This is a genomic window from Pseudomonas sp. AM4(2022), assembly GCF_036346515.1.
In the GTDB taxonomy this organism is placed as follows: domain Bacteria; phylum Pseudomonadota; class Gammaproteobacteria; order Pseudomonadales; family Pseudomonadaceae; genus Aquipseudomonas; species Aquipseudomonas paracarnis.
Genome location: NZ_JAOTNW010000006.1, coordinates 56,398 through 112,309, shown reverse-complemented (window position 1 = coordinate 112,309; position 55,912 = coordinate 56,398). Strand labels below are relative to the sequence as shown.

Here is a 55,912-nt window from a genome sequence, read left to right as displayed (position 1 = left end):
TTGTCTACTTCCCGTATGTCGCGACCGATGAAGGTCCAGCTCATGTAACACTGGCCGTCTATTTCAAAGCTTTCGAAACGACAATCTGTCTGAAAGGTTTCGCTGCCGACTTCGGCGTTTCGTTCTGGAGGATACGGTGCCGTTTGGGATCTTCGTCTGTTGAGAACTCTGGATGCGCTGTCCACTTGCACGCAAATCACTGGCTGAGTAAGCGGGCGCAATATTTTATTGAATGTTGCTTCTTTGGATGCCCCGGCGAGGGTAAGGACTGAGCGGAAATAGTGCTCCACACTGGATGCGGCTTTGTATGCTTCAAGCAACCAGTCAGATGGCATCAACAGCTCTGCGGCGAAGCGATTGGCTTCGGCCTCCATTTGGCTGTAAGCAGCATCAACTTCCCGGTTCTCCAGGTGGGAGACGATTGTGCCTGTGTGCCATGGGATAACTACGTGCCCGATTTCATGGGCCAGTGTAAATTTTCGACGGGTAACAGGTGCGCTTGAGTTGATCAGGATGCGGGGCTTGGTAGCAGCACCAATGCCAATGGTGATTCCGTCCACGCCGAACGGCAGTTCAAGGTACTCAAGCTCTCCATAGGCAGAGGCTAGCTGCTCCAGATCGTACGGTGGTGTCAGCTTGCGGATGGCCAGGACGCGACTGGCCATTTTCTCTTCTGGGGTCACTAGATCTTGCCCACGCTACGTAGCCAGGCTTCGACTTTGGTCGCTTCAGCGACCGATCGTGCGCGCGCAGCAATCGCAAATTTGTCTTGATCGAGTTGGTCCTTAAGAGAGGTGCCGTACTTGTGGGCAGTCAATACAAAAGGTAAGACCGACGGGGTGGTTGACCACAGTTGGTACTCTTCCCACTTCATGCCCAGATATTCATGCAATTGCATGTCGGCGCCTTGACGACCCTCGTGCCAGTCCTCGACGAATTGGTCGATCTCTTCTTCCAGCACATCGCCTTTAAGGCAAAGCTCTATAAAATTCATATGAACCTCCCAGTTCGGTTTGATCCTTCGTCCGCGGACGGCAGGTTTCAAAGCAAGCCCGGTTTCAGGGCAGACCTCACCCAGGTGAAAGCCACGTCGGTCGAAGACTTCAAACTCGCCGTGAAGCGAATCCCATGAGTAGTAACGTTGCTCTACGGCATCAAAGTAATACTTACGGCCACCCTCTACATACGCGACTCTGAAACCGCTGACAATAGAAGGATCAGGCCTCGGTTTGCCGCCCATCCGACGTTCCCTTAATCCTGAAAACTGGTCTTGGCATCTTCGCCAAGGAGGGGCGGGACTATACCGTAGCTGGATTGGCATGGGCGGCAGGCTGGAGCGCGGATTCGTTTCAAGAAATCGCAAGCTGCAGGTCAGGGAGCCAGGCGGAACGCCAAAACGAAAAAACCCGCCAGAAGGCGGGTTTTTCGGGGGTTCTAGAGATTTTGAAAGCCTTCTCTGGAACCTTGTATGGTGCCGGCACCAGGAGTCGAACCCGGGACCTACTGATTACAAGTCAGTTGCTCTACCAACTGAGCTATACCGGCGTGTTAGGGCGACGATTATAGCGATTGGAAAGGTTCTGTAAACCCCTGAATTCTGACTATTTTTGCAAAGTCGGAGGTTTCTTGCGATTAGGGCGTTTTCCCCGTGTTTTCACAGGTCGAAAAGGACGTTCAGTTCGGGTCCCAGCTCTACGCCTGATGAGCAACGAGCTTTATCCGTTACCGAACGCGCCAAACAGCCCGCACAAAGCACCCGTTATGCGCCTGGCGCCAGATGCTTATGCACAATCGGTTGGTAACAGCTGTCGCGAAACAGCCAATTTGTGCAGCAGTTCTCAACACGCTGCAACTGCCTGTTTTGTGTGCACTTTATTTCGTGAACAAAAAATGACCAGGTTGGCTTTTGGCGTGAAGTGCCGATATTCAGGGCCTCTGTAAACTATTCATCAACAGAGTTATCCACAGGGCGCTTGTAGGATTTTTCGCCCTTTAATCGCGCTCGCCCAGCACCATCAAGTTGCGCGGGGTCAACGACGGTTCACAGAAGCTGCCGACCTCGACGTTGTAGCCTTGTTCGACCATGAACATTGCCCGGTCCAATACTAACCACAGTTCCAATGGGCGTCGAAACAAGCCTCTTACCAACTCCAGGTTGCGCACCTCGGCCAGGCGCTGCCAGCCGTGGGCTTCCAGCGTCGTCCAATCCTGTTCACCTGTGGATAGTCCCTTGAGGCTCGCCAGTTCCTGGCAGTAGTCGGCAAAGGGTTTATCCAGCCAGTTGGCGGGCAGGGAGGGTGTTGGCAGGTAGTCGTCGCAGCCGCGCAGTTGCCGCTGTAGTCGGTCAAAACCCAGGCGGCGGGCCATGGAGGTGTCCCGTTGTTGGCGTACACGGTTGCCCGCGGTGACGGTTTCGCTCAGGGGCAGGCCCAGGTCATCAATCGACAGTTGCAGCAGTGAGGCGCGCCCGGCGGCGGAGAGGGCTTGATAACGGTCGGCGGTGATGCGGTTGTAGCAGCAGGGCGCCAATGCCAGTTGTTTACAGCCGGCGGCGCTGGCCAGCTGCAGCAGGCGCACATGCAGATCGCCGCAGGCATGCAAGGCGACCGGTGTGTGTTCGGGCTGGATCGCGACATCCGCCATTACGTCTTGCAGATGATGGGTTGCGGGCAGGCCGTGACGATCACTCAAGGCTTGGCCGGAGGCGATCAGGGCGGGGTCGTATTCCAGGCAGGTCAGCTGTTGGCCAGGTTGCAGCAGGCGGCGGCCTAGATGGCCTTTGCCGGCGCACCAGTCCAGCCAGTGGGCAGGCGTTTGGGTAAAGGTCAGCGCGGCGCCGAAGGCTTCGATCTGTTGCCATTTGCGCCCGGGTACGTCGACATTCAGACGATGGCGAGCAGGCTCAAGGGGGTGCGTGGGTAACTTATCCACAGTGCTGAGGTGCAGTGCGTGAGCGGCCAGCTGTGGAAAAGGTGCGGGCGCGGGCAGGTGGTGAGGTTGGTTGTGGCTGGCTTCAGCTTCGGCCAACGAACGCCGGCGCAACCACAGGGATAACTCGGGATGCTCGGTTTCCCAAGGCAACTGCAACTGGGTAAAGGGCCGTGGTCGCCACAGCCTTTGGTGTTCGGTCAGGAATGCATCCAGTGCCTGGAAGCGTGCCTCAACGTCCTTGGCACGCATCGACGCGCAGCCATTTTTCCAGCAGTTTGAAACCGCGCACCAGCACGTAGGCCATCAGCAGGTAGAACAACCCAGCGGCGAAGAAGATCTCCACCGGCAGGTAGGTGCGGGCAATGATGGTGCGCGCCATGCCGGTCAGTTCCAGCAGGGTCACGGTACTGGCCAGGGCGCTGGCCTTGAGCATCAGGATCACTTCATTGCTGTAGGCCGGCAGGCCGATGCGCGAGGCGCGTGGCAGGATGATGTAGAACAGCGTTTTCGGTTTGGACATGCCCAATGCCCGCGCTGCTTCGATCTCCCCCGGCGGAATGGCCTGGATCGCACCGCGCAGGATCTCGGCAATATAGGCGGCGGTGTGCAGGGTCATGGTGGCAGTGGCGCACCAGAACGGGTCGCGCAGGTACGGCCACATGAAGCTGTTGCGCACGGCATCGAACTGCGCCAGGCCGTAATACACCAGGAACAACTGCACCAGCAGCGGCGTGCCACGGAAGAAGAAGATGTAGCCATAGGGCAGGGCGCTCACGTACCAGCGGCGCGAAGAGCGCGCGATACCCAGTGGAATCGCCAGCAGCAGGCCGGCGATCACGGCGATTGCCACCAGCTCCAGGGTCAGGGTGGCGCCCTGGGCCAACTTCGGCAGCCACTTGATGATCACGGCCCAGTTCAGGCCCAGGTCAAAGTGCGATAGCCAGCTGTAGTCGCCGCTCATTGGGTGCTCCTTGCAAAGCCGCGTGCGGCGCGTTTTTCCAGGAAGTGCATGCTGGTCATCGCCAGTACGGTCAGGCCCAGGTACATGAACGCCGCGACCATGAAGAAGGTGAATGGCTGTTTGGTCACGGTCACGCCGATTTGCGCGTGGCGCATGATTTCTTCAAGGCCGATCACCGACACCAGTGCGGTGTCCTTCATCAGGATCATGAACAGGTTGCCCAGGCCAGGCAGAGCGATACGCCACATCTGCGGCATGATCAACCGAGTGAAAATCCGAAACTTCGACAGCCCCAACGCCACGCCGGCTTCGCGGTGGCCCTTGGGAATGGCGAGGATCGCGCCGCGGAACACTTCCGTTGCGTAGGCGCCGAAGCACAGGCCCAGGGCGATGACGCCGGCGGCGAAGGCACTCAGCGACAGGTCGGGGTTGCCGAAGAACTCACCGAGCGCACGCATCAGGTTAACGGTGCCGAAGTAAATCAGCAGCACCCACAGCAGCTCGGGAATACCGCGCACGATGGTCGAATAAGCGCCGCCCAGCCATTGCAGTGGCTTGTACGGGGAAGTCTTGGCCAAGGCGCCGGCAAGGCCGAGCACCAGCCCCAGGCACAGGGCCGTGAGCGCCAGTTTGACGGTCATCAGCGCGCCGGCGGCGAGGGCCGGGCCGAATCCGTAGAGATCGAAATTCATGGTGTTTTCATATCGCGGCAGGCATTGCTAAAAGCCGACGCGCTCACAGGAGCGCGCCGGGCAGGCCGTTCAGATCATTCGATGCTGAACGGGAAGTACTTGTCGTTGATCTTCTTGTAGGTGCCGTCTGCCTTGATCTCTGCCAGGGCTTTGTTCAGGCGCTCGCGCAATGGGTCGCCCTTGCGCACGGCGATACCGATCTTGTCGCTTTCTACCACTGGGTCGCCTTTGAATTCATAGGCCGAACCGTCTTTGCTCTTGAGCCATTCGTACTGCACGTACTTGTCAGCCAGGATGCCGTCGAGGCGACCGGAGGTCAGGTCGAGGTAGGCGTTTTCCTGGGTGTCGTAGAGTTTGGCTTCGGTGTCCGGCAGCTTGTCTTCCAGGTAGGTACCGGCCAGCGTTGCGCGCTGTGCACCGATCACCTTGCCTTTCAGGTAAGTGGCGTCGGTCTTGAAGTCTGCCGTGGCTTTGGGCGCAATGAACTGCAGCTTGTTGGAGTAGTACGGGTCGGTGAAGTCCACTGCCTGCTTGCGCTCGTCGGTGATCGACAGCGAGGACACCAGGAAGTCGAACTTCTTGGCGTTCAGGGCCGGGATGATGCCGTCCCAGTCGGACACATACACTTCGCACTTCTCGACTTTCATCTTGGCGCACAGGGCGTCGCCGATGTCCTTGTCGAAGCCCACTACGTTGCCGCTGGCGTCTTTATTGTTGAAGGGCGGGTAAGCCGCTTCGATCCCCATCTTCAAGGTTTCTGCCATGGCCGTGGCGCTGAACGCCATCGAGACGGCCGCGGCCAGAAGGAATTTCTTATAGGTCTGCATGCATGTTGCTCCGTTAGCGGTTGCTGGACATGAATTGTTTGCAGCGCGCCGAAAGCGGGTTTTCAAATACCTGCTGTGGCGATCCTTGCTCTTCGACCAGGCCTTGGTGCAAAAACACCACTTCGCTGGATACCTGACGGGCGAAGCCCATTTCGTGGGTGACCAGCAGCATGGTGCGGCCTTCTTCGGCCAGTGCGCGGATCACATTAAGTACTTCCTGGACCATTTCCGGGTCAAGCGCAGAAGTCGGTTCGTCGAACAGAATGACTTTAGGCTGCATCGCCAAGGTACGCGCAATCGCCGCGCGTTGTTGTTGGCCGCCAGAGAGTTGCGCGGGGTAGGCGTGGCGCTTGTCGGCGATACCGACCTTGGCCAGCAGGGCCTCGGCCACTTCTATGGCTTCGGCCTTGCTTTGGCCGAGTACGCGCCGAGGAGCCTCGATGATGTTGTCGAGGATGCTCATGTGCGGCCACAGGTTAAAGTTTTGAAACACAAACCCGATTTCGCTGCGCAGGCGGTTGATCTGCTTGCCGTCAGCGGCCATCAGTTCGCCGTTTTTCGCGGCCTTGAGCTTGAGTTCTTCGCCGGCCACCAGGATCTGGCCCTGATGCGGGTTTTCCAGCAGGTTGATGCAGCGCAGGAAGGTGGACTTGCCGGAACCGGAGGAACCCAGGATCGAGATCACATCGCCGTCGCGAGCGGTCAGCGAGATACCTTTGAGTACCTCAAGCTCACCATAGCGTTTATGCAAGTTGCGGATTTCAAGCGCGGGCGTGGCCTGGGCCATGTGCGGTCCTCATTGTGTTCGTTGCGATCTTCGCTGTTGGGCCGCCTTCCTGGCGAGGCGCCAAGCTAGCATAGCGTTTGGATGACAGCCAACAGCGCTGCGGACGGTTAACCGATGGTCTGCGGCAGGGTGTCGCATCGGCGCAGCAGTGTGTCGCGCCATCAACAACCTACAGACGTTTGACCCGGAAAGATCCACAGGCTTCGCGTAAAAAAAGGCGCGATGGTGCCAGCTTTGGCCGGGTGTTGGAAGGGTTAACCGGGCAAACGGTCCATATCAGCCCGGTTATGGGGCGTCACGTACTTTTTGTGTGTGTTTTTGGTGCGTCAGTGCGCCGTGAATGTGAGTCGCACGGTAACGCTATAGCGGAATGCCATTGTTCTCAATGACTTGCGATAGGTCGCGAATTGTCCTACAGCCCCCGTCAACTGTGGCTCTGAAATATTTTGGCGCAAATCTTGCGTAAAAAATAAAGAACGCCCTGTTGGATTCTTTTCACGAGAAAGGCTGCAGGCCGGGCGAACCGTTTTCGCAATTCCTCGCAAAGGTGTGTCAATGAGTAGTACGCAAAGCTCCAATGACCTCGAACAGGGGCTCAAACCGCGTCACGTCACTATGCTGTCGATTGCCGGGGTCATCGGCGCCGGTTTGTTTGTCGGCTCCGGCCATGCGATCGCTGCTGCCGGCCCGGCTGTACTGTTGGCCTATGCTGCCGCCGGTACGCTGGTGGTCTTGGTGATGCGCATGCTGGCCGAGATGGCCGTTGCGTCACCGGATACCGGTTCGTTCTCTACCTATGCCGACCGGGCAATCGGCCATTGGGCCGGTTTCACCATAGGCTGGCTCTACTGGTGGTTCTGGGTGCTGGTGATTCCGCTGGAAGCCAACGCGGCGGCAACCATCCTGCACGCCTGGTTCCCCGACGTGGCGATCTGGGCGTTCACCCTGGTCATTACCTTGCTGCTCACCGCAACCAACTTGTTCAGCGTGAAGAACTACGGCGAGTTCGAGTTCTGGTTTGCGCTGATCAAGGTTGTGGCGATCGTAGGCTTTGTGATCCTCGGCCTGGCCGCGATCTTCGGCTTCTTGCCCACCAGCCAGGTCAGCGGTGTTTCGCACCTGTTCGATACCCAAGGGTTCATGCCCAACGGCATGGGCGCCGTATTGGCGGCGATCCTGACCACCATGTTCTCGTTCATGGGCACCGAGATTGTCACCATCGCCGCAGCCGAATCGAAGAACCCGGGCCAGCAAATCACCAAGGCCACCAACTCGGTGATCTGGCGGATTGGTTTGTTCTACCTGTTGTCGATCTTCATCGTGGTGTCCTTGGTGCCTTGGAACGATCCGACCCTGGCTGCCGTAGGTTCCTACCAGACTGTGCTGGAACGCATGGGCATTCCGAACGCCAAGCTGATTGTCGACCTGGTGGTGCTGGTTGCCGTGACCAGTTGCCTCAACTCAGCGCTGTACACCGCGTCGCGCATGCTGTTCTCCCTGGGCCGTCGCGGTGACGCACCGGCCGTGGCCAAGCGTACCAACAAGAGCGGCACACCTTACTGGGCGGTGTTGCTGTCCACCGGCGCTGCGTTCCTGGCGGTATTCGCCAACTATGTCGCCCCGGCGGCGGTGTTCGAATTCCTGCTGGCCAGCTCCGGCGCCATCGCGTTGCTGGTGTACCTGGTGATTGCCGTGTCGCAACTGCGCATGCGCCAGAAGCGTACGGCAGCGGGTGAGAAGATCGTCTTCAAGATGTGGCTGTTCCCAGGCCTGACGTACGCGGTGATGGTGTTTATCGTCGGTACGTTGACCATCATGCTGTTCCAGGAAGCGCATCGGGTCGAGATCATTGCCACCGGGGTTCTGAGCTTGCTGGTGGTGTTGGCGGGGTTGGTGGTGGCGAGCCGTCGCAAGGCCCAAAGAGTGGGCGCTGCGGCACTTAACTGATACGCCGCTATTCAAACTGTGGGAGCGGGCTTGCTCGCGAATGCGCTAGACCAGTCAATAATTGAGTGACTGTCAGAATGCATTCGCGAGCAAGCCCGCTCCCACAGTTTGTTTGGTGTCAGTCGGGGGCGTTGGCCAGCGCCTGGGACGCCGCCACGTAATCGGCCTGGAACTGCGACGACTCGATCCACGCCAATGCGGCGGCTTCATCATCGCTGTCCGTCGCCCACTGCCGATACTCGATCAGCGCCGCCAGGATAAAGTCGGTCGCTTCCTCTTCGCCTTCCTGCTCCAGCACCAACGCCAGCAACGGATGCGCCAGGAACACCGCACACAGCGCCTGCTGGCTGATCTCGCCGGCGGTACGCATTTCGACGAACAGTTCAGTCAAATCCACCGACTCAAGGTCGATGCGGCTGTCGTCGCCAGCAAAAGCATCCGGCTTGTGCGCCACGGCGCGCTGGGTGCGGTTTTGCTTGGCCTTGGCTTTTGCCCGGTGGGCGCGTTTTTGCTGCTTGTTTGGCGAGGCCATGGGCTCAACGTCCTTGGGGTCTGGGTCTAGAGGGTGTATTGAAGCGCAGGTTGGGGTAAATCCCAAGGGTTTCTCGGACGGCAATGATTGTTGTAGTGCTCGACCTTCTCTGCGTGGGTACTTAGGCTGACAGTCTATTGATCCAGCAGAGCCCGCCCATGACCCGCGACACCCTGGAACACCATCAGGTCCCGATCTACTTCGTTGCCGTCTTTGCGGCCGTCACGTTTGGCCTGCTCTGGCCCTTGTCGGCGCAGGGCCTTAGCCTTTGGGTGACCCCTGCCATCGCCGTGCTGATGTACGCGATGTTTTTGCAGATCCCCTTTCTTGAGCTGCGCCAAGGCTTGAGCAACAAGCGCTTCATGGCGGCCTTGCTGCTGGCCAATTTCATCCTGGTGCCTTTGCTGGTGTGGGGGTTGACCCGCGGCCTGGTGGAACGCCCGGCGTTGCTGGTGGGCGCTCTGCTGGTGTTGCTGACGCCCTGTATCGACTACGTGGTGGTGTTTACCCATATCGGCAAGGGCGACTCGCGGTCGATGCTGGCGGCAACCCCGCTGCTGCTGTTGCTGCAACTGCTGCTGTTGCCGGTCTACCTGGGGCTGATGTTGGGCGAGCAATCCAGCGTGGTGGTGGCGGCGGGGCCGTTTGTCGAGGCGTTCGTGGGGTTGATTGTGGTGCCGATGCTTCTGGCGGTTGTGACCAGCGCTCTTGCGCGGCGGTCGAGCGCCATCAGTCATTGGAACAGTGCTTGGGCGTGGTTGCCGGTGCCGGCGATGGCGTTGGTGCTGTTTGTAGTGCTCGCTTCGCACATCACTGCGGTGGTGCGGGATTTCAATTTGTTGCTGCCTGTCATTCCGGTCTACGTGGCCTTTGTGTTGCTGGCGCCGTGGATGGGCATCGTGGCCGCGCGGCTTTTCGAACTGCCAGCGCCGACGGCGCGGGCGGTGACGTTCAGTGCGTCGACCCGTAACTCGCTGGTGGTTTTGCCATTGGCGCTGGCCTTACCGGAAGACGTGCGCGGCTTGGCCGCAACGGTGGTGATCCTGCAGACCCTGATCGAACTGGTTGCCGAATTGCTCTACGTTCGCCTGATCCCGGCAGTGGTGTGGCCCACCAGTCGGTAACCGCGTGAATGTTCAGGTCTGTTCAGGCGCCATTCAGGGGCGCGTTCGGCACCATACGCCAGCGCTTCTCACCTGACAGGTTACCCGATGGATCAGCACAACCGTTTTCGCCTGGAGTCACTGGGTATTTTCCTGGTCGCTCTCTTGTTGTTCACAGTGGGCATCTGGGATCAGCAGCCCCAGGGTTTTGACGGGCGGTGGGCGCTGTTCCTGCAGGAAATGTATCGCCATGGCGCGAGTCTTTTCCCTACCACCTACGGCCGGCCCTATGCGGATTACCCAGGCACCGCGACCTTCTTCAGTTATCTATTCGCCCGCTTGTTCGACGCGCCGAACCACTTGGCGAATGTGCTGCCCACGGCGCTCGCGTCGGCGGGAGTGATCGCGCTGATGTATCGCCTGCTGGCACCCTACAGCCGTGCCTGGTCGCTGCTGACGGTGTTGCTCACGCTGCTCACCGCCCAGTTGCTCGAAAAGTCGCGGTCGGTGTGCCTGGACCAGATGGTTGCATTGTTATGCGTGGGCAGTTTCTACCTGCTGCACACCGGCGAACGCCTGGGGTCGCGGCTGAGGCAACTGGCGGTGTTCCCGTTGTTCATTCTCGGGTTTGCGATACGTGGGCCGCTGGGGTTGATTGAGGTCTGCGCGGTGGTGTGTGTGTATTGGGCGTTGGGCAAGCCGGGGGAGCGTGTCCGACAGGTGTTGATCCACGGCGTTATCGGCTTGGTGTTGCTCGCCGCGTGCTGGTGGCTTCTGATGAAGCTTGCGCGGTTCAGTGGTGGCGATGCGTTTGCCGATGAAGTCTTCAAGATGCAGGTCGGTGGGCGTCTGGATGAGTCGGGTGAGCCGTTTTACTTTTACTTCCAACTGAGCTTGTACCGCTACTTCCCGGTGGTACCGCTGGCATTTGCGAGCCTGTTTGCGTTGCGCCATCGCTGGCCCGAGCGTTGGGGCAATGAGCACCTGCAATTGCTGGTGCGGTTCGGGGGCTGCGGCTTGATGATTCTGCTCGGCCTGTCGGTACCGCACTTCAAGCGCGCTTATTACATTCTGCCGATGGTGCCGATGTTTGCGGCTGTCGCTGCCTATGGGCTGCTTCATGCGCAAGGCTGGCTGGTGGGCGTGCGCCGTGGCTACGAATGGCTGGTCGCGGCGCTGCCGACGTTGTGCGTGATTGTGTTGTTTGTGTGTCGATACGCCTGGCACAAGCAGGGCTACTGGCCGGAGATTTCCTTGCCGTTGATGATCGGTGCGTTGGTGGTGCTGCAAGCCGCCGCGTTGATTGCCTGGCAGCGAGCATGGCGGTTGGTGTGGCTCAGTCTGATCGCCCTGGCGGCGCAATGGCTGTTGCTGGTGACGGTGATAGAGCCGGCCAAGGACCTGCAATTCGACACCCGGCGGTTTGTCAGCCAGGTGGAGGCGTTGCGTGAGGCGCAGCCGGGCCCTTTGGTGTTTGTCGACCTGGCCCGGGATACCTGGGCGGTGCGCTACATGATGAACCTGGATCACGATGAACAGCCGCTGTTTGTCGGGCGTCACGAGCTTGAGAAATTGGCGGCGTTGCCCCGGCCCGCCTGGGTGATTGTGTCGCGCAAGGAGACTGCGCTGTTGAAGGGGTCGCCGGTGGAGCACCTGGCGCCGAGCTATCAGGGGCGCTTGAATGACAACCCGCTGATGGTGTTTTTGCTCAGGTAAGGAGGCCCTTGAGCCAAAAAGGGCCTGCCGAGCAGCTGATTATTTGCAACGGAAGCTTTCAGGCATCGTGACCGTGTAATTGCGCTGCACGCGGTCCTGGAAATTCAGGTTCTGCAAACCCTGCTGTACCAGGAAGGCTTCGACCTTGGCGGCTTGGCAGTCGTCGTTATAGGACGACGCCCGTAGCAGGTAGACCGCACGCCTGCTCACTTCATCACGAGCGGTGACCCGGAAGGTGGTGAGCGTGGTGTAGCCGGTGCGCTCCGAGGTCCCTACCGGGCCGTAGGAAGTGTTTGGGGTGCTGGTGCAGGTCAGTTGGTCGGTCTTTTTCTTGTTCTTCTTGCATTGGGTAGTGGTGCTGTTTGCCACTTGCCCGTACTCGGTGGCGGTGTAGCGATATGTCACCTGCTTGCTGTCGACATCCAGGGTGACGGTCATTTTGATCGGTGCATGGTTCTTGGGCAGGGTAGTGTCGGTATAGACATTGCGAAAGCCCTGGTCCTGCATGGCGCGGACCATGTCGCGCAGGTAGTAGCGGGCATTGAGCGAGTTTTCATCGCTGCCGCCAGTGGAGGTCACCAGCACGGTTGCCTGGCGGTCAAAGTGGTAGTCGGGATCAGGCGTTGCGTTGATTGCTACGTCCAACTGCGTGGCACACCCACTGAGCAGGGCGGTCAGTATGAATAGGGTGCAAAGCAAGAAGCGGGTCATGAAAAAACCTTACAACTGAGATTTGGGTAAAGGCTGAACGATTGAGCCCAGAGAAAAATAACCTGCTCGGGTGATAAAAGCCTGATGGCTTCCCTCTGCCAATCGCAGGCACTAGGCCACTAAGGATACAGGGCAGCGGTCTTGGTCGTCATGGCACCCGTGGTTATTCAGCCTTCTGCGGGGCTGGCAACCATCCGCCACCGTCTTCGAATTTCTCGATCAGGAAGTCCACAAAGACCCGCAACTTGGGCACGGCAAACTTGCTCGGCAAGAAAATCGCATGAATGCTGTCGCCGAACGTACCCTCTGCAATGTACTTGGGCAAAATCACGCTGAGGCTGCCCTTGCGCAAATCGTCGGCGATGGAGAACGTGGGCAGCAAGCCTATGCCCACACCTTCCATCACTGCCTGCCTCACCGACTCACTGCTGTTGACGCAGAAACGCCCTGATACACGGACTTCGGTCACTTCCCCGTCGCGAAGAAAACGCCAGGATGCATCCCGCGCCAGGCCATTGATCAAGCAGTTATGTGCGGCCAAATCACCGAGGGTGGTGATGGGGGAGTGGCTGCTTAAATAGCCAGGTGTTGCACATAACACGTAATCGAGTTTGGCCAAGCGTCGCGCTATAAAACTGTCCACGGGCGTACTGGTCAGGCGTATCGCAATATCGAACCCCTCTTCGACAATATCCACATAGCGGTCGCTCAAGGAGAGCGTGACGCTGATGTCGGGGTAGGCGTTGAGGAATTGCCCAACCAAGTTGCTCAAGTGGAGGTTGCCAAAGGCAACCGATGTGGTGACCCGAAGGTGCCCTCGGGGTGCTGATTGCAAGCTTTCGACAGAGTTGAGTAATGCGCTGGTTTCCTCGGTAATCCGAACACCGTGCTGATAGGCAAGTTCTCCAGCTTCTGTGAGCGCGAGGCTTCGCGTGGTGCGATTTAACAACTTGGCACCGAGCGTTTCCTCAAGCCTGCGCATTTGTTTACTGACGGTTGACGTGGTCGAACCGAAGAAACGGGCCGCTTTGGAGAAACTTTTCAGTTCGACAACTTTAACGAAAACAAAGACATCCGAAATATTATCTGAGAAAGATTCCATTGTTTCTCCAGAGGACACAGGCTTGTTCTTTTTGGCCGTATTGTGCGCGTCGGGCGGGTTAAATACTTTGAATTCTCTAGCGGTTAAACCTTGGAGGATTCATGAAAGCCCTGACCAGAAGTTTCAATATTGCCCTGCCCGCCACTCTACTGCCTTTGCTCTTCATCGTCATGTGGAGTTCAGGTTATGTCGTTGGCAAAGTGGCACTCCCCTTTGTCGGGCCCTACACCCTGATCTTCATTCGCTTTGCCAGTGCAGCGCTGATCCTGCTGGGCGTGGCGCTTGCGACTAAAGCACCGTGGCCGAAAACCCGCGCTCAGTTCGGCCATCTGGTCGTGGTGGGTATCTTGATCCAGGCGCTTCAGTTTGCTGGCCTGTACATGGGGCTGGATCTGGGCGTGTCGGCTGCTGTGGCCGCGCTGATTGTCGGCACGATGCCGGTGTTTACCGCGTTGGGCGCCACCCGGTTTCTTAACGAAAAGGTCAGTCGTGTTGAGTGGCTCGGCTTGGTTGGCGGATTGTTCGGTGTCGCCCTGGTGGTCTATGAACAGCTCGGTGCAACTGCAACGGCCAGCCTGACAGGTTACTTGTGCGTCGTTCTGGCACTGGTTGGTATCACGGCCGGCAGCCTGTATCAGAAGAAGTACTGCACCGGCATGGACTTGCGCACGGGCGGTTTTATTCAGTTGGCCACGGCCTCTTTCGTGATGTTCTTTCTCGCCGACCACTTTGAAAACCTCGCGGTTCAGTGGACCCCAACGATGATCTTCGCGTCCGGTTGGTTGTCACTGGTCAACTCTATTGGCGCTATCAGCATCCTCTACATTCTCATGCGCAAAGGCGAGGCGAGCAAAGTAGCAGGGCTGTTCCATCTTATTCCCGCAGTAACAGCATTAATGGGCTTTGTATTCCTCGGTGAATCGTTCAGTGCAATTAACGCAGTGGGTTTTGCGATTACCGCACTGGCTGTTTATGCGTGCACCCATGTCAAGAAATGAGCTCAGCGTTCAACCATCCCTATCTAACGCCTCTTTATCCAGCGAACAAGGAAGTATCATGCATACCGGACAAATCCTTAAAGATGTACTCAACGCAGTACGCAGCAAAGAAGCCTTGCCGTGGGTGCCCTATACCGCCAATGGCCGAACCAAAACCGATATCGTGCATTTGTACCAGGGGCCCGAGGTGGATGGTCCATCAGCGGCCCTGGTGCGTTATCAGCCTGGTGCTCGTACCCAGCGCCACCTTCATCCTGGCTACGAACTGATTTTCGTGCTCGATGGCGTGCTGCATAACGATGCCGGTGCACACCCAGCAGGCACGCTTGAAGTCTGCCCGCCTGACAGTGAGCATGCGCTGTGGAGCGATGAAGGCTGCACCTTCCTGGTGGTGTGGGAAAAGCCCGTGCAGACCGTTTCCCTGGCGCAGGCGCAGCCATGATGGGCGCCCTCAATAGCGGCTTCAGCATCCAGGCTGCCCCGGGGGCGGCGCTCGCAGCGGCCTCGTTCGGCAGTGATTACGTGATGGAGCCAAAGCGCGTCATCACCGCCAGCCAGGCGGCCGCCCTGGTACCCGATAATTGCACGATCACCACTGGGGGGTTTGGCAGTTGCGGGCACCCTGACTTGCTCACCGAAGCACTGGCGGCGCGCTTTGCCGCTACCGCACAGCCATCTGACCTGACCCTGGTTTTTGCGGCCGGGCAGGGTGACAAGGCCAGCCGTGGGCTCAATCAATTGGCTGTCAAAGGCCTGCTGAAAAAGGTGATCGGAGGCTACTGGGCGCTTGCGCCGTCGATAGGCCAGATGGCACTGCGTGGTGAAATCGAAGCGCACAACTGGCCTCAGGGCGTGATAAGCCACTTGTTCCGCTCAATCGCCGGGGGCAAAAGTGGGGTGCTCTCAGGGATCGGCTTGCACACCTTCATCGACCCCAGGCAGGAGGGGGGAAAAGTCGGCCCGGCTACGACTGAGGATCTGATCTCAGTGGTAAATATCGGTGGCCGTGAGGAGCTTTTTTATCCGGCGATGCCCATCAATGTTGCCTTTTTGCGCGGAAGTCGGGCGGATGTCGACGGCAATATCAGCATGGAGGACGAAGCCAACTTTCAGGACAGCCTCGCCCAGGCGCAGGCCGTTCACAATTGCGGCGGTATCGTCATCGTGCAAGTGATGGAGTTGGTCGACCGCAATTCGCTTGACCCTCAGACCATCCGTATTCCGGGGATCTTTGTGGATTATCTGGTTTTATCCACCCCAGACACGCATTGGCAAACCTACGGTGAGGTCAGAAACAACACCTATACCGGGCGGTCACGCTCTGATACCGCCGTCACGCCGTTACCGCTGTGTGCCAAAAAAATCGTCGCGCGCCGAGCCTTGTATGAAATAGCCCGGTACAACGCGCCGATCGTTAACCTGGGTATTGGCACCCCGGAGTACATTGCAAGGGTCGCGAGCGAGGAGCGCTGCTCCGCCCATGTGCTTACTGTCGAGTCAGGGGTTATCGGCGGGACGCCTGCGCGCGGGCTGTCATTCGGCGCTTCGAGCAACCCTCAAGCGATCCTTGATCAAGCCAGCCAGTTCGACTTCTACGACGGTGGCGGAATCGATCTGGCATTCCTCGGGTTTGGTCAGGCCGACAGCCGTGGCAACGTCAACATCAGTCGATTCGGCGGGCGGCTCAACGGTGTCGGTGGTTTTATCAACATTTCGCAAAGCGCCAAGCGCGTGGTGTTTTGTGGAACCTTCACGGCCGGTGGTCTGGAGCTGGGGTTTGAATCCGGGCAGTTAAGCATTGAGCGTGAAGGGGATATCACCAAGTTTATCCAGGTCGTTGAGCACATGAGCTTCAATGCCGCACATGCCCAATCGCGCAACTGCCCGATTCTCTTCATCACCGAACGGGCTGTGCTCGTATTGAAGGACGGCCGCTTGATACTCAAGGAAGTTGCGCCGGGTATCGACATTGAGCGCGATATTCTGGCTCGCAGTACGGCCGATATCATCGTGGCTGACCACGTGGAGTTGATGCCCGCGTCGATTTTTCTCCATCAGCCGCTCTCTGTAACGGACAAGTACTGGCGTTCGCGTGACTAACTCATCATTTCATTGATGGCTCTTCATTCTTCGCACTACGCGTTTTGGAAAACACCATGAAAAAAATAACAATTGCCATAGTGGGCGGTGGTTCTGTTGGCGTCGCGTATTTTACGCAACTCATTAATGAAGCTGTTCGTCAGGGACTTAGCCGTCATTTGGATGTGCTGATCTTTGAGTCACAGAAAACGTCTGGGCCCGGTTATGCGTATCAAGCCGACTTCGAGTGCAACTTGCTCAATACGCGAGCCGACGCTATGTCTGCGGTGGCAGGCGATAAGCGGCACTTTATCCGCTGGCTGGAAGAGCATGGCGCTGATCAGGCGGTCGATTTTCCGCAAACAGTCATCGACGATCACGCCTTCCTGCCACGCAGCCTGTTCGGCAGATACCTGGCGCATCAGTATGAGCAGACGATGGCCTTGGCCCGCGCCCATGGCATTAAAGTCACGGCAGTGACTTCAACGGTCACAGACCTGATATCGCTGTCCGACCAGCGCCCTTGTATTGATACCGAGAGCGGCGTGGCTTACGTGGCGGATCGGGTTGTGCTCAGCATGGGAAACCTGCCATCCACGCGGTTTACTCAGCTCAATGATGTGGCTGGCTTCGTGCGCACCCCATACCCGACACGGGACATGGTACGCAACATACCGGCCAACGCATCGGTGTGTGTGCTAGGGACCGGGCTGTCGGCCATTGACACGGTGCTCTCACTGACGGAAGCCGGGCACCAGGGGAAAATTGTCATGGCATCGCGCACCGGCCGCCTGCCCAGTGTGCGCGGCACCTTTAATCGGCCTCATACGCTGACTCATCTGACCCGAGCCCACATCGATAACTTCTGTGGTGTAAATGGTGGTCAGCTCAAGCTGCATGACGTTTTTACGATGTTGCTGCGTGAGATCGAGGAGGTTACCGGTGACGCCTTGGACTTGAAGCGCATCTTGAATTCGGGCGCCGGTGTGTTGGACTACATAACGTCTGAGATCATGCAGGCAGACAATGCCGAGCGCCTGTGGCAGTCGGTCATTTACTCGACCAACTCCATTATCGACTACGTCTGGCACCGTCTGTCCCGCGACGACAAGCAGGTATTCCAGACGACATTCGGCAGTCTTTGGTCTTCTTACCGCGTCTCGGTGCCGGTCAAAAACGCCCACAAGTTGCAGGCGTTGCTGAAGGCTGACCGCATACTGGTGCTCGGCGGCGTCAGCCAGGTCACTTACAACGAGGCTTCAAAGGTCTTTGAGACGCGCATTGACGACCGTCGCAGTGCATTTCGTACCGTCATCGAAAGTGAATATGTCATTAACGCCACCGGGTACTCCGTTCAGGTGGAACACTCTGACGTGCCGCTCGTGGTGAATTTGCTCCGTCGCAAGTTGGCCAAGCCCAATGAGTTCGGCGGCTTTGAGTTGGACTTCGAGACAGGAAGGTTGGTGGGTGCAGCCGGTGAGGCCTGGCCGCATGTCTCGGTACTTGGCAGCCTGGCCACCGGCACGTACTTCTGGACGAATGCGATGGACGTCAATGTCAGGTTGGCCCGGCGTCAGGTCGAAGATGCGCTCAGCGTATTGTCAGGCAGCACCTCTCACACGGCGTTGCCTTCGGCGCGAGTACCTCGTCGTCGCTCTGTCACTCGAAGAGGTCGCACGGCCTCCGCTTCGGCGAGCACCAGGCAGAGTAGACGCTACGGCCTGAAGGCTGCTCAGGGGAACGCAAGCGTGCTGGGGGTACCCGTGCGAGGGGAGCTGGCATCGCCGACGACTCAGCTGGTCTGAGGGCGTTCTGAGCCTGGCCATTTAAATTAGGCCCGCGCAGATCGTTTCGGCTTCGGGACCTGAAGCCGGTTGAATCGCAGGCAATAAAAAACCCCAAGGAACTGCTTCCTTGGGGTTTTTCGGTATTTTGGTGCCCAGAGACGGAATCGAACCGCCGACACGGGGATTTTCAATCCCCTGCTCTACCGACTGAGCTATCTGGGCAACGGGGCGCATTAAACGGGTTTTTCAGGGGGTCGTCAAGCAAGTTTTCAAAAAATATTTAATTATTACCGTCGCTTACGTGCAGACCCCGGTTTTTGATCAATTATTGAGCAGGTGGGACGTAGCCTTCAGCCTGGGCGTATTCCTCGCCGGAAAAGAACTTGTCCATTTCGCCGGCCAGGTATCTACGGTCTTCGGCATTCATCATGTTCAGGCGCTTTTCGTTGATCAGCAGGGTCTGGTGTTTCAACCAGTCGCCCCAGGCTTTGGCGGAGACGTGGTCGTAGATGTCCTGGCCCTTGGCACCTGGGTACGGAGGGCGTTCCAGGGCTGGCAGTTCTTCTTTGTACTTGCGGCACATGATGGTGCGGGTCATGACGAAACTCCTGCGTTCAATACGTCGGCCGCGCGCTTCAGCAGTTTTTTCACCGGGGCAGCAAGGCCCAGGCGCGGCGGGGTGGCGAGGTTATACCAGAGCCAGTCGGCCTCGGCCACGTGATGGGCGGTTTCCTCGACCTGGACCAGCCAGGGTTCGATGGCCAGCTGGAAGTGGCTGAAGGTGTGGACCAGCCCTGGCAGTTCCTGATGCTTGCCCAGCGCCAGCGCGTGCTGGTTGGCGAGGTGATCCAGGTCTTGCAGGTCGTCCAGCTCCGGCAAGCTCCACAAGCCGCCCCACAAGCCCGTAGACGGGCGACGGTAAAGCAGGATCGCGCCCTCGGCGTTCGCCAGCATCGGCATCAGCGTGCGCTTTTGCGGAATGGTCTTGCGCGGCTTGGGGATCGGGTAGCGTGTTTCCAGGCCGAGCATGTGGGCTTCGCAGCCTTTTTCCAGCGGGCACAGCAGGCAACTGGGTTTGCTGCGGGTGCACAGGGTGGCGCCCATGTCCATCATGGCCTGGGTGTAGGCGTTGACGCGCTCAAAGGGCGTGAAGCGCTCTGCGGTGGCCCACAACTGCTTGGCCACCTTGGGTTCGCCCGGGTAGCCCTCTTGGGCGGTAAAGCGCGCCAGCACGCGTTTGACGTTGCCGTCGAGGATCGGCGCGCGCAGGCCCATGCTCAGGCTGGCAATCGCGCCAGCGGTGGACAGGCCGATGCCCGGCAGCTCGGTGAGCTTTTCCACGTCGCGGGGGAATTCGCCGCCGTGTTCGGCCACCACGATCTTGGCGGTCTTCTGCAGGTTGCGCGCCCGGGTGTAGTAGCCCAGGCCCGTCCACAGGTGCAGCACTTCATCTTCCGGCGCGGCGGCCAAGGCTTCGACGGTTGGCAGGGAGGCCATGAAGCGGTCGAAGTAGTTGAGCACGGTGCTGACCTGGGTCTGTTGCAGCATGATCTCCGACACCCACACCCGGTAAGGGGTGATGCCCTGTTGCCAGGGCAGGTCGTGGCGGCCATGGCGGTCGTACCAGTCCAGTACCGCTTGTGAAAACTGCTCGTTTCTCATCGGTTGAACAGGCCTTTCAATGCGTCTTTGAGCTTGGGGTTAACCTTGTCGAGCTTTTCTTCCAGCTTCTCGTTGAGGCGATTGCCGGCCGCCTTGAGGGCGACCTGGCCCAGGCCGTCCTTGTCCAGGCGGCAGGCCTTGGCGCCCAGCTCAAGCGGGCCACGGCAGCGCAGCGGTACCTCAATGCCCTGGAAGTTGGCGCCGACCTGGCAGGCGGGGTCCGGCACCTCGCGCTTGTCGCCTTCGACGATGATGCCCACGCGATAGTCCATGCCCAGCACACGTAAATCCACATCACCGTTGCCGTTGAGCGTCAGGCCAGGGATGCGCACTTTCAGGTCGGGGTTACTGGCCACGCCGTTACGGAACGTGAGGTTGCCGCGCAGTTCCTGGAACGGTGTGTCCTTGCCGCCTGGCGTGGTGCTCAGGGTCTTGCGGTTGAGCAGGGCGATGCCGGTACACAGTTGCTGTTCGATGTTGGCATTGAGCAACACGCCGTTGTTGATCAGGAGGCTGGCGGTACCGTTGAGGCTGTCGATCAGGGCCTTCTGGCTGTTGCCGCGGCCGGTGAGGTTACTGTCGAGGGTGAGCTGGCCTTTGACCGGCGGGTTTTTCCCTTGGGCCTGCAGGATGCGCTCAACGGGCACCTGCTTGATGTGGCTTTGCAGGGCCAGCACTGGCGTGTCCTGGCGCACGTCGAGTGTGCCGTTGGCCTGGAACGTGCCGTTGTAGAGACCGCCGCTAAGGGTGTCGAGCTTGAGTTGCCCGTCAATGCCGGAGGCTTTAAGCACCGCGTTCTGAATGGGCAACTGGCTCAGGGTCAACTCGCCAAAGGCCAGGTCTGCATTCACGTCCAGGCTGCGCAGGCGGGTCAGCGGCAGCAGTTTGTCATTGCTCCAGGCACCTTTGGTCGGCGCCTCCGGCAATGGCGTGTTGCCGCCTGCGGCCATGGCGCCGGCTTCGCTGCTCTGTACTTCGGCCTGGCGTGCAGCGGTTGCACCTTTGGCGGCTTCGGATTTGGCCGGCAGGTAATTGTCGGCATTGAAGGTATCGCCCTTGAGCTGCACACGCAGGGACTGCTTGGCGAAATCATCCACGGCGACGCGGCCGGTGAAGGTGCTGCCATCGAGCTTCAGGTTCAAGTCTTCCAGGGCAACGCTGGTGGGCGTGCCCTTGAGGCGGCTCACCAGCTCGACCTTGCTCAGGCTGCCTGGGGCCATGGCAGGCAGTGGGTGCCCGATGCTCTCAAGAAACTTGGCCAGGTCAAACTGGGCAACCGACAGGGCGCCGCTGATCTGCGGGGTCTTGTCCAGGTCATTGGCCTTCAGTTCGCCCAAGGCGCGCAGTTGGTTGGCCGCCAGTTTCAGGTTGGTCCATTCGGCGACGTTGGCCGCCAGGTCCACCAGCAGTTGGCCCTGGGTGGAGAAGCTCACGGTCTTGCCTTGCAACGGCTCACCGGTGGCCTCGCCACTCAAGCGCATGTCTTCGAACTGATAACGCTTGAGCGCACGCTGGATGCGCAAGTTGCCGTTCAGCTCAGTCTTGACCCGCATCAGCGGCTGGTTGCTGCCCAGGAACGCCGTGAGTTTCAGCGGGATGCTGGCGCCTTCGTGGATGGCGCCGGCACTCAGCTGGATGCTTTCGGCACTCAGCTGCTTTCCGGTCTGTTCATCGGTGTATTCGACGCGGGCGTTGTTGATGGTCAGGCTGTCGATATCCAGGCGGATCGGCTGCGGTGGCTTTTCCGGCTTGGTTTCAGCCACGGGTTCGACCGGCGCGGGAGCGGGGGTGCCTGTGGTTTCGTCGGGCAGGTTCTTGCCGATGTCTTCCCAGTTGCCATGGCCCTGCTTATCGCGGTTCAGGCGCAGGTTCAGGCCTTCGACACGCACATCGCTCATCTGCACTTCGCGGCGCAGCAGCGGCAGTACGCGCACCGACAGGCCGAGCATCTGCAAGTCGGCAAACGGTTGAGTCGGTGCGGTCAGGGTCGCGACGCTGGCTTCATGAAGCTCCAGGCCCAGCCACGGGAACAGGCTCCAGCCGATATCGCCATTGAGCGTCAGCTCGATGTGGGCCTTGTCGCGGGCTATCTGGCGAATTTCTTCTTTGTAGTCGTTGGGATCGAAAAGGTGGGTCAGGGCAAAGCCGAGCGCCACAATGATCAGCAACAGCCCGAGAAGTACCAGACCCAGGATTTTGCCGAACGCTTTCATGGGCGAGTCCTTGTATGTCGATTTCAAAATGTAGCCGCAGAGTATAACGCCCGACGGCCCGCGTCAGTTCACGGATCGTTACATTGTATCCATGGGTGCGGAAATAGGATTTTGACGTCAGAAAAGTACAGATAATCCAAAAAAGGTAGTGGCAGTTTGATTTTTCTGTCATCCACTGGTGCTAATCTCTGCACGTTCGTCCGCCTTCTGCGACTTAACGTCGCGCCTAAAAGGGAGCTTCACTCAACAAAACGGCCACGCTTTGCGTGCAAGGCCGAGGGAGAGAGCGCCTGACGGACGCATACCAATAACTGGGGGAAACACCAATGAGCACTAGCACTGTGGCCGGCACTGCCGCCGCACAGCCTGCGTTCCTGTCCAAGGAACGCATCATCGCCAAGCCGGGCTTCAACCGCTGGCTGGTTCCACCGGCCGCCCTGGCCATCCACCTGTGCATCGGCATGGCCTACGGCTTCTCGGTGTTCTGGCTGCCATTGTCCAAGGCGCTGGGCATCACCGCGCCGGTGGCCTGCGCGCCGGACATGAGCTTTATCGCCCAAGTCTTCTCGTCCCAATGTGACTGGCCCATCTCCATGCTGGGCTGGATCTACACCCTGTTCTTCATCTTCCTGGGCTGCTCCGCAGCGATCTGGGGTGGCTGGCTGGAACACGCCGGGCCACGCAAGGCCGGGGTTGTCTCGGCACTGTGCTGGTGTGGTGGCCTGTTGATCTCGGCCCTGGGTATCTATACCCACCAGATCTGGCTGATGTGGATCGGCTCCGGGGTCATTGGCGGTATTGGCCTGGGCCTGGGCTATATCTCGCCCGTTTCGACCTTGATCAAGTGGTTCCCGGACAAGCGCGGCATGGCAACCGGCATGGCGATCATGGGCTTCGGCGGCGGCGCGATGGTGGGTGCGCCTCTGGCTGCGGCACTGATGGGCCATTTCTCTTCGCCGACCAGCGTAGGTGTATGGCAGAGCTTTGTGGTCATGGCGGCGATTTACTTCGTGTTCATGATCGGTGGCGCACTGCTGTATCGCGTCCCGCCGACTGGCTGGAAGCCTGAGGGTTGGACCGCTCCGGCGAAAAAAGCCAGCAATGCGATGATCACTCACCGCCATGTGCATGTGAATGTCGCCTGGAAAACCCCGCAGTTCCGCCTGGTATGGCTGGTGCTGTGCCTGAACGTGTCGGCCGGTATCGGCATCCTGGGCATGGCCTCGCCGCTGCTGCAGGAAGTGTTCGGCGGCAAGTTGCTGGGTGTTGATGTGCCATTTGGTCAACTGGATGCTGGTCAACTGGCCTCCATTGCAGCCATTGCCGCTGGTTTTACCGGCCTGTTGAGCTTGTTCAACATCGGTGGTCGGTTCTTCTGGGCCTCGTTCTCTGACTACCTGGGGCGTAAAAACACCTACTTCGTGTTCTTCGCCCTGGGCTTTGCCCTGTATGCGCTGATCCCGAACCTGGGGCATCTGGGCAACGTGGCGCTGTTTGTGGCGGCGTTCTGCATCATCCTGTCGATGTACGGCGGTGGTTTTGCGACGGTCCCGGCTTACCTGGCCGACTTGTTCGGTACCCAGATGGTCGGTGCTATTCACGGTCGCCTGCTGACCGCCTGGGCTGCTGCGGGCGTACTGGGCCCGGTGCTGGTGAACTACCTGCGTGAGTACCAGTTGAGCATCGGCGTTGAGCGCGCCGCGGCATATGACATCACCTTGTACATCCTTGCCGGCCTGCTGGTGCTGGGTTTCATCTGCAACCTGCTGGTACGCCCGGTGGCCGACAAGTACTTCATGACCGATGCGGAACTGGCCGCCGAACAGGCGCTGGGCCATGACAAAGGTGCTGATGCGAGCACCGTGCTGGAATGGAAGGCCTCCGCCGCCAGCAAGCCGCTGGCGATTGCCGCGTGGCTGGTGGTGGGCATTCCGTTGGCGTGGGGTGTGTGGGTGACCCTGCAGAAGACGGCAGTACTGTTCCACTAAACACCGCATTACCCTTGTGGGAGCGGGCTTGCTCGCGAAGACGGCATAACAGTCAACCTCTTCAGTGACTGACACTCCGCCTTCGCGAGCAAGCCCGCTCCCACAGTTGTATGCACATGTCTATCCCCGACACTCCATCAGTCTTATCCCCTTCGTTGTTTCTGTTTAGCGCCTGCGCCCCTATAATGGCTGCCTTTTTCGCCCAATGATTTTGCGGAGCTGGTGATGGCCGAACGTAAGGCATCTGTCGAGCGCGACACTCTGGAAACCCAGATCAAAGCCTCGATCAACCTGGATGGCACCGGAAAGGCCCGATTTGATATCGGTGTACCTTTTCTTGAGCACATGCTGGACCAGATCGCCCGTCACGGGCTGATCGACCTGGATATCGTCGGCAAAGGCGACCTGCATATCGACGACCACCACATGGTGGAAGACGTGGGCATCACCCTCGGCCAGGCGTTTGCCAAGGCCATCGGCGACAAAAAAGGCATCCGTCGCTACGGCCATGCCTATGTCCCATTGGATGAAGCGCTGTCCCGTGTGGTCATCGACTTCTCCGGTCGCCCGGGTTTGCAGATGCACGTGCCCTACACCCGCGCGAACGTGGGCCGTGGCTTTGACGTCGACCTGTTCCAGGAATTCTTCCAGGGCTTTGTCAACCACGCACTGGTCAGCCTGCACATCGACAACCTGCGCGGCACCAACACTCACCACCAGATCGAAACCGTGTTCAAGGCTTTCGGCCGCGCACTGCGCATGGCCGTCGAAGTCGATGAGCGCATGGGCGGGCAAATGCCGTCGACCAAGGGCGTCCTGTAATGCAGACGGTCGCGGTTATCGATTACGGCATGGGTAACCTGCACTCGGTGGCCAAGGCCCTTGAGCATGTAGGTGCCGGCAAGGTGCTGATCACCAGCGATGCCAGCGTGATTCGCGAAGCCGACCGCGTGGTGTTCCCCGGCGTTGGCGCGATTCGCGATTGCATGGCCGAGATCCGCCGCCTGGGTTTTGACAGCCTGGTGCGCGAGGTCAGCCAGGACCGCCCCTTCCTCGGTATCTGCGTGGGCATGCAAGCCTTGCTCGACAGCAGTGAAGAGAACGGCGGTGTCGACTGCATCGGTTTGTTTCCGGGCCAGGTGAAGTTCTTCGGCAAAGACCTGCATGAAGATGGCGAGCATTTGAAAGTCCCGCACATGGGCTGGAACGAGGTGCGCCGCACCGTCGACCACCCGCTGTGGCACGACATTCCGGACATGGCGCGTTTCTACTTCGTGCACAGCTATTACATCGCTGCCGGTAACCCGCGCCAGGTGGTGGGTGGCGGGCATTACGGCGTCGATTTTGCCGCCGCGCTGGCCGATGGTTCGCGCTTTGCCGTGCAGTTTCACCCGGAGAAGAGCCATACCCATGGCCTGCAATTGCTGCAGAACTTCGCCGCATGGGATGGTCGCTGGTAAATGGCCAGGAAACCGAAGCCGCCGATCTTGAACCTCGCGCCCGAGCAGGAGCGTGAGGCTACCGACAAGATCAAGCGTTTCATGGAGGACCGCTTCGAGCTCAAGCTGGGCTCGTTCGAGGTTGCCGAAATTCTTGAGTTGTTCACCACCGAAGTGGCGCCGCATTATTACAACAGGGCGATTTTCGACACGCAGACGCTCCTTAAAGAAAGGTTCGAAAGCATCGAAAGCGACTTGTGGTCGCTTGAGAAACCCTGATTTCCCAAGCATTGCTGAATATCGAATAAGGTTTGCCAGATGCTGATTATCCCCGCTATCGATCTCAAGGACGGCGCTTGTGTCCGCCTGCGCCAAGGCCGCATGGAAGATTCCACGGTGTTCTCCGATGACCCGGTGAGCATGGCTGCCAAATGGGTAGAAGGGGGCTGCCGTCGTCTGCATCTGGTGGACCTGAACGGCGCCTTCGAAGGCCAGCCGGTCAATGGCGAGGTGGTCACTGCCATCGCCAAGCGCTACCCGAACCTGCCGATCCAGATCGGCGGCGGTATCCGCTCCCTGGAGACCATCGAGCACTACGTCAAGGCGGGCGTGAGCTACGTGATCATCGGCACCAAGGCCGTGAAAGATCCAGCCTTCGTTGCCGAAGCCTGCCGCGCTTTCCCGGGCAAAGTGATCGTAGGCCTGGATGCCAAAGATGGTTTCGTCGCTACCGATGGCTGGGCTGAGATCAGCACCGTGCAGGTGATCGACCTGGCCAAGCAGTTCGAAGCCGACGGCGTGTCCGCCATCGTTTATACCGACATCGCCAAAGACGGCATGATGCAGGGCTGCAACGTACCCTTCACCTCAGCCCTGGCAGCGGCCACCAAGATTCCGGTGATCGCTTCCGGCGGCATTCACAACCTGGGTGACATCAAGTCGCTGCTGGACGCCAAGGCGCCCGGCATTATCGGCGCCATCACCGGCCGTGCGATCTATGAAGGCACCCTGGACGTCGCCGAAGCTCAGGCTTACTGCGACGCCTACAACGGCTGAGGACTGACCATGGCGCTGGCCAAACGCATCATCCCTTGCCTGGACGTCGACAACGGTCGCGTGGTCAAGGGCGTCAAGTTCGAGAACATCCGTGACGCCGGCGACCCGGTGGAAATTGCCCGTCGCTACGATGAGCAAGGTGCCGACGAGATTACCTTTCTCGACATCACCGCCAGCGTCGATGGCCGCGATACCACGCTGCATACCGTCGAGCGTATGGCCAGCCAGGTGTTTATCCCACTGACCGTGGGTGGTGGCGTGCGCACCGTGCAAGACATCCGCAACCTGCTCAATGCCGGTGCAGACAAGGTCTCGATCAACACCGCCGCGGTGTTCAATCCCGAGTTTGTCGGCGAAGCCGCGCAGCACTTCGGCTCGCAATGCATCGTGGTGGCTATCGACGCCAAGAAGGTGTCCGGCCCGGGCGAAACCCCGCGCTGGGAGATCTTCACCCACGGCGGGCGCAAACCTACCGGGCTGGACGCGGTGGAGTGGGCGATGAAGATGGAAGGCCTGGGCGCCGGTGAAATCCTGCTGACCAGCATGGACCAGGACGGCATGAAAAACGGCTTCGACCTGGGCGTGACGCGCGCCATCAGCGATGCACTGGGCATTCCGGTGATCGCTTCCGGTGGCGTCGGCAACCTGCAGCATTTGGCCGACGGTGTTATCGAAGGCCATGCCAGCGCGGTGCTGGCGGCGAGTATTTTCCACTTTGGTGAATACACCGTGCCCGAGGCCAAGGCCTACATGGCGGCGCGCGGTATCGTCGTGCGCTAAACGCTGCTGGACACCATGGCAGGCTCGCGGCACTCTCTGCGCTTGCCATGGATTCCGGTAGCCTTCATGTTCAAACACCTGCTGCTCGCCCTCGCCAGTTCCTCCATGTTCATGGTGGCTACGGCACATGCCGAACAACCGTCTGACGCCTCCCTGGTGTTGCTGACGGAAAATTTCCCGCCCTACAACATGGCGAAAAACGGCAAGAACTTCGCCAAGGACGAGAACATCGAAGGCATCGCCGTAGACATCATGCGCGAAACCTTCCGGCGTGCCGGCATTTCCTACAACCTGACCCTGCGCTTCCCGTGGGAACGAATCTACAAGCTCGCCCTGGAAAAACCCGGTTACGGCGTGTTTGTGATGGCGCGTCTGCCAGACCGTGAAGCCCTGTTCAAATGGGTCGGCCCCATCGGCCCGGACGATTGGGTGCTGCTGGCCAAGGCCGACAGCAAGATCGAGCTGCAAAGCCTGGAGCAGGCGCGCCGCTACAAGATTGGCGCCTACAAAGGCGACGCCATTGCCGAAAGCCTCGACAAGCAGGGGCTAAAGCCGATGGTCGCCCTGCGTGACCAGGACAATGCGCAAAAGCTCATGGAAGGCCAGATCGACCTGTGGGCCACCGGCGATCCTGCTGGGCGTTACCTGGCGCGGCAGGTGGGGGTGAACGGGCTCAAGACGGTATTGCGCTTCAACAGTGCGCAGCTTTACCTGGCGTTGAACAAGGACGTGCCGGATGAATGGGTGGCCAGGCTCCAGGCCGCGCTGGACCAGTTGCGCGAAGAAGGCCGTATCGACCAGATCATGGCCAACTACCTGTAGGAGCGAGCTTGCTCGCGAAGGACGTCAACGATGACGCGGGTATCCAGGGGGCGCGCGGCGGCTTCAAGTTTTTCGCGAGCGAGCTCGCTCCTACAGGGGGACGCGTCAGCGGTAGATGCCGTTCTTGCCATGCCCAGCCATCGCCCGGTTACTGCGCACGCTGATCATCAACTTGATATTGATCCACTCCACGCCCTGGGCCTTGAGCTTGGGCAATTCGCGCTCCAGCACCGCCAGGGTCTGCGGGTAAGGGTGCCCGATCATCACCGCTGAGCCCTGCTTGTGCGCCAGCTTGATTGCGGTTTGCAGTTGCGTGGTGATCGCTGCCTCGGTGCGTTCGTCATCAAGGAACACATCCCGCGAAACATGCGCCAGGCCGATCTTCTGCGCCTCGGCGGCGGCAACGGTCTGCGCGCTGGTGCGGCTGTCCACGAAGAACTTGTGGCGCCGTTGCAGCTCGGCCATCAACCACGCCATCGCCTGGGGCTGCGCGGTCATGCGGCTGCCCATGTGGTTGTTGATGCCTGCGGTGTAGGGCACGGCATCGAACGCGGCGTCCAGGCGCTTGCCCAGTTCTTCGATGGACAGCTCCGGGTGCCAGGCGAATGGGCCGGTGGCCGGGTCCATGGGCATGTGCAGGATCACGATCTTGCCAGCTTTGTGGGCCTCACGGGCGAATTCGGCGGCGTGGGGCGTGTCCGGCATGATGGCGGTAGTCACCGGGCCGGGTAGCGCGAGCACGCGACGATCCCTAGGCAGGTTTTGCCCCAGGTCGTCGATGATCAGCGTCAGGTAGGCTTTATGCGGTTCGCTGGCAGGGGCCGCTTGAGCGACCCCTGCCAGGCTGCACAGCACAGCGATGATCAGGGCAAGGCGCATGATCAACGGCTGCGGGTGATGCTCAAGCCCTTGAGCAGGCTGAGTGCCTGGGCCAGTTGGTAGTCATCGTCCTGCGGCATCGGCTTGGCCTTGGCGCGGCTGCCGGTTGGCTGGTCGGCGCCGCCGTTGCCATTGCCCAAGTGACCTTGCAGGTCGGCCTCTTTGTAGTATTCGCCATCGATCTCGTTGGTGATCTTGGCGCGGCGTACTTCGATGTCCGGCACAATGCCCTGGGCCTGGATCGAGCGGCCGTTGGGCGTGTAATACAGCGCGGTGGTGATCTTCAGTGCACGCTCGTTGTTCAGCGGCAATACGGTCTGCACCGAGCCTTTGCCGAAGCTGGTGGTGCCCATCAGCACGCCGCGCTTGAGGTCTTGCAGGGCGCCGGCGACGATTTCCGAAGCCGAGGCGCTGCCACCGTTGATCAGTACCGCCAACGGTACGTTCTCGCTGAGGTCATTGCCGGTGGCCGAGAAGCGCAACTCGGAGTTGGCGATACGGCCCTTGGTGTAGACGATCAGGCCTTTGGTGACGAAGTGGTCGACCACCTCGACCGCCGACTGCAACACGCCGCCTGGGTTGTTGCGCAGGTCAAGCACGATGCCGTTGAGCTTCTTGCCGTTGTCTTTGCGCAGCTTGGCCAGGGCCTTGGCCACTTCGTCGCCGGTCTTGACCTGGAACTGGGTGATACGGATGTAGCCGTAGCCCGACTCCAGCAGCTGGCTTTTCACGCTCTTGACCGTGATGGTCGCACGGGCCAGGGTCACGTCAAACGGGTTGCCGCCGTCGCGTACCAGGGTCAGGGTGATCTTCTGGCCGAGCTTTCCGCGCATCTTGTCGACGGCTTCGGTCATGGTCTGGCCACGGGTCGGCTGGCCGTTGATCTTCACGATCAGGTCACCGGCCTGGATACCGGCTTTGGACGCCGGGGTGTCGTCGATGGGCGAGACCACTTTGATCTGGCCGTCTTCGGAGCCCACTTCGATGCCCAGGCCGCCGAACTCACCGCTGGTGCTTTCCTGCAGCTCGGCGAAATCTTCCGGGCCCAGGTAGGCGGAGTGCGGGTCGAGGTTGCTGAGCATGCCCTTGATGGCATTTTCCAGCAGGGCCTTGTCGTCTACGGGTTCGACATACGCTGCCTTGATCCGGTCCATGACCTCGGCAAAGGTGCGCAGCTCATCCAGCGGCAACGGCGCCTTGGTCGTCGCGGCCATGGCAGGTGCAGCCGGTGCGGCCTGGTCGGCAAAAGCCAGAGGCGCGCCGATCACCAGGGCGATCGTCAGGGCCAGCGAAGTGAGGCGGGACAAATGCAACATGTCGAACGAACTCCTAGTGTAGATGCGACCCTATCCTTGGGACCGGCACCATTGTGCAGGGTCGCTCGGGCGGCCCTGCTGACGAATAGCGAAGTACAGCGCCGGGGTGTCCTGGCCACCACTGTTACCGACAGTGGAGATGGATTCACCGGCTTTTACAACATCACCTGCCGACTTGAGTAATGTCTGATTGTGGCCGTAAAGGCTCAAATAGCCATTACCGTGGTCAAGAATCACCAGCAAGCCGGCGCCCCGCAACCAATCGGCGAACACCACGCGCCCACCATGCACGGCGTGGACCTGGCTGCCGGCAGAGGCGCTGATCATCACGCCATCCCACTTGGCGCGGGTGTCATCGCCACGGGTTTCCCCAAAGCGTGCCAGTAATCGACCATCAACCGGCCATGGAAGTTTGCCGCGCGCTGAAGCAAAAGGGCCACCGAAGGACTCGCCGCTGCTGGAAACCAGCGGGCCAGGGGCTGCGCGTGCGGGTTTGCGCGGGGCCGGAGCGTCGGTGGTGGCAGCCAGTTCGGCCTCACGCTGACGCTTTTTTTCGGCTTCCTGCTGGGCGATCAGCGCTTTTTGCCGCGCTTCTTCGGCCTCGCGTGCCTGGCGGGCCAGAGTTTCTTCGATGGTCTTGAGGACTTTGGCCAGGTCGGCCTGGTCTTGCTCGCGGGCCTGCAGCTTGGCGTCGCGGGCTTTTACGTCGCTGTTGAGCTTGGCCAGGGCCTGCTGGCGTTCTTTGCGTACTTTATCGAGCTGGTCGCGCTGGGTGTCGAGGGCGGTTTTCTGGTCGAGCAGCTGCGATTGCTGGTCGGCGATTTCCTGTTCGACATTGGCCAATTGGCGCAGGGTTTCGTTAAACCCCTTCAATTGCGCCAGGCGCGCCTGGCTCAGGTAATCGTAATAGGTGAGGGTACGGGCGAATTTTTCCGGGTTCTGCTGGTTGAGCAGCAGCTTGAGGTACTCCTGACGGCCGCTCTGGTACGCGGCACGGGCCTGGATCGCGATCAGGCGTTGCTGTTCAACGCGTGCGCTCTGGAGTTTTTTTTTCTCAGCGTCGAGTCGCTCCAGTTCCGACTCGCTCTTCTTTAGTTCTTTTTGCAGCTCCTGGACCTGCTTCTCCAGCTTGCCCATCTCGGTTTCCGTGCCGCGCAGGTCTTTCTGCACCCCGGATTTTTCTTCCTGGAGCTTGCCGAGCAGTTTTTTCAGCTCGGTAATGTCCTGACGCGTAGCGTCCAACTGTTGTTGGGTTTGTGCGCGCTCATCGGCAAACGCCGGTTGGAGCAGGCAGACAAGAGCAAGGGTGATCAAGGCGCGAAGCATAGAGGCGGGCGACACCAGGGGAAAAGGACGGCCTAGTATGCCCGCCAAGCGCTGCAAAAAAAACGCCCAATTGGGGCTGGCGGGCAAGATAGGTGCCGAGTGGCGATGGTATGGCGAAAAGACATCTACTAAACACCACAAAACCAATGTGGGAGCGGGCTTGCTCGCGAATACGGTGTGTCAGTCGCTGAAGATATTGACTGAACTACCGCATTCGCGAGCAAGCCCGCTCCCACAGGGTTTTGCAGTGATGAGGGTGTCAGACCAGGATCGAGGTCCCGGTCATCTCTTCAGGCTTTTCCAGCCCCATCAGCATCAGCATGGTCGGCGCCACATCCGCCAGTACGCCGCCATTACGCACTTTGAAGTCGCGCTTGCCAACGTAGATGAACGGCACCGGCTCGGTGGTGTGGGCTGTGTGAGCCTGACCAGTGGATTCGTCGGACATCTGCTCGCAATTGCCATGGTCGGCGGTGATCAGTGCTTCGCCACCGACTTTGTCCAGCGCGTCGACGATGCGGCCAACACATTTATCCAGGCATTCCACGGCCTTGACCGCCGCTTCCAGGTTGCCACTATGGCCAACCATGTCGCCGTTGGCGTAGTTGACCACGATCACGTCATAACGCTGGTTATCAATGGCATCGACGATCTTGTCGGTGACTTCCGGCGCGCTCATTTCCGGCTGCAGGTCGTAGGTGGCGACTTTTGGTGACGGGATCAGAATGCGCTCTTCGCCGGGGAACGGCTCTTCGCGGCCACCGGAGAAGAAGAACGTCACGTGGGCGTATTTCTCGGTTTCGGCGATGCGCAGCTGGGTCTTGCCGTTCTTGGCCAGGTAGTCGCCCAGCACGTTCTCCAGGCTGCCCGGGGCGAATGCCGACGGTGCCGGGATGTTGGCGGCGTATTGGGTAAGCATGACGAACTCGACCTTTGGCTGGCGTGCGCGCTCGAAGTCCTTGAAACCTTCATCGACAAACACATGGCTCAGCTCACGGGCACGGTCGGCGCGGAAGTTCATGAACACCATGGCGTCGCCGTCTTCGACCTTCACCGGCTCGCCGATGGTGGTGGCTTTGACGAATTCATCGCTTTCGCCACGGGCGTAGGCCGCTTCCAGGCCTTCCTGGGCGGTGGCGGCGTTGAATTCGGCCTGGCCATCGACGATCAGGTTGTAGGCCTGGGCGACACGGTCCCAACGGTTGTCACGGTCCATGGCAAAGTAGCGGCCCACCAGGCTGGCGATGCGGCCCTTGCCCAGGGCGGCGAAGGTGGTGTCCAGCAGCTCGATGGAGGATTGCGCGCTTTTGGGCGGTGTGTCGCGGCCGTCGAGGAAGGCGTGCAGATAGATTTTGTCAGCGCCGCGCTTGAACGCCAGTTCGGCCATGGCGACCAAGTGATCCTGATGGCTGTGTACGCCGCCGTCCGACAACAGGCCCATGAAGTGCACGGCTTTGCCGGCGGCAACGGCTTTATCGACCGCAGCGCAGATGGTCGGGTTCTCGAAGAACTCGCCGTCGCGGATCGCCTTGGTGACACGGGTGAAGTCCTGGTACACCACTCGTCCGGCGCCAAGGTTCATGTGGCCGACTTCCGAGTTGCCCATCTGGCCGTCCGGCAGGCCCACGTCCATGCCGGAACCTGAGATCAAGCCGTTGGGCACGGTGGCGGTCAGGCGGTCCAGTACTGGCTTGTTGGCCGAGTACACCGCGTTGTCGTGGTGGCTTTCACTGTGTCCGAAGCCATCGAGAATTATCAGGACCAAAGGTTTAGGCGTGGTAGTCATAGATCCTCTCGCGGCGCTAATAAAGGAAGACAATTGAAAAGGGAGTGGCAGTTTAAAGCGAAGTTCCAACCACGTCACCGCTTTACGGGGGTTGGCCCCCCCTGGCGGCTGTGTATACTTACCGCCATTTTAACGCCCTGGAACCTCCTTGATGGTTGATCACCTGATTGCATTTGCCACTGCCCACTACCTGCTCGTGGGTGCCTTCGTCATCCTGCTGGCGCTGCTGATCGCTCATGAACTGAGCCGCGGTGGTCGCAGCCTGAGCACGTCGGAGCTGACCGCGCTGGTCAACAAGGATGAGGCCGTCGTCGTCGATATTCGCCCGGCCAAGGATTATGCCGCCGGCCATATCGTTGGCGCCCTGAACATTCCTCAGGACAAGCTGATCGCGCGCTTGGCCGAGCTGGAAAAATACAAGGCCAAGACCATTATCCTGGTCGACGCCCAAGGCCAGCACTCGGGCACCCACGCCCGCGAGATGCTCAAGACCGGCTTCACCGCCGCCAAGCTGTCGGGTGGTATCAGCAGCTGGCGTGGCGATAACCTGCCGTTGGTGAAGTGATATGAGCCAGGTTGTCGTGTATTCCAGCGATTGGTGCCCTTACTGCATGCGGGCCAAGGCTTTGCTTGAGAAAAAGGGCGTTGCCTTCGAAGAGATCAAGGTCGATGGCAAGCCTCAGGTGCGCGCCGAAATGGCCCAGAAGGCTGGCCGCACGTCGGTCCCGCAGATCTGGATCGGCACCCGGCACATCGGTGGTTGCGACGACCTGTTTGCCCTGGAGCGCGCCGGTAAACTTGATGCGCTGCTGTCCGTCTGACTCCTAAACCCTTAAGAACCCCAAGATAAAGAAGGATCTGCGATGACTGATCAACAGAACACCGAAGCAGCGCAAGACCAAGGCCCACAGTTCTCGCTGCAGCGGATCTACGTGCGTGACCTGTCGTTCGAAGCGCCAAAAAGCCCGGCAATCTTCCGTCAGGAATGGACCCCAAGCGTTGCGCTGGACCTGAACACCCGTCAGAAATCCCTGGAAGGTGACTTCCACGAAGTCGTGCTGACCTTGTCGGTCACCGTCAAAAATGGTGAAGAAGTCGCTTTTATCGCTGAAGTGCAACAGGCCGGTATCTTCCTGATCCAGGGCCTGGACGAAGCGTCCATGAGCCACACCCTGGGCGCGTTCTGCCCGAACATCCTGTTCCCGTATGCCCGTGAGACCCTGGACAGCCTGGTTACCCGTGGCTCGTTCCCGGCCCTGATGCTGGCTCCGGTGAACTTCGATGCCCTGTACGCCCAAGAGCTGCAGCGCATGCAACAAGAAGGCGCGCCAACCGTTCAATGATTTATTGAACGGCGCCGATCAAAAATGTGGGAGCGGGCTTGTGTGGGAGCTGGCTTGCCTGCGATAGCATCACTGCGGTGTGACAGACATACCGAGGTGCCTGCATCGCGGGCAAGCCCGGCTCCCACACAAGTCCCCTCCCACATTTGTTTTGCGTGTTACTTGAAGCCCAGCTGGCGCCAGCCTTCATAGACGGCGACGGCCACGGTGTTGGACAGGTTCAGGCTGCGGCAGCCTTCACGCATCGGCAAGCGCAGGCGATGGCCATCGGGCAATGCGTCAAGCACCTCGGCCGGCAGGCCTCGGCTCTCCGGGCCGAACAGGAACGCGTCGCCCTCGGCAAAGCTGGCATCATGAAACGGCCGCGAGCCCTTGGTGGTGAACGCGAACAGCCGTGGGTGGCCCAGGCTCTCCAGGCAGCTGGCGAGGTCGGCATGGCGCTTGAGGGTGGCGTACTCGTGGTAGTCCAGCCCGGCCCGGCGCAGGCGCTTGTCGTCCATGTCAAAGCCCAACGGCTCGATCAAATGCAGGTGGCAGCCACTGTTGGCGCACAGCCTGATAACGTTGCCGGTATTCGGCGGAATTTCTGGTTGAAAAAGGATGACGTGAAACATGCACGGCTCCGAAGGCAAAGATGCGCTGCATTCTACCCCTGAAGACGACCCGAGACCGAAGCTATTGCCGAGGGTGTTGGGCTCATTGGTGATTGTCGGCTTGATGATTGGCTTGATGATCGGTCGCTTGACCACCCCCGAGTCGCTTGAGCTGCAACAGGTAGAACCTGCGGCGGAGGGTTTGGTGGTGTGGTTCAACAACGAACCCAAGCTGCACGGCGAGCATATCGACGGCACTGTGGCGCTGCTGTTTGACGCCCAGGGCAAGGCTGCCAGCGGGCAGCTCAAGGTCAACGGTAAGGACGTGAATTGGCGCATACGCAAGACCGATGCTGGCTTGCTGCTGAACCTGGTAGCGGCCCGGCCGTTACGTGGGGAGTGGAGCGGTGCAGAGGTCGATGGCCGCTGGCGGCTGGAGATCCATCTCCAAGAGCAATAAAAGAGGGAGTTCCCGGCCTGCCTGTACCAGGGCTCCCAAAACGGGGTGAAGCCTAAGACTTCGGTGTTAAAGAGGGGATTCTCGGCCTGCCTGTACCAAGGTCCCCGAAACTGGGTAGTACAAGGGGTATTGCAGGGGGCGTGCCAGAACTTGCAATTGCTGCTTGAAAAAAATGCCAAAAAGCGCAAGGCCCCGGAATACGGGGCTTTGCTTGTTTCTACGGTTAAGAACTTCGTAGCGAAAGCGATCTGTGAGGTTTCGGGTCTGTGCTCAATGCCGGTTCATAGTGCATTGAAGCGGTGCACAAACTCGAGCTTTATGAAAATCCAAATGTGGGAGCGGGCTTGCTCGCGAAGGCGGTGGGCCAGCCAATACATCCGGCGACTGACACACTGCATTCGCGAGCAAGCCCGCTCCCACCTTGGATCTTCAGTGGGTTTGGGGAATGTGATCAGGCCTCATCACCCTCATCATCATCCCCACCATCTACCTTCATCCCCAATTCCTTGATCTTGCGCGTCAGGGTATTGCGCCCCCACCCCAGCAGCACGGCGGCATCGCGGCGGCGGCCGGCGGTGTGTTTGAGCGCGGTCTCGATCATGATCCGCTCGAACGCCGGCACGGCACTGTCCAGCAGGTTCGACTGGCCGCGTGCCAAGGCCTGGTCCGCCCATTGGCGCAGCGCTTGTTCCCAGTTGGTCACGGGAGCCGAGTCCTGCGGCAGGCTCAGCAGCTCCGGCGGCAGGTCGCTGATGTGCACTTCGCGCCCGGAAGCCATCACGGTGATCCAGCGGCAGGTGTTCTCTAGTTGGCGCACGTTGCCGGGCCACGGCAGGTTCTTGAGGTATTCCTCGGTCTCGCTTTTGAGCAGCTTGGGCTCGACGGCCAGCTCCAGGGCGGCGCGGCTGAGGAAATGGCGGGCGAGGGTAGGGATATCTTCGCGACGGTCCGACATTCGCGGGATGTGGATGCGGATCACGTTGAGGCGGTGGAACAAGTCCTCACGGAATTTACCCGCATGCACCAGTGTTTCCAGGTTCTGGTGGGTGGCCGCGATGATGCGCACATCCACCTTGACCGGCGTATGCCCACCCACACGGTAGAACTCGCCGTCAGCCAGCACGCGCAGCAAGCGAGTCTGGGTATCGGCCGGCATGTCGCCGATTTCATCGAGGAACAGCGTGCCACCGTCCGCCTGTTCAAAGCGTCCGCGACGCAGGTTGGCCGCGCCGGTGAATGCGCCTTTCTCATGGCCGAACAACTCGGACTCCATCAGGTCCTTGGGAATTGCCGCCATATTCAGTGCGATGAACGGCGAAGCCGCCCGCGGACTGTGGCGGTGCAGGGCGTGGGCCACCAGTTCTTTACCGGTCCCCGATTCGCCGTTGATCAGCACGGTGATGTTGGAATGGCTCAAGCGCCCGATGGCGCGAAACACTTCCTGCATCGCCGGCGCTTCCCCGATGATTTCCGGGGTGCGGGTCAGGGTCGGCGGGGCTTCCTGGTTCTGTTGTTCCTGGGCGTGCTGGTTGGCGCGCTTGACCAGCGCCACCGCTTCATCCACATCGAATGGCTTGGGCAGGTATTCAAAGGCACCGCCCTGGTAGGACGCGACAGCGCTGTCCAGGTCCGAGTGGGCGGTCATGATGATCACCGGCAAGCGCGGGTGCTGCTCGCGAATGCGCGCCAGCAAGTCCAGGCCACTGGCCCCAGGCATGCGAATATCGGAAATGATCACGTCTGGCTGCTGGCGTGCCAGGCGGCTCATCACCCCATCGGCGCTGTCGAAGCTCTGGGTAGTCATGCCTTCCTGTTGTAAGGCTTTTTCGAGGACCCAGCGGATAGAACGGTCGTCGTCGACGATCCAGACAGTTTCACTACGGCTCATGTCGTGGGGGCTCCTTGTTCCAATGGCAGGAAGATCGAGAACGTGGTGTGGCCAGGATGGCTCTCACATTCGATCAGGCCCTGATGCTGGCTGATGATGTTCTGGGTAATGGCCAGGCCCAGCCCGGTACCGTCCGGGCGGCCGCTGACCATGGGAAAGAAGATGGTTTCCTGCAGCTCCGCAGGAATGCCGGGGCCGTTGTCGATGATCTCGACCTTGGTCACCAGGCGATGGCGCACATGGCCGATGGTGAACTGGCGCAGGGCGCGGGTGCGCAGGCTGATGCGGCCCAGGCGCAGCTCGTTCTGGCTGCTGATGGCCTGCATGGCGTTGCGCACGATGTTGAGTACCGCCTGGATCATCTGTTCGCGGTCGATCAACACGTCGGGAATGCTTGGGTCGTAGTCGCGCACCAAGGTGATGCAGCCCTGGCTTTCGGCCTCGACCAGTTGGCAGACGCGCTCCAGCACCTCATGCACGTTGGTCATCGCCAGGGACGGCAGCTTGTTGGAGCCAAGCATGCGGTCCACCAGGTTACGCAGGCGGTCGGCTTCTTCGATGATGACGTTGGTGTAGTCCTTGAGGTGCTCGTCCGGCAGCTCGCGGGACAACAACTGCGCCGCGCCGCGAATGCCGCCCAGTGGGTTCTTGATCTCGTGGGCGAGGCCGCGCACCAGCATCTTGCTGGTTTCCTGCTTGGACAACTGCGCTTCCTCCTTGGTGATGCGCAGCAGGCGGTCGCGGGGGTGGACTTCGAGCAGCAGCAGGGTCGCGCCATTGCTCAGGATCGGGGTCACGGCGTAGTCGACGGTCAACGTTTGCCCGGTCAGCGCGGTGAGCATCGCTTCGCGCTTGGTGAACGGGTGTGCCTGCTCCACGGCCTGGCGCAACGAGCTCAAGGCTTCGGCCGACTCGGTGAACAATTCGCTGATGAACTGCCCATGGCTACGCTGGCCGCTGATCGCCAGGAGCATCTCCGCCGCCGGGTTCATGTACTCAAGGCGCAGGTCGGCATTGAGCAGGATGGTCGCGGTGGTCAGGTTGTCGAGTAACAAACGGTGCAGTGCATCGCTGATGGTCATCGGGACCTCTTTTGGAGCAAGGCGCGGGCTTGAGGCACACGCTGATACAAGGAAAATGCAAAAACCAAACCAAGGCTCCGAAAAGAAGCGCTAATGCCCTGAAATAGGGGATTCAGGCGCGAAACTGTGGCGTTCTGCCAGCTTGAACGGGAAGTTTCGAACCAAAATGGGCTGGGCAATTGAGAAGGGTGCAGGCTATCGCACCAATATAGTGCGGTTTTGTGAAGGTTGTTCAGCTAGTGAAGATTAAAGGCGAATCGCAGTCAGTGTGGGAGTTGGCTTGCCTGCGATAGCTGTGGTGCATTCAACACTGTTATCGCAGGCAAGCCAGCTCCCACATTTTTAATTGGATTTGCAGTCCTTTTAACCTTTATAGATGCAAAGCTCGGCGGTGGCGCGGATCATCGCCAGTTGGCGCAGCGGATCATTCAGTGGTTCGTGCACGGCCTCGGCCAGCCATTGGGGGCAATTAGGGTCTGTGCGCAGGGGCGTGAAGTCGGCCAGCTGCTGCAGTAGCCTTTTTTGCAGCTCGTCCAATTGCGGGCGGATCTGCTGGACCAAGTCCGGGCGCGGGTCGTCGGGCGCTTTGCCCTGGAACTGCCAATCGGACAGGTGGGTGTATTGCACCAGTTTGTTGGCTTCGATCTGCGCGGCGAAGAACTGCTCGGCAGCGGCCGGGTCCAGCTTGTAGCTCGGCGCCTGGGCAGTGACGCTGGCGATCACCTCTTGTTCGCGCTTCTTGTCCTCCACGGGCTTGTGGCTGTCCCACTTGCTCAGTGCTACCTGGTCGGCAATCTCCAGGCGTTCGGCGATGCTGTTGAGCAGGGCTTCGAGCGTAGGTGGCGCAGCGCTCGCACTGGCACTGATGAACAGCAGGGCAAATACAAGTCGATGTTTCAAGGGCGATCCTCTGTAGGAGCGAGCTTGCTCGCGAAGGTCGCTAACGATAACGCGCCAATGTTGAAAAAATGCGGTGTCTTTGCGTTTTTCGCGAGCAAGCTCGCTCCTACAGGAGGGGGACGTAAATAATCTCAGGCAAAAAAAGACCTCCCGAAGGAGGTCTTTTTCATCACGCTACCTTAGCAGCGCTACCGGATCAGCAGCTGTAGTACAGCTCGTATTCCAGTGGGTGTACGAAGGTGCGTACTTTGATTTCTTCTTCGCTTTTCAGGGCGATGTAAGCGTCGATGAAGTCGTCGCTGAAAACGCCGCCTTTGGTCAGGAACGCACGGCCCTTGTCCAGCTCTTCCAGGGCTTCTTTCAGACTGCCGCACACTTGTGGGATCTCTTTGGCCTCTTCAGGCGGCAGGTCGTACAAGTTTTTGTCGGCGGCATCGCCAGGGTGGATCTTGTTCTGGATGCCGTCCAGGCCGGCCATCATCAGGGCGGCGAAGGCCAGGTAAGGGTTGGCAGCCGGGTCTGGGAAGCGCGCTTCGATACGACGGCCTTTAGGGCTGTTGACGTAAGGAATACGGATCGAGGCGGAGCGGTTGCGTGCCGAGTAGGCCAGCATCACCGGCGCTTCAAAACCTGGGACCAGACGCTTGTAGGAGTTGGTCGACGGGTTGGTGAAGCCGTTCAGGGCCTTGCCGTGCTTGATGATGCCGCCGATGAAATACAGGGCGGTATCGGACAGGCCGGCATAGCCTTCGCCAGCGAAGGTGTTCTTGCCGTCTTTGGAAATCGATACGTGGACGTGCATGCCCGAGCCGTTATCGCCGTACAGCGGCTTAGGCATGAAGGTAGCGGTGCGGCCATAGGCATCGGCAACGTTGTGCACGCAGTATTTCAGGGTTTGAACTTCGTCAGCCTTCTTCACCAGCGTGTTGAATTTCACGCCGATTTCGTTCTGGCCGGCAGTCGCCACTTCGTGGTGGTGAACTTCAACGGTCTGGCCCATTTCTTCCAGTGCGTTGCACATGGAGGTACGGATTTCATGGTCGAAGTCGAACGGTGGTACTGGGAAGTAGCCGCCTTTCACACCTGGACGGTGGCCTTTGTTGCCGCCTTCCACGTCCTGGTCGGACATCCACGAGCCTTGCTCGGAGAAAATCTTGAACATGGAGCCGGAGATGTCGGATTTGAACTTCACCGAGTCGAAGATGAAGAACTCTGGCTCAGGGCCGAAGAATGCGGTGTCGCCGATACCGGTGGACTTCAGGTATTCCTCGGCACGGTGGGCGATGGCGCGTGGGTCGCGGTCATAGCCTTGCATGGTCGAAGGCTCGATGATGTCGCACACCAGGATCAGGGTTGGCTCTTCGGTGAACGGGTCGAGTACGGCTGTGCTGTCGTCTGGCAGCAGGATCATGTCGGAGGCTTCGATGCCTTTCCAGCCGGCGATGGAGGAACCGTCGAACATCTTGCCGACTTCGAAGAAGTCATCTTCCAGCGCATCGCGAGCCGGCATGGTCACGTGGTGCTGAGTGCCTTTTGTGTCCGTGAAGCGCAGATCAATCCATTTAACGTCATGATCTTTGATGAGTTGAACCGACTTCGACATGGTGTCCTCCGGGTGGCTTCGGGCTTGGGTAGTGGAGTTAGCCCTTAGAATTTGGGTGATGCCGGCGCGGATACTCCGCCAAGGCAACCTGCCTCACAAGAGAGCAAATTGCATGCCAGTGCGCCAACATGGCCGTTTTGCCTCAAAATGGCCCCTATAACGGTGCAATCGGCAAAAACGGCATAAATCGCGCACTGCAATGTAGCGTTTATTTGTGTAAATGACCCGTTTTGGTGCATTGCGTAGGCAATGCATATTAACTGGTTAAACCTTGAGCGATTTCCGCTATAATCCGCGCCCCCCTTTTTCAGCAGGCCCGGCGCGCGCTGTTTCCATGAAATTAATCGTTAAAGTCTTCCCAGAGATCACCATCAAAAGCCGACCGGTACGGACGCGTTTCATCCGTCAGTTGGCCAAGAACATCCGTGCCGTGCTCCGTGACCTGGACCCGGCTGTGGTGGTGAACGGCGTGTGGGACAACCTCGAGCTGGAAACCCGCATTACCGACGCCAAAGCCTTGAAGGACATGACCGAGCGCCTGAGCTGCATGCCGGGCATCGCGCATTTTCTGCAGGTGGATGAGTACCCGCTGGGAGACTTCGACGACATCACCGAAAAGTGCAAGCAGCACTACGGCAGTGCGCTTGAAGGCAAGATTTTTTCGGTGCGTTGCAAGCGTGCCGGCAAGCACCCGTTCAGCTCCATGGATGTCGAGAAATACGTCGGCAGCAAGCTGCGTCGCGAGTGCGGTGCCGCTGGAATTTCCCTGAAAGCGCCACAAATTGAAGTGCGCATGGAAATTCGCGACCAACGGTTGTTCGTGATCCACAGCCAGCACAACAGCATCGGCGGCTACCCGCTGGGTGCCCTGGAACAGACCCTGGTATTGATGTCCGGCGGTTTCGATTCCACGGTGGCGGCCTACCAGATCATGCGCCGCGGCCTGATGAGCCACTTCTGCTTCTTCAACCTGGGCGGGCGGGCACACGAATTAGGCGTGATGGAAGTCGCGCACTTTATCTGGAAGAAATACGGCAGCTCCCAACGCGTGCTATTTGTTAGCGTACCGTTCGAGGAAGTGCTGGGCGAAATTCTCGGCAAAGTCGATAACAGTCATATGGGCGTAGTATTGAAGCGTATGATGTTGCGCGCTGCGTCCCGAATCGCCGATCAATTGCAGATCGACGCCCTGGTGACCGGCGAAGCGATTTCCCAGGTTTCCAGCCAGACGCTGCCGAACCTGTCGATCATTGATTGCGTGACCGAGAAGCTGGTGCTGCGCCCGCTGATCGCCAGCCACAAGCAGGACATCATCGACCTGGCCGAGCAAATCGGCACCGCCGACTTTGCCAAGCATATGCCTGAATACTGCGGGGTCATTTCGGTGAACCCCAAGACCCACGCCAAGCGTCACCGCGTGGAGCATGAAGAAAAAGAATTCGACATGGCGATTCTGGAGCGTGCGCTCGAGAACGCCAAGCTGGTGCCAATCGATCGAGTGATCGACGAATTGGGCCAGGATGTGCAGATCGAAGAAGTCAGCGAAGCCCTGGCCGGCCAGATCGTCGTCGACATCCGTCACCCGGATGCCGCCGAAGATGAGCCGCTGGAAATCGCGGGCATCGACGTGCAAACGCTGCCGTTCTACGCACTGAACGCGCGTTTCAAGGAACTGGATAACAGCCGTCAGTACCTGTTGTATTGCGACAAAGGCGTGATGAGTCGCCTGCATGCCCACCATTTGCTCAGTGAGGGGCATGCCAATGTGCGCGTTTATCGACCGAGCTAAGAGCCCGGGGCTGTTTGCCTGTGGCCTGCGTCACCGGCCCCCCGACTCTGCCGTCAAGCTGTAACGGCAAGGCCTGACTCTACTGTTAATCGCTGCCACGACCTGTCAGCACACCGAATCCTCTGATCGAGATACACAAGTGATCGAAAATCTACGTAACATCGCCATCATTGCTCACGTTGACCATGGTAAAACCACCCTGGTAGACAAACTCCTGCGTCAATCCGGCACCCTGGAGCGCAACGAGCTCAACGACGAGCGCGTGATGGACTCCAACGACCAGGAAAAAGAGCGCGGTATTACCATCCTGGCAAAAAACACCGCTATCAACTGGAACGGCTACCACATCAACATCGTGGATACCCCGGGCCACGCCGACTTCGGCGGCGAAGTAGAACGCGTAATGTCGATGGTTGACTCCGTTCTGCTGCTGGTTGACGCTCAAGACGGCCCTATGCCGCAAACCCGTTTCGTGACCAAGAAGGCTTTCGAAGCCGGCCTGCGTCCGATCGTGTGCATCAACAAGGTTGACCGTCCAGGCGCGCGTCCGGACTGGGTTCTGGACCAGATCTTCGACCTGTTCGACAACCTGGGTGCTACCGAAGAACAGCTGGACTTCCAAGTCATCTACGCCTCGGCCCTGAACGGTATTGCTGGTCTTGACCACACCGACATGGCTGAAGACATGACCCCGCTGTACCAGTCGATCGTCGACAACGTACCGGCACCGAAAGTCGACCGTGAAGGCCCGTTCCAGATGCAAATCTCGGCACTGGACTACAACAGCTTCCTGGGTGTTATCGGCGTTGGCCGTATCGCTCGTGGTAGCGTCAAGCCGAACACCCCGGTTGTCGCTATCGGCGCCGATGGCAAGAAGCGTAACGGTCGTATCCTGAAGCTGATGGGTCACCACGGCCTGCACCGCATCGACGTTGAAGAAGCTTTCGCTGGCGACATCGTCTGCGTAAGTGGTATGGACTCGCTGTTCATCTCCGACACCCTGTGCCAGCCGGACAACGTCGAGGCGATGAAGCCTCTGACCGTTGACGAGCCAACCGTTTCCATGACCTTCCAGGTAAACGACTCGCCTTTCTGCGGTAAAGAAGGCAAGTTCGTGACCTCCCGTAACATCAAGGAGCGTCTGGACAAAGAGCTGCTGTACAACGTTGCGCTGCGCGTTGAAGAAGGCGACTCGGCTGACAAGTTCAAGGTCTCCGGCCGTGGTGAGCTGCACCTCTCGGTACTGATCGAAACCATGCGTCGCGAAGGCTTCGAAATGGGTGTTGGTCGTCCGGAAGTGATCATCCGTCAGGTCGACGGCGTGAAGCAGGAACCGTTCGAAAACGTCACCATCGACACCCCTGAAGAATCCCAGGGCAAGGTCATGGAAGAGATGGGCCTGCGTAAGGGCGACCTGACCAACATGGTGCCGGATGGCAAAGGCCGTGTGCGTCTGGAATACAACATCCCTGCTCGTGGTCTGATCGGTTTCCGTAACCAGTTCCTGACCCTGACCAACGGTGCTGGCATCCTGACCTCGATCTTCGATCGCTACGACACCATGAAGTCCGGCGACATGTCCGGCCGTCAGAACGGTGTTCTGGTATCGGTAGAAACCGGCAAGGCGCTGACCTACTCCCTGGAAACCCTCCAGGCGCGTGGCAAGCTGTTCGTTGAACACGGTCAAGAGATCTACAACGGCCAGATCGTTGGTCTGAACAGCCGTGACAACGACATGGGCGTCAACCCAACCAAAGGCAAGAAGCTCGACAACATGCGTGCTTCGGGCAAAGACGAAACCATCGCTCTGGTTCCACCTGTTCGCTTCACCCTGGAACAGGCCCTGGAATTCATCCAGGACGACGAGCTGTGCGAAGTCACGCCTAAGTCGATCCGCCTGCGTAAGAAGATCCTGGACGAAGGCGAGCGTACCCGCGCTGCCAAGAAAGCCAAGAACTGAGTTAACTCAGGCTGAATGAAAAACGCCCCCGGTCGAAAGGCCGGGGGCGTTTTTTTATGCCTGCAGAATGTGTAGTGATTGTGCCGGCCTCTTCGCGAGCAAGCCCGCTCCCACATTCGACCGCGTTTTTTCAGGATGGATGCGGTCAAGTGTGGGAGCGGGCTTGCTCGCGAAAGCGGTGGTCCGAACAATAAAACTTAGAACTTGTCGAGGGTCTTGAAGTTAGTCTCGCGCACCACTTCCTTGGGCTTATACGCGCAATACCCCGGCCGCGGCCCGATTTTCGGGTGGTTGCGGCACGTATCCGGGCGCTTGTCATAAATAGTGCAAAAGCGCGTCTTACGATCCAGGTACAGGCAGTCGTTGTTGCTCATGCGCTGCAGGGTAAAAATTTCGGACTTGTTGTTGTACCGCTCGACGATGCCTTCTTTCTGCAAACGCTTGGCGATGTTCTTCGGCGGATCGCCGCGCTCGAACTCATCGACGATGCCAATGCGGATCAGGTCCTTGATCTTCACCTCCACCGGCAGCGTGCAGCAGCTGGACACGCAGCCGCCGCACATATGGGCGGAGTATTTCTGCCAGGTCTCTAGACGGTCGAGTTCCGCGGCGGCGATCAGTTGAGGCTTCATCAAGGTTCCAAGGTGGGGCGTTATCCGGGCGCGCGATCATACCGGGATTGGTGGTTTTTTGAACAATATTTTGCATGTTTCAGCTCAAAGGTTTGGCCAGGGCCTGATCGGGCACGACCCCTGCATCAAATTCAGTCCATGGTGAATGAGTTAAAAAACTGCCGAACCAGCACGTCTACCGTCTGTCAGACCGACTAGGCTCTAGCAACTCCTTCAATCTCGCCCGAGGTCGCACCGATGTCTCAGGAACCGCTTGCACGAGAAGCAGAGGTAGCCGCATTCCGCGATGCTGTCTTGACCAAACTCACCTACGCGGTGGGCAAGGACCCGGATCACGCTTTCGACCATGACTGGTTCGAAGCCATTGCCCTGGCCGCCCGCGACCAGATGGTCGATCACTGGATGGACCACACGCGGCGTATTTATCGCAAAGGCCAGAAGCGTGTTTATTACCTGTCCCTGGAATTTCTCATCGGCCGCTTGCTCTACGACAGCCTGAGCAACCTGGGTGTGCTGGAGATCGCTCGCGAAGCACTGTCGGAGCTGGGCGTGGATCTGGAGCGCATTCGCCTGCTGGAGCCCGACGCGGCGCTTGGCAACGGTGGCCTGGGCCGTCTGGCGGCATGCTTTATGGAAAGCATGTCGACGCTGGGCGTTGCCGGCCACGGTTACGGCATTCGTTATGAACACGGCTTGTTCCGCCAGGCCATTGTCGACGGTTGGCAGCAGGAACAGACCGAACGCTGGCTGGATTTCGGCAACCCTTGGGAATTCGAACGCGCCGAAGTGATTTACCCGATCGGCTTTGGCGGCAGCGTCGAAACCGTCGCGGACGCCTCCGGCAAGATGATCCAGGTGTGGTCGCCCAACGAAACCGTACGTGCCGTGGCCTATGACACGCCGGTCGTCGGTTGGCGCGGCGCCAGCGTCAACACCCTGCGCCTTTGGCGTGCACGGGCTGTAGAAGACCTGCACCTGGAGCGCTTCAATGCCGGTGACCATTTGGGCGCCGTCGCCGAAGTGGCCCGTGCCGAAAGCATCTCTCGCGTGCTTTACCCGGCCGACAGCACCGAAGCGGGGCAGGAACTGCGCCTGCGCCAGGAGTACTTCTTCGTTTCGGCGTCCTTGCAGGATCTGCTGCGCCGCCACAAGAACATGCACGGGTCGGTACTGAGCCTGGGCGAACACGCCGCCATCCAGCTCAACGACACCCACCCGTCCATCGCCGTGGCCGAGTTGATGCGCCAGCTGGTCGACCTGCATGACATTCCCTGGGAAGCCGCGTGGGATGTCACCGTCGAGACCCTTTCCTACACGAACCACACCTTGCTTCCCGAGGCGCTGGAAACCTGGCCGGTAGGTTTGATGGAACGCATGCTGCCGCGGCACATGCAGATCATCTACCTGATCAACGCCCAGCACATCGACTCGCTGCGTGCCAAGGGCATCCACGACTTCGACGTACTGCGCGCCGTCTCGCTGATCGAAGAAGACAACGGCCGCCGCGTGCGCATGGGCAACCTCGCGTTCCTGGGCTCCCATAGCGTCAACGGTGTATCGGGCCTGCATACTCAGTTGATGCGCAGCACGGTGTTCTCCGAGCTGCATAAGCTGTATCCCGAGCGCATCAACAACAAAACCAACGGCATCACCTTTCGCCGCTGGTTGTACCAGGCCAACCCTAAGCTGACCGATATGCTGGTGGAAGCCCTGGGGCCGGATATTCTCGATCAGCCCGAGCAGCGTTTGATCGAATTGGAGCCGTTCGCCGAGAAGCAGGCTTTCCGCAAGTCCTTCGCTGAACAGCGCCTGCACAGCAAGCGTGCACTGGCCCAGATCATCCATGAGCGCCTGGGTATCGCAATCAACCCGGCGGCGATGTTCGATGTGCAGGTCAAGCGCATCCACGAATACAAGCGCCAACTGCTCAACCTGCTGCACACCGTGGCGCTGTACCAGGCGATCCGCGCCGAGCCGGGCACCGACTGGGTGCCGCGGGTGAAGATCTTCGCCGGCAAGGCTGCAGCCAGCTACCACCAGGCCAAGCTGATCATCAAGCTGACCAACGACATCGCCCGTACCGTCAACAACGACCCGACTGTGCGCGGGTTGCTCAAAGTGGTGTTCCTGCCCAACTACAACGTCAGCCTGGCGGAAAGCATCATTCCGGCGGCGGACTTGTCGGAGCAGATTTCCACTGCCGGCTTTGAAGCCTCGGGTACCAGCAACATGAAGTTCGGCCTCAACGGCGCGCTGACCATCGGCACCATGGACGGCGCCAATGTGGAGATGCACGAGCGGGTCGGCGCCGAGCACATGTTTATCTTCGGCCTCAGTGCCCAGCAGGTGGAAGCCCGCAAGCACGCCGGTGAGTTCAACGCCGGGCCGGACATCGCCGCGTCCCATCGCTTGAACGACGTGTTGCAAGCCATCCGTGGCGGGGTGTTCTCGCCGGATGATCCGGGGCGCTATGTGGGCCTGATCGATGGGCTGATCGACTACGACCGTTTCCTTGTGTGTGCCGACTTTGACGCTTACTGGGACGCCCAGGCACGGGTCGAGGCGCATTGGCACGACTCCAAGGAATGGTGGCGTTCGGCGGTGCTCAATACCGCGCGCATGGGCTGGTTCAGCTCGGACCGGACCATCAGGGAGTACGCCACCGAGATCTGGAAAGCCCTCGACTAGCCCCCTGATGCCACTGTAGGAGCGAGGGGGACGCCTAGTTCTTGCTCGCGAAGAACGCCAACGATAACGCTTGCCTCCTGAAGGAGCGCGGCGCTTATGAGTTTTTCGCGAGCAAGAACTAGGCGTCCCCCTCGCTCCTACAGAGGTGTCGTTGCTCCGTTGCGTGAACTCTATTGGCGTTAAATCCTCTGATTAGAGGAAATCAGCCCCGACTCGCGTTAAACTGCGCGGGTTTTCAGCCCCCCATTCTCCGGAGCCTTCCATGTCCCGCGTTACCCTGAGTCGCTATTTGATCGAGCAGACCCGCAGCAACAACACGCCTGCCGATCTGCGCTTCCTTATCGAAGTGGTGGCGCGTGCTTGCAAGGAAATCAGCCACGCCGTTTCCAAAGGTGCACTGGGCGGTGTCCTGGGCAGCATGGGCACTGAAAACGTGCAGGGCGAAGTGCAGAAGAAACTGGACGTGCTGTCCAACGAAATCCTGCTCGAAGCCAACGAATGGGGCGGCCACCTGGCCGGCATGGCGTCCGAAGAAATGGACAATGCCTACCAGATCCCAGGCAAATACCCGAAGGGCGCATACCTGCTGGTATTCGACCCACTGGACGGTTCGTCCAACATCGATATCAACGCACCGGTCGGCACCATCTTCTCGGTACTGCGTTGCCCGAACGAATACCTGAGCCAGAACGAAGCCCTGAACGAAAAGGCCTTCCTGCAGCCAGGCACCGAGCAGGTTGCTGCCGGTTACGCGATCTACGGCCCACAGACCATGCTGGTGCTGACCCTGGGCGACGGCGTCAAAGGCTTCACCCTGGACCGTGAAATGGGCAGCTTCGTACTCACCCACGAAGACATTTCGATTCCTGCTTCTACCCAGGAATTTGCCATCAACATGTCCAATCAGCGCCACTGGGAAGAACCGGTGAAGCGCTACGTCAACGAACTGATGGAAGGCGAAGAAGGCCCGTTGAAGAAGAACTTCAACATGCGCTGGGTGGCCGCGATGGTTGCCGACGTGCACCGCATCCTGACCCGTGGTGGCCTGTTCATGTACCCGCGCGACAGCCGCGAGCCGTCCAAGCCGGGCAAACTGCGCCTGATGTACGAAGCCAACCCGATGTCGTTTTTGGTTGAACAGGCAGGCGGTGCGTCCACCGACGGCCACCAGCGCATCCTCGACATTCAGCCTGAAGGCCTGCACCAGCGGGTGGCGGTATTCCTGGGTTCGAAGGAAGAAGTTGAGCGCGTGACGGCCTATCACAAGAAGTAAGCCCGTGTGGCGAGGGAGCTTGCTCCCGTTGGGCTGCGAAGCGGCCCGAAAAAGCATGCGGGCGCTGCGTACCCGAACGGGAGCAAGCTCCCTCGCCACAGATGCATTCAAGATGTGAAGTTTTTGAAGTGAGCAAGCCCCGAAACGTTTCAGCGTTTTCGGGGCTTTTTTGTTTTCGCTCGTCGGGAACCAGACACCCCTTTTCCCTTCTAAGCTTCTGGCAGATACCCCAGCTGCTTTGTCTCTCCAGGAGCTTTTCCATGTCTATACGCCGTCTCGCCCTGCTGGCTTTTTGCGTGCTCTTAGCCGCTTGCAGCAAGGTCAACCAAGAAAACTACCAAAAGCTCTCAGCCGGCATGGCCAAGGCCGAGGTGGAGTCGTTGCTGGGTAAGCCAACCGATTGTTCCGGCGCACTGGGCATGTCCAGCTGCACCTGGGGCGATAAAAACAGCTTTATCAGCGTGCAGTACGCCGGTGACAAAGTTCTGATGTTTTCCGGGCAAGGCCTGAAGTAAACCGGGGCGCGAGCCTGCGGGAGAAGAAGAATGATGCGTTTTGTTTTGTTCCTTTGCGCCAGCCTGTTTTTGGCGGGCTGCGCCAGCCATTCTGGCGATGATCTGCAACCCAAGACTGCGAGCAACGTCAACCTCAAGCGTTACCAGGGCACCTGGTATGAGTTGGCCCGTTTGCCGATGTACTTCCAGCGCAACTGTGCGCAATCCGAAGCCCGCTATACCTTGCTGCCTGATGGTGACATGTCGGTGTTCAACCGCTGCCTGACGCCTGAGTGGAAGTGGCAAGAGGCCAAAGGCACGGCTACGCCGCAGGTGCCAGGCAAGACCGACAAGCTGTGGGTGGAATTCAATAACTGGTTTACATCACTGTTGCCGGGCGTTGCCAAGGGCGACTACTGGGTGCTGTATGTCAGCGATGACTACAAGACCGCCCTCGTCGGCAGCCCGAGCCGTCGCTATATGTGGATCCTGTCGCGCACGCCGACGGTGAGTGCCGATACCCGCGAAGACCTGCTGAGCCGGGCGCGACAGCAAGGCTATGACACCACGCGCTTGATCTGGCGTACGTCGGATAAGCAGATGGCGAAGACGTCCCAGTAATTCGCAGCGCCATCAATCAAATGTGGGAGCTGGCTTGCCTGCGATAGCATCAACCCGGTGTAACTGATGCACCGAGGTGTCTGTATCGCAAGCAAGCCAGCTCCCACATTTGTTATGGGTTGGCCTTTAGTTCAGCAAGTCCTTCAGGACCTGGGTGAATGCCCGGCTGCTGTCTTCTTCGCCAGCATGATGCCCATCTCGCACCACCCATTTGCCATTGACCAGTACATCGCGCACTTGCCGATCACCACCGGCAAACAGCCAGCGGTTGAGAATTCCATCCTCACTGGCCGTCGCCAAGTACGGGTCGCTACCGTCCAGCACTATCCAGTCCGCGCGCTTGCCCACTTGCAGTCGACCAATCGGCTGGCCCAGCGCTTGTGCGCCGCCGTCCAGCGCAGCATCGAACAGCGTGCGACCCACCATCGGTTGGTCACTGCGATACAACCGATTACGCCGTTGATCGCGCAGGCGCTGGCCGTATTCCAGCCAACGCAGTTCTTCCACCACGCTCAGTGACACATGGCTGTCGGAACCAATGCCCATGCGGCCGCCCTGGGCGAGGAAGTCCACCGCCGGAAAAATCCCATCGCCCAGGTTGGCCTCCGTGGTCAGGCACAAACCGGCAATTGCTCGGCTGTTGGCCATGCGGGTGACTTCATCGGCATCGGCATGGGTGGCATGCACCAGGCACCAGCGCTCATCCACTTCGACATTGTCATACAGCCACTGCAACGGGCGCTTACCGCTCCAGGCCAGGCAGTCGTCGACTTCCTTTTGCTGTTCGGCGATGTGGATATGCACCGGGCAGCGCTTGTCACTGGCGGCCAGCACGGTATGGATTTGTTCGGGGGTTACGGCGCGCAGGGAGTGGAAGCACAGGCCCAGTTGCTGCGCCGGTTGTGCCGCCAGAATGGGCTGCAGGCGTGCTTGCAGGTCCAGGTAGTGTTCCGTGCTGTTGATAAACCGTCGCTGGCCTTCATTCGGCGCTTGGCCACCAAAGCCTGCGTGGGTGTAGAGCACCGGCAGCAAGGTCAGGCCGATCCCGCTGCTGGCGGCTGCCTGGCTGATCTGGCGGGACAGTTCCGTACGGTCGGCATAGGGCTGGCCGCTGAGATCGTGGTGCACGTAATGAAACTCGGCCACCGAGGTGTAGCCGGCCTTGAGCATTTCGATATACAGCTGGCGGGCGATGACCTGTAACTGCTCGGGGTTGATCTTGCCGACCATGCGGTACATCAAATCGCGCCAGGTCCAGAAGCTGTCATTGGGGTTGCCGGCCACTTCGGCCAAGCCCGCCATGGCGCGCTGGAAGGCATGGGAGTGCAGGTTCGGCATGCCCGCCAACACCGGGCCCCTGAGCCGTTCAGCACCTTCTGCACTGGCATTGGGCTCAACCTTTGTCAGCAGGCCATCGGCGCTGACTTCAAGACGTACATCGTTGGCCCATCCATTAGGCAGCAGTGCGCGTTCGGCAAAGAAAGCGGACATGATCAAGGCACCCCGGTCGTGTGTTTATTTGTATATACATATACAGACGTTTGCCTGCTCGGTAAACTCCGGCAATCTATGCATCTTTTTCCCCAGCAAGGATTCCCTGTGCCGACTCCGCCCGCCAACTCTTCGCTGGCTGCCCACATGGACGAAAGTCCGGCGCCCTTGTATGCCCGCGTCAAACAGATGATCAGCCAGCAGATCCTCAACGGCAACTGGCCGCCCCATTACCGCGTGCCGTCGGAAAGCGAGCTGGTCAGTCAGTTGGGCTTCAGCCGCATGACCATCAACCGCGCCCTGCGCGAGCTGACCGCCGAAGGCCTGCTAGTGCGTATGCAAGGCGTGGGGACCTTCGTGGCCGAGCCTAAGAGCCAGTCGGCACTGTTTGAAGTGCACAACATCGCCGATGAAATCGCCTCCCGCGGGCATCGGCACACCTGCCAGGTGATCACCCTGGGCGAAGAGGCCGCCGGTTCCGAGCGCGCCGTCGCCTTGGAAATGCGCGAAGGCGGGAGGGTGTTCCACTCGTTGATCGTGCATTACGAGAACGACATTCCTGTGCAAATAGAAGACCGATTCGTCAACGCCCTGGTCGCGCCGGAATACCTGCAACAGGACTTCACCCAGCAAACCCCGTATGCCTATTTGAACCAGGTCGCGCCGTTGACTGAGGGCGAGCATGTGGTTGAGGCGATCCTCGCGGATGCCGCCGAGTGCAAGTTGTTGCAGATCGAGCCGAGCGAGCCGTGCCTGTTGATTCGCCGACGCACCTGGTCGGGTCGCCAGCCGGTGACTGCGGCGCGGTTGATCCACCCCGGTTCCCGTCACAGCCTCGAAGGACGCTTCAGTAAATGAGTGAGATCAACGTCTGGCGTGCCGCCGACTACGTGCGCATGCCGTGGAAGAACGGCGGCGGCAGTACCGAAGAAATCAGTCGCGACGCGGGCACCGGCCTGGAGGGCTTTGGCTGGCGTTTGTCGATTGCCGATATCGCCGAGTCGGGTGGGTTTTCCACCTTCGCCGGTTACCAGCGCGTGATCACGGTGATCAAGGGCGCGGGCATGGTGTTGACCGTAGACGGCGAGGAACAGCGCGGCTTGTTACCATTGCAGCCGTTCGCGTTCCTGGGTGAAAGCCAGGTTTCGTGCCGCTTGATCACCGGGCCGATCCGCGACTTCAACCTGATCTACTCGCCACAGCGTTACCATGCACGCTTGCAGTGGGTGGATGGTGTGCAGCAGTTTTTCAGCTCCGCGCAGACGGTGCTGGTGTTCAGCGTGGCGGATGAAGTGAAGGTGCTGGGCGAGAAGCTCGGCCACCATGATTGCCTGCAAGTGGACGGTAATACGGGCCTGCTGGATATCTCTGTCACTGGCCGCTGCTGCATCATCGAACTGACCGCGCGCGGTTAAAAACTGTGGGAGCTGGTAAGCCACCTCCCACACTTGTTTTTGCATTGTTCACAAAATCTGTTTCCACTCCGCGCACCAATTTGTTACCGAATGCCCCAGCGTGACGCAAAGCTTCGCTGCCGTGACAAATTCCCCTTGCTGCAAAAAACTTCCGTAAGAAATTTCATCAAGCTTTGAAGCCTTGATTTACAAGGCTCACACGCCTCGTGCAAAAAAATCCCAACCCCTCCTGGCTAAAGTTGGCCGCTCGATTGCATATGCTTGTACATACAAGTAAAGATGTGTGCGTAAGACTTCGCACCATCAGTGTCCGCGCATCGTTCGCCGAGGAGTCCTAGCTGTGACCAAGCCTACAAAATACCGTGACGTCGAAATCCGCGCCGCCCGCGGTAACAAGCTCACCGCCAAAAGCTGGCTGACCGAAGCGCCGCTGCGCATGCTGATGAACAACCTCGACCCGCAAGTGGCCGAGAACCCCAAAGAACTGGTGGTGTACGGCGGTATCGGCCGTGCGGCGCGCAACTGGGAGTGCTACGACCAGATCGTCGAGAGCCTCACCAATCTGAACGACGACGAAACCCTGCTGGTGCAATCCGGTAAACCGGTCGGCGTGTTCAAGACCCACAGCAACGCCCCGCGCGTGCTGATCGCCAACTCCAACCTGGTGCCGCACTGGGCCAGCTGGGAGCATTTCAACGAACTGGATGCCAAGGGCCTGGCCATGTACGGCCAGATGACCGCCGGCAGCTGGATCTACATCGGCAGCCAAGGCATTGTCCAAGGCACCTACGAAACCTTCGTGGAAGCCGGTCGCCAGCATTACAACAGTGACCTGACCGGTCGTTGGGTGCTCACCGCCGGCCTCGGCGGCATGGGCGGCGCGCAGCCATTGGCCGCAACCCTGGCCGGCGCCTGCTCGCTGAACATCGAGTGCCAGCAAGTCAGCATCGATTTCCGCCTGAACAGCCGTTACGTCGACGAGCAAGCCACCGACCTCGACGACGCCCTGGCGCGCATCGCCAAATACACCAAGGAAGGCAAGGCCATCTCCATCGCGCTGCTGGGCAACGCCGCAGAGATCCTGCCGGAACTGGTCAAGCGTGGCGTGCGCCCGGACATGGTCACCGACCAGACCAGCGCCCACGACCCACTCAACGGTTACCTCCCGGCCGGCTGGACCTGGGACGAATACCGCGCTCGCGCCAAGACCGAGCCGGCCGCCGTGATCAAGGCCGCCAAGCAGTCGATGGCCGTACACGTCAAAGCCATGCTCGAATTCCAGAAGCAAGGCATCCCGACCTTCGACTACGGCAACAACATCCGCCAGATGGCCCAGGAAGAAGGCGTGGAAAACGCGTTCGACTTCCCGGGTTTCGTACCGGCCTACATCCGCCCACTGTTCTGCCGTGGCATCGGCCCGTTCCGTTGGGCGGCGCTGTCCGGTGACCCGCAGGACATCTATAAGACCGACGCCAAAGTCAAAGAGCTGATCCCAGACGACGCCCACCTGCACAACTGGCTGGATATGGCCCGCGAGCGCATCAGCTTCCAGGGCCTACCGGCACGTATCTGCTGGGTCGGCCTGGGCCAGCGTGCCAAGTTGGGCCTGGCGTTCAACGAAATGGTGCGCAGCGGCGAGCTGTCCGCGCCGGTCGTGATCGGCCGTGACCACCTGGACTCCGGCTCGGTCGCCAGCCCGAACCGCGAAACCGAAGCCATGCAGGACGGTTCCGACGCTGTGTCCGATTGGCCACTGCTCAACGCCTTGCTCAACACCGCGAGCGGCGCGACCTGGGTCTCGCTGCACCACGGTGGTGGGGTGGGCATGGGCTTCTCCCAGCACTCGGGGATGGTGATTGTTTGCGACGGTACTGACGAAGCGGCCGAGCGGATTGCCCGCGTGCTGCACAACGACCCGGCGACCGGGGTGATGCGCCATGCCGATGCCGGTTATCAGATTGCTATCGACTGCGCCAAGGAGCAGGGCCTGAACCTGCCGATGATCAAGTAACCCACTGTGGACGGGCTTGTGTGGCGAGCAAGCTTGCTTGCGCTGGGGTGCGAAGCAGCCCCAAAAAAGCCGGCTCCAGCTTCGCTGTCGAACGGGAGCAAGCTCCCTCGCCACAGCAAGCCAGCTCCCACAGAAGAGCAAGATGCATACAAAACAATCCATCAGAGGTTGAACAACATGGCTGCAAACGACACCACCCCGTTGATCGAGAAACGTTCGATCGACTACA

52 protein-coding genes and 2 tRNA genes (2 of these 54 running past the window's edge) are annotated in these 55,912 nt (G+C 59.6%); 28 read left to right on the top strand and 26 right to left on the bottom strand.

Translation table 11 applies throughout. From position 1 onward, the window contains the following. The 8 genes from ODQ19_RS10310 to ODQ19_RS10275 form a co-directional block, all read right to left on the bottom strand. A protein-coding gene (locus ODQ19_RS10310) for an ImmA/IrrE family metallo-endopeptidase (RefSeq protein WP_330209961.1) crosses the window boundary here: on the bottom strand, positions 1 to 665 show its 5' portion. It extends 244 nt beyond the left edge of the window; 665 of the gene's 909 nt are visible here — the first part of the coding sequence; it begins with the start codon at positions 663 to 665; its stop codon lies beyond the left edge, outside the window. Between the two features lie 17 nt (positions 666 to 682). Then, entirely contained in the window at positions 683 to 1,240 is a 558-nt protein-coding gene (locus tag ODQ19_RS10305) for a colicin E3/pyocin S6 family cytotoxin (RefSeq protein ID WP_330209960.1), read from the bottom strand. Positions 1,241 to 1,469: 229 nt separating this feature from the next. Further along, positions 1,470 to 1,545 (bottom strand) — tRNA-Thr (locus ODQ19_RS10300). A 447-nt stretch (positions 1,546 to 1,992) separates the two neighbouring features. Next, positions 1,993 to 3,180 (bottom strand): methyltransferase, encoded by a 1,188-nt coding sequence (locus ODQ19_RS10295; protein WP_330209959.1) that lies wholly within the window; start codon positions 3,178 to 3,180, stop codon positions 1,993 to 1,995. After that, positions 3,161 to 3,850: an ABC transporter permease gene (locus ODQ19_RS10290; protein ID WP_032803763.1), complete on the bottom strand. Its 690-nt coding sequence runs from the start codon at positions 3,848 to 3,850 to the stop codon at positions 3,161 to 3,163. The genes ODQ19_RS10295 and ODQ19_RS10290 overlap by 20 nt, the downstream gene beginning before the upstream one ends. A gap of 38 nt (positions 3,851 to 3,888) precedes the next feature. Beyond that, positions 3,889 to 4,584 carry an ABC transporter permease gene (locus tag ODQ19_RS10285; protein ID WP_005783890.1) on the bottom strand — a complete coding sequence of 232 codons (696 nt, stop codon included), beginning with the start codon at positions 4,582 to 4,584 and terminating at the stop codon, positions 3,889 to 3,891. A 74-nt stretch (positions 4,585 to 4,658) separates the two neighbouring features. Beyond that, a complete protein-coding gene (locus ODQ19_RS10280) occupies positions 4,659 to 5,411 on the bottom strand; it encodes an ABC transporter substrate-binding protein (protein ID WP_014716503.1) in 753 nt (250 codons plus the stop codon). A gap of 13 nt (positions 5,412 to 5,424) precedes the next feature. Beyond that, on the bottom strand, positions 5,425 to 6,198 hold the full coding sequence (locus ODQ19_RS10275; protein ID WP_003187760.1) for an ABC transporter ATP-binding protein: 774 nt from the start codon (positions 6,196 to 6,198) through the stop codon (positions 5,425 to 5,427). Positions 6,199 to 6,753: 555 nt separating this feature from the next. Between ODQ19_RS10275 and gabP the strand changes: the two genes are divergently transcribed. After that, the gene (gene gabP / locus ODQ19_RS10270) at positions 6,754 to 8,145 is read left to right on the top strand and encodes a GABA permease (RefSeq protein WP_116668611.1); all 1,392 of its coding nucleotides are present in this window, start codon (positions 6,754 to 6,756) and stop codon (positions 8,143 to 8,145) included. A 118-nt stretch (positions 8,146 to 8,263) separates the two neighbouring features. Here the strand turns inward: gabP and ODQ19_RS10265 are convergent, their stop codons facing one another. After that, positions 8,264 to 8,677: a hypothetical protein gene (locus tag ODQ19_RS10265; RefSeq protein WP_330209958.1), complete on the bottom strand. Its 414-nt coding sequence runs from the start codon at positions 8,675 to 8,677 to the stop codon at positions 8,264 to 8,266. A 158-nt stretch (positions 8,678 to 8,835) separates the two neighbouring features. On the opposite strand from ODQ19_RS10265, the gene ODQ19_RS10260 reads away from it, so the two are divergent. Further along, positions 8,836 to 9,801 (top strand): arsenic resistance protein, encoded by a 966-nt coding sequence (locus ODQ19_RS10260; RefSeq protein ID WP_330209957.1) that lies wholly within the window; start codon positions 8,836 to 8,838, stop codon positions 9,799 to 9,801. An 87-nt stretch (positions 9,802 to 9,888) separates the two neighbouring features. Continuing rightward, complete coding sequence (locus ODQ19_RS10255; protein WP_330209956.1) at positions 9,889 to 11,496, top strand: ArnT family glycosyltransferase; 1,608 nt, start codon at positions 9,889 to 9,891, stop codon at positions 11,494 to 11,496. A 39-nt stretch (positions 11,497 to 11,535) separates the two neighbouring features. Here ODQ19_RS10255 and ODQ19_RS10250 read toward each other — a convergent pair whose 3' ends face one another. Both ODQ19_RS10250 and ODQ19_RS10245 read right to left on the bottom strand, forming a co-directional pair. Beyond that, positions 11,536 to 12,207: a hypothetical protein gene (locus ODQ19_RS10250; protein ID WP_330209955.1), complete on the bottom strand. Its 672-nt coding sequence runs from the start codon at positions 12,205 to 12,207 to the stop codon at positions 11,536 to 11,538. A gap of 163 nt (positions 12,208 to 12,370) precedes the next feature. After that, positions 12,371 to 13,309, bottom strand: a complete 939-nt coding sequence (locus ODQ19_RS10245) for a LysR family transcriptional regulator (protein ID WP_116668615.1) — start codon at positions 13,307 to 13,309, stop codon at positions 12,371 to 12,373. Positions 13,310 to 13,410: 101 nt separating this feature from the next. On the opposite strand from ODQ19_RS10245, the gene ODQ19_RS10240 reads away from it, so the two are divergent. The 4 genes from ODQ19_RS10240 to ODQ19_RS10225 are packed head-to-tail and all read left to right on the top strand — an operon-like array spanning position 13,411 to position 18,191. Continuing rightward, the gene (locus ODQ19_RS10240) at positions 13,411 to 14,307 is read left to right on the top strand and encodes a DMT family transporter (protein WP_116668616.1); all 897 of its coding nucleotides are present in this window, start codon (positions 13,411 to 13,413) and stop codon (positions 14,305 to 14,307) included. Positions 14,308 to 14,365: 58 nt separating this feature from the next. Continuing rightward, complete coding sequence (locus ODQ19_RS10235; protein ID WP_056782652.1) at positions 14,366 to 14,749, top strand: cupin domain-containing protein; 384 nt, start codon at positions 14,366 to 14,368, stop codon at positions 14,747 to 14,749. Continuing rightward, complete coding sequence (locus ODQ19_RS10230) at positions 14,746 to 16,407, top strand: acyl CoA:acetate/3-ketoacid CoA transferase (RefSeq protein ID WP_330209954.1); 1,662 nt, start codon at positions 14,746 to 14,748, stop codon at positions 16,405 to 16,407. Before ODQ19_RS10235 ends, ODQ19_RS10230 begins: the two co-directional genes overlap by 4 nt. A 56-nt stretch (positions 16,408 to 16,463) precedes the next feature. Further along, positions 16,464 to 18,191, top strand: coding sequence for an FAD/NAD(P)-binding protein (locus ODQ19_RS10225; protein WP_330209953.1), 1,728 nt, complete (start codon positions 16,464 to 16,466; stop codon positions 18,189 to 18,191). 128 nt (positions 18,192 to 18,319) lie between these two features. Here ODQ19_RS10225 and ODQ19_RS10220 read toward each other — a convergent pair. From ODQ19_RS10220 to ODQ19_RS10205, 4 genes are all read right to left on the bottom strand, one after another. Then, positions 18,320 to 18,395 (bottom strand) — tRNA-Phe (locus ODQ19_RS10220). A 103-nt stretch (positions 18,396 to 18,498) separates the two neighbouring features. After that, positions 18,499 to 18,771 carry an oxidative damage protection protein gene (locus ODQ19_RS10215; RefSeq protein WP_330209952.1) on the bottom strand — a complete coding sequence of 91 codons (273 nt, stop codon included), beginning with the start codon at positions 18,769 to 18,771 and terminating at the stop codon, positions 18,499 to 18,501. Next, complete coding sequence (gene mutY, locus ODQ19_RS10210; protein ID WP_116665965.1) at positions 18,768 to 19,835, bottom strand: A/G-specific adenine glycosylase; 1,068 nt, start codon at positions 19,833 to 19,835, stop codon at positions 18,768 to 18,770. The genes ODQ19_RS10215 and mutY overlap by 4 nt, the downstream gene beginning before the upstream one ends. Further along, entirely contained in the window at positions 19,832 to 22,048 is a 2,217-nt protein-coding gene (locus ODQ19_RS10205) for an AsmA family protein (RefSeq protein ID WP_330209951.1), read from the bottom strand. The genes mutY and ODQ19_RS10205 overlap by 4 nt, the downstream gene beginning before the upstream one ends. 326 nt (positions 22,049 to 22,374) lie before the next feature. Here ODQ19_RS10205 and ODQ19_RS10200 point away from each other — a divergent pair, with 326 nt between their 5' ends. The 7 genes from ODQ19_RS10200 (at position 22,375) to ODQ19_RS10170 (ending at position 28,133) form a co-directional block, all read left to right on the top strand. After that, complete coding sequence (locus ODQ19_RS10200) at positions 22,375 to 24,036, top strand: OFA family MFS transporter (protein ID WP_005783912.1); 1,662 nt, start codon at positions 22,375 to 22,377, stop codon at positions 24,034 to 24,036. 225 nt (positions 24,037 to 24,261) lie between these two features. Beyond that, positions 24,262 to 24,858, top strand: coding sequence for an imidazoleglycerol-phosphate dehydratase HisB (hisB, locus tag ODQ19_RS10195; RefSeq protein ID WP_003187781.1), 597 nt, complete (start codon positions 24,262 to 24,264; stop codon positions 24,856 to 24,858). Beyond that, positions 24,858 to 25,496 carry an imidazole glycerol phosphate synthase subunit HisH gene (gene hisH / locus ODQ19_RS10190; protein ID WP_330209950.1) on the top strand — a complete coding sequence of 213 codons (639 nt, stop codon included), beginning with the start codon at positions 24,858 to 24,860 and terminating at the stop codon, positions 25,494 to 25,496. The genes hisB and hisH overlap by 1 nt, the downstream gene beginning before the upstream one ends. Beyond that, a complete protein-coding gene (locus ODQ19_RS10185) occupies positions 25,497 to 25,754 on the top strand; it encodes a DUF2164 domain-containing protein (RefSeq protein WP_032894032.1) in 258 nt (85 codons plus the stop codon). A 39-nt stretch (positions 25,755 to 25,793) separates the two neighbouring features. After that, positions 25,794 to 26,531, top strand: coding sequence for a 1-(5-phosphoribosyl)-5-[(5-phosphoribosylamino)methylideneamino]imidazole-4-carboxamide isomerase (gene hisA, locus ODQ19_RS10180; protein WP_330209949.1), 738 nt, complete (start codon positions 25,794 to 25,796; stop codon positions 26,529 to 26,531). Between the two features lie 9 nt (positions 26,532 to 26,540). Then, positions 26,541 to 27,311 carry an imidazole glycerol phosphate synthase subunit HisF gene (gene hisF, locus ODQ19_RS10175; RefSeq protein ID WP_003171107.1) on the top strand — a complete coding sequence of 257 codons (771 nt, stop codon included), beginning with the start codon at positions 26,541 to 26,543 and terminating at the stop codon, positions 27,309 to 27,311. Between the two features lie 66 nt (positions 27,312 to 27,377). Continuing rightward, positions 27,378 to 28,133 (top strand): substrate-binding periplasmic protein, encoded by a 756-nt coding sequence (locus ODQ19_RS10170; protein WP_330209948.1) that lies wholly within the window; start codon positions 27,378 to 27,380, stop codon positions 28,131 to 28,133. Positions 28,134 to 28,238: 105 nt separating this feature from the next. Here ODQ19_RS10170 and ODQ19_RS10165 read toward each other — a convergent pair whose 3' ends face one another. The 4 genes from ODQ19_RS10165 to gpmI form a co-directional block, all read right to left on the bottom strand. Beyond that, positions 28,239 to 29,012, bottom strand: coding sequence for a divergent polysaccharide deacetylase family protein (locus ODQ19_RS10165; protein WP_330209947.1), 774 nt, complete (start codon positions 29,010 to 29,012; stop codon positions 28,239 to 28,241). A gap of 2 nt (positions 29,013 to 29,014) precedes the next feature. Then, positions 29,015 to 30,328, bottom strand: a complete 1,314-nt coding sequence (locus ODQ19_RS10160; RefSeq protein ID WP_020302395.1) for a S41 family peptidase — start codon at positions 30,326 to 30,328, stop codon at positions 29,015 to 29,017. 30 nt (positions 30,329 to 30,358) lie between these two features. Beyond that, positions 30,359 to 31,654, bottom strand: coding sequence for a murein hydrolase activator EnvC family protein (locus tag ODQ19_RS10155; protein WP_003187792.1), 1,296 nt, complete (start codon positions 31,652 to 31,654; stop codon positions 30,359 to 30,361). Positions 31,655 to 31,913: 259 nt separating this feature from the next. Continuing rightward, positions 31,914 to 33,440: a 2,3-bisphosphoglycerate-independent phosphoglycerate mutase gene (gene gpmI / locus ODQ19_RS10150; protein WP_330209946.1), complete on the bottom strand. Its 1,527-nt coding sequence runs from the start codon at positions 33,438 to 33,440 to the stop codon at positions 31,914 to 31,916. Positions 33,441 to 33,591: 151 nt separating this feature from the next. Between gpmI and ODQ19_RS10145 the strand changes: the two genes are divergently transcribed. Genes ODQ19_RS10145 through secB form a run of 3 tightly spaced genes read left to right on the top strand, consistent with a single transcriptional unit; the run spans position 33,592 to position 34,783 of the window. Further along, positions 33,592 to 34,005, top strand: coding sequence for a rhodanese-like domain-containing protein (locus ODQ19_RS10145; RefSeq protein WP_003187796.1), 414 nt, complete (start codon positions 33,592 to 33,594; stop codon positions 34,003 to 34,005). Between the two features lies 1 nt (position 34,006). Further along, the gene (gene grxC, locus ODQ19_RS10140; RefSeq protein ID WP_003187797.1) at positions 34,007 to 34,261 is read left to right on the top strand and encodes a glutaredoxin 3; all 255 of its coding nucleotides are present in this window, start codon (positions 34,007 to 34,009) and stop codon (positions 34,259 to 34,261) included. 42 nt (positions 34,262 to 34,303) lie between these two features. After that, complete coding sequence (gene secB / locus ODQ19_RS10135; RefSeq protein ID WP_003187799.1) at positions 34,304 to 34,783, top strand: protein-export chaperone SecB; 480 nt, start codon at positions 34,304 to 34,306, stop codon at positions 34,781 to 34,783. A gap of 158 nt (positions 34,784 to 34,941) precedes the next feature. Here secB and ODQ19_RS10130 read toward each other — a convergent pair whose 3' ends face one another. Beyond that, the gene (locus tag ODQ19_RS10130; protein WP_003171120.1) at positions 34,942 to 35,397 is read right to left on the bottom strand and encodes a tRNA (cytidine(34)-2'-O)-methyltransferase; all 456 of its coding nucleotides are present in this window, start codon (positions 35,395 to 35,397) and stop codon (positions 34,942 to 34,944) included. Here ODQ19_RS10130 and ODQ19_RS10125 point away from each other — a divergent pair. Beyond that, positions 35,396 to 35,836, top strand: a complete 441-nt coding sequence (locus ODQ19_RS10125; RefSeq protein ID WP_330209945.1) for a hypothetical protein — start codon at positions 35,396 to 35,398, stop codon at positions 35,834 to 35,836. The two genes, ODQ19_RS10130 and ODQ19_RS10125, sit on opposite strands and share 2 nt — an antisense overlap. Before the next feature lie 451 nt (positions 35,837 to 36,287). On the opposite strand, the gene ntrC is transcribed toward ODQ19_RS10125, so the two are convergent. The 4 genes from ntrC to glnA form a co-directional block, all read right to left on the bottom strand. Beyond that, entirely contained in the window at positions 36,288 to 37,724 is a 1,437-nt protein-coding gene (gene ntrC / locus ODQ19_RS10120) for a nitrogen regulation protein NR(I) (RefSeq protein ID WP_003187806.1), read from the bottom strand. Further along, positions 37,721 to 38,806: a nitrogen regulation protein NR(II) gene (glnL, locus tag ODQ19_RS10115; protein WP_014716523.1), complete on the bottom strand. Its 1,086-nt coding sequence runs from the start codon at positions 38,804 to 38,806 to the stop codon at positions 37,721 to 37,723. The genes ntrC and glnL overlap by 4 nt, the downstream gene beginning before the upstream one ends. Positions 38,807 to 39,169: 363 nt before the next feature. Beyond that, a complete protein-coding gene (locus tag ODQ19_RS10110) occupies positions 39,170 to 39,706 on the bottom strand; it encodes a chorismate mutase (RefSeq protein WP_330209944.1) in 537 nt (178 codons plus the stop codon). Positions 39,707 to 39,902: 196 nt separating this feature from the next. Next, the gene (gene glnA / locus ODQ19_RS10105) at positions 39,903 to 41,309 is read right to left on the bottom strand and encodes a type I glutamate--ammonia ligase (protein WP_003187811.1); all 1,407 of its coding nucleotides are present in this window, start codon (positions 41,307 to 41,309) and stop codon (positions 39,903 to 39,905) included. 334 nt (positions 41,310 to 41,643) lie between these two features. Here glnA and thiI point away from each other — a divergent pair, with 334 nt between their 5' ends. Both thiI and typA read left to right on the top strand, forming a co-directional pair. After that, positions 41,644 to 43,098 carry a tRNA uracil 4-sulfurtransferase ThiI gene (thiI, locus tag ODQ19_RS10100; protein WP_034125541.1) on the top strand — a complete coding sequence of 485 codons (1,455 nt, stop codon included), beginning with the start codon at positions 41,644 to 41,646 and terminating at the stop codon, positions 43,096 to 43,098. Between the two features lie 139 nt (positions 43,099 to 43,237). After that, positions 43,238 to 45,058: a translational GTPase TypA gene (gene typA, locus ODQ19_RS10095; protein ID WP_014716526.1), complete on the top strand. Its 1,821-nt coding sequence runs from the start codon at positions 43,238 to 43,240 to the stop codon at positions 45,056 to 45,058. Positions 45,059 to 45,255: 197 nt separating this feature from the next. On the opposite strand, the gene ODQ19_RS10090 is transcribed toward typA, so the two are convergent. Next, on the bottom strand, positions 45,256 to 45,690 hold the full coding sequence (locus tag ODQ19_RS10090; protein ID WP_003187815.1) for a YkgJ family cysteine cluster protein: 435 nt from the start codon (positions 45,688 to 45,690) through the stop codon (positions 45,256 to 45,258). 237 nt (positions 45,691 to 45,927) lie between these two features. Here ODQ19_RS10090 and ODQ19_RS10085 point away from each other — a divergent pair, with 237 nt between their 5' ends. The 4 genes from ODQ19_RS10085 to ODQ19_RS10070 all read left to right on the top strand — a co-directional run bounded on the left by ODQ19_RS10085 (position 45,928) and on the right by ODQ19_RS10070 (position 50,766). After that, positions 45,928 to 48,378, top strand: coding sequence for a glycogen/starch/alpha-glucan phosphorylase (locus ODQ19_RS10085; RefSeq protein WP_330209943.1), 2,451 nt, complete (start codon positions 45,928 to 45,930; stop codon positions 48,376 to 48,378). 262 nt (positions 48,379 to 48,640) lie between these two features. Then, positions 48,641 to 49,651, top strand: a complete 1,011-nt coding sequence (locus tag ODQ19_RS10080; RefSeq protein WP_003187818.1) for a class 1 fructose-bisphosphatase — start codon at positions 48,641 to 48,643, stop codon at positions 49,649 to 49,651. A gap of 260 nt (positions 49,652 to 49,911) precedes the next feature. Next, entirely contained in the window at positions 49,912 to 50,166 is a 255-nt protein-coding gene (locus tag ODQ19_RS10075) for a hypothetical protein (protein ID WP_116666152.1), read from the top strand. 30 nt (positions 50,167 to 50,196) lie between these two features. Then, a complete protein-coding gene (locus ODQ19_RS10070; protein ID WP_116666153.1) occupies positions 50,197 to 50,766 on the top strand; it encodes a lipocalin family protein in 570 nt (189 codons plus the stop codon). A gap of 126 nt (positions 50,767 to 50,892) precedes the next feature. On the opposite strand, the gene ODQ19_RS10065 is transcribed toward ODQ19_RS10070, so the two are convergent. Next, positions 50,893 to 52,257, bottom strand: a complete 1,365-nt coding sequence (locus tag ODQ19_RS10065; RefSeq protein ID WP_330209942.1) for a formimidoylglutamate deiminase — start codon at positions 52,255 to 52,257, stop codon at positions 50,893 to 50,895. 147 nt (positions 52,258 to 52,404) lie between these two features. On the opposite strand from ODQ19_RS10065, the gene hutC reads away from it, so the two are divergent. The 4 genes from hutC to ODQ19_RS10045 form a co-directional block, all read left to right on the top strand. After that, a complete protein-coding gene (hutC, locus tag ODQ19_RS10060) occupies positions 52,405 to 53,115 on the top strand; it encodes a histidine utilization repressor (protein ID WP_224796965.1) in 711 nt (236 codons plus the stop codon). Next, positions 53,112 to 53,672 (top strand): HutD/Ves family protein, encoded by a 561-nt coding sequence (locus tag ODQ19_RS10055; protein WP_116666155.1) that lies wholly within the window; start codon positions 53,112 to 53,114, stop codon positions 53,670 to 53,672. The genes hutC and ODQ19_RS10055 overlap by 4 nt, the downstream gene beginning before the upstream one ends. A 340-nt stretch (positions 53,673 to 54,012) precedes the next feature. After that, entirely contained in the window at positions 54,013 to 55,683 is a 1,671-nt protein-coding gene (gene hutU / locus ODQ19_RS10050) for a urocanate hydratase (RefSeq protein WP_014716533.1), read from the top strand. A 177-nt stretch (positions 55,684 to 55,860) separates the two neighbouring features. Further along, positions 55,861 to 55,912, top strand: the beginning of a protein-coding gene (locus ODQ19_RS10045; protein WP_330209941.1) for a purine-cytosine permease family protein. The gene runs 1,394 nt beyond the window's last position; the window shows 52 of its 1,446 coding nt (coding positions 1-52); its start codon is at positions 55,861 to 55,863; its stop codon lies off the right edge, out of view.

Excerpts from the sequence above, each read along its gene's own strand:
- ODQ19_RS10305 (WP_330209960.1), bottom strand. The coding sequence starts at position 1,240 with ATGGGCGGCAAACCGAGGCCTGATCCTTCTATTGTCAGCGGTTTCAGA.
- ODQ19_RS10295 (WP_330209959.1), bottom strand. The coding sequence starts at position 3,180 with ATGCGTGCCAAGGACGTTGAGGCACGCTTCCAGGCACTGGATGCATTC.
- ODQ19_RS10285 (WP_005783890.1), bottom strand. The coding sequence starts at position 4,584 with ATGAATTTCGATCTCTACGGATTCGGCCCGGCCCTCGCCGCCGGCGCG.
- ODQ19_RS10280 (WP_014716503.1), bottom strand. The coding sequence starts at position 5,411 with ATGCAGACCTATAAGAAATTCCTTCTGGCCGCGGCCGTCTCGATGGCG.
- ODQ19_RS10275 (WP_003187760.1), bottom strand. The coding sequence starts at position 6,198 with ATGGCCCAGGCCACGCCCGCGCTTGAAATCCGCAACTTGCATAAACGC.
- gabP (WP_116668611.1), top strand. The coding sequence starts at position 6,754 with ATGAGTAGTACGCAAAGCTCCAATGACCTCGAACAGGGGCTCAAACCG.
- ODQ19_RS10265 (WP_330209958.1), bottom strand. The coding sequence starts at position 8,677 with ATGGCCTCGCCAAACAAGCAGCAAAAACGCGCCCACCGGGCAAAAGCC.
- ODQ19_RS10260 (WP_330209957.1), top strand. The coding sequence starts at position 8,836 with ATGACCCGCGACACCCTGGAACACCATCAGGTCCCGATCTACTTCGTT.
- ODQ19_RS10255 (WP_330209956.1), top strand. The coding sequence starts at position 9,889 with ATGGATCAGCACAACCGTTTTCGCCTGGAGTCACTGGGTATTTTCCTG.
- ODQ19_RS10250 (WP_330209955.1), bottom strand. The coding sequence starts at position 12,207 with ATGACCCGCTTCTTGCTTTGCACCCTATTCATACTGACCGCCCTGCTC.
- ODQ19_RS10245 (WP_116668615.1), bottom strand. The coding sequence starts at position 13,309 with ATGGAATCTTTCTCAGATAATATTTCGGATGTCTTTGTTTTCGTTAAA.
- ODQ19_RS10240 (WP_116668616.1), top strand. The coding sequence starts at position 13,411 with ATGAAAGCCCTGACCAGAAGTTTCAATATTGCCCTGCCCGCCACTCTA.
- ODQ19_RS10235 (WP_056782652.1), top strand. The coding sequence starts at position 14,366 with ATGCATACCGGACAAATCCTTAAAGATGTACTCAACGCAGTACGCAGC.
- ODQ19_RS10230 (WP_330209954.1), top strand. The coding sequence starts at position 14,746 with ATGATGGGCGCCCTCAATAGCGGCTTCAGCATCCAGGCTGCCCCGGGG.
- ODQ19_RS10225 (WP_330209953.1), top strand. The coding sequence starts at position 16,464 with ATGAAAAAAATAACAATTGCCATAGTGGGCGGTGGTTCTGTTGGCGTC.
- ODQ19_RS10215 (WP_330209952.1), bottom strand. The coding sequence starts at position 18,771 with ATGACCCGCACCATCATGTGCCGCAAGTACAAAGAAGAACTGCCAGCC.
- mutY (WP_116665965.1), bottom strand. The coding sequence starts at position 19,835 with ATGAGAAACGAGCAGTTTTCACAAGCGGTACTGGACTGGTACGACCGC.
- ODQ19_RS10205 (WP_330209951.1), bottom strand. The coding sequence starts at position 22,048 with ATGAAAGCGTTCGGCAAAATCCTGGGTCTGGTACTTCTCGGGCTGTTG.
- ODQ19_RS10200 (WP_005783912.1), top strand. The coding sequence starts at position 22,375 with ATGAGCACTAGCACTGTGGCCGGCACTGCCGCCGCACAGCCTGCGTTC.
- hisB (WP_003187781.1), top strand. The coding sequence starts at position 24,262 with ATGGCCGAACGTAAGGCATCTGTCGAGCGCGACACTCTGGAAACCCAG.
- hisH (WP_330209950.1), top strand. The coding sequence starts at position 24,858 with ATGCAGACGGTCGCGGTTATCGATTACGGCATGGGTAACCTGCACTCG.
- ODQ19_RS10185 (WP_032894032.1), top strand. The coding sequence starts at position 25,497 with ATGGCCAGGAAACCGAAGCCGCCGATCTTGAACCTCGCGCCCGAGCAG.
- hisA (WP_330209949.1), top strand. The coding sequence starts at position 25,794 with ATGCTGATTATCCCCGCTATCGATCTCAAGGACGGCGCTTGTGTCCGC.
- hisF (WP_003171107.1), top strand. The coding sequence starts at position 26,541 with ATGGCGCTGGCCAAACGCATCATCCCTTGCCTGGACGTCGACAACGGT.
- ODQ19_RS10170 (WP_330209948.1), top strand. The coding sequence starts at position 27,378 with ATGTTCAAACACCTGCTGCTCGCCCTCGCCAGTTCCTCCATGTTCATG.
- ODQ19_RS10165 (WP_330209947.1), bottom strand. The coding sequence starts at position 29,012 with ATGCGCCTTGCCCTGATCATCGCTGTGCTGTGCAGCCTGGCAGGGGTC.
- ODQ19_RS10160 (WP_020302395.1), bottom strand. The coding sequence starts at position 30,328 with ATGTTGCATTTGTCCCGCCTCACTTCGCTGGCCCTGACGATCGCCCTG.
- ODQ19_RS10155 (WP_003187792.1), bottom strand. The coding sequence starts at position 31,654 with ATGCTTCGCGCCTTGATCACCCTTGCTCTTGTCTGCCTGCTCCAACCG.
- gpmI (WP_330209946.1), bottom strand. The coding sequence starts at position 33,440 with ATGACTACCACGCCTAAACCTTTGGTCCTGATAATTCTCGATGGCTTC.
- ODQ19_RS10145 (WP_003187796.1), top strand. The coding sequence starts at position 33,592 with ATGGTTGATCACCTGATTGCATTTGCCACTGCCCACTACCTGCTCGTG.
- grxC (WP_003187797.1), top strand. The coding sequence starts at position 34,007 with ATGAGCCAGGTTGTCGTGTATTCCAGCGATTGGTGCCCTTACTGCATG.
- secB (WP_003187799.1), top strand. The coding sequence starts at position 34,304 with ATGACTGATCAACAGAACACCGAAGCAGCGCAAGACCAAGGCCCACAG.
- ODQ19_RS10125 (WP_330209945.1), top strand. The coding sequence starts at position 35,396 with ATGCACGGCTCCGAAGGCAAAGATGCGCTGCATTCTACCCCTGAAGAC.
- ODQ19_RS10130 (WP_003171120.1), bottom strand. The coding sequence starts at position 35,397 with ATGTTTCACGTCATCCTTTTTCAACCAGAAATTCCGCCGAATACCGGC.
- ntrC (WP_003187806.1), bottom strand. The coding sequence starts at position 37,724 with ATGAGCCGTAGTGAAACTGTCTGGATCGTCGACGACGACCGTTCTATC.
- glnL (WP_014716523.1), bottom strand. The coding sequence starts at position 38,806 with ATGACCATCAGCGATGCACTGCACCGTTTGTTACTCGACAACCTGACC.
- glnA (WP_003187811.1), bottom strand. The coding sequence starts at position 41,309 with ATGTCGAAGTCGGTTCAACTCATCAAAGATCATGACGTTAAATGGATT.
- thiI (WP_034125541.1), top strand. The coding sequence starts at position 41,644 with ATGAAATTAATCGTTAAAGTCTTCCCAGAGATCACCATCAAAAGCCGA.
- ODQ19_RS10090 (WP_003187815.1), bottom strand. The coding sequence starts at position 45,690 with ATGAAGCCTCAACTGATCGCCGCCGCGGAACTCGACCGTCTAGAGACC.
- ODQ19_RS10085 (WP_330209943.1), top strand. The coding sequence starts at position 45,928 with ATGTCTCAGGAACCGCTTGCACGAGAAGCAGAGGTAGCCGCATTCCGC.
- ODQ19_RS10080 (WP_003187818.1), top strand. The coding sequence starts at position 48,641 with ATGTCCCGCGTTACCCTGAGTCGCTATTTGATCGAGCAGACCCGCAGC.
- ODQ19_RS10075 (WP_116666152.1), top strand. The coding sequence starts at position 49,912 with ATGTCTATACGCCGTCTCGCCCTGCTGGCTTTTTGCGTGCTCTTAGCC.
- ODQ19_RS10070 (WP_116666153.1), top strand. The coding sequence starts at position 50,197 with ATGATGCGTTTTGTTTTGTTCCTTTGCGCCAGCCTGTTTTTGGCGGGC.
- ODQ19_RS10065 (WP_330209942.1), bottom strand. The coding sequence starts at position 52,257 with ATGTCCGCTTTCTTTGCCGAACGCGCACTGCTGCCTAATGGATGGGCC.
- hutC (WP_224796965.1), top strand. The coding sequence starts at position 52,405 with ATGGACGAAAGTCCGGCGCCCTTGTATGCCCGCGTCAAACAGATGATC.
- ODQ19_RS10055 (WP_116666155.1), top strand. The coding sequence starts at position 53,112 with ATGAGTGAGATCAACGTCTGGCGTGCCGCCGACTACGTGCGCATGCCG.